The following is a 56,376-nucleotide window of genomic DNA, read 5'->3' on the forward strand; positions in this document are numbered from 1 at the left end:
CGGATCGCCGCGCTGCCAGCGACGAACTGCGACAGCCCGGCCAGGACGAAGCGCCCCAGCCAGCTGGCCGCCAGCCCTAGGCCCAGCCACAGCACCAGGGACTCGTCCAGCAGCCAGTGACCCTGGTCAGGGACCAGCCCGCGGTCCAGCAGTTCGCGCACGAACCAGGGCCGCAGGAACACCGTGAACACCAGCAGCAACTCGATGCCGATCACCGTCAGGATCGGGCCGCGGATCGGCCGCAGCAGGGGCAGCAGGCGCGACAGCATGCTGCGGTCCAGGGCCTGGCGGGCAAGCATTTCCTCGATTTCGATATCGCTCAGGGCCTTACCGGCGATTGGATTAGCCATGGTCGACTCCCAGCAGGTCGCGGTAGTGGGCGTTGGTCTTGAGCAGCTCGGCGTGGCGGCCGCTAGCGCGGATTCGCCCGTCCTGCAGCAGCAACACCCGGTCCGCCAGGAGAATGGTCGAGAGCTTGCTGGAGATCACCAGCAAGGTGGTGGCCCGGCCCTGGTCTCGGCGCAACTGGCGGATGTTGTCCAGCACCTGGCGTTCGCTGATGGCGTCCAGGGCGCTGGTGGCGTCGTCGAGGCAGAGAATGTCCGGCTCCCCCAGCAGCGCCCGGGCCAGGCTCAGGCGCTGGCGCTGGCCACCGGAGAGGGTGACCCCGCGATCGCCGAGGCGGCTGTCCAGCCCTTGGGGCAAGCGTTCCAGTACATCCTCGGCGGCTGCCAGGGCCAGGCCCTGGCGCAGCTGCCGGTGGCTGGCGTCGGGGGCCGTGAGGCGCAGGTTGGCCGCCAGGGTGTCGGAAAACAGGAAGCTTTCCTGGGGCACCACATGCACCCGGCGGCGTAGCTGTTGCAGGTCCAGGTCGCGCACGTCCTGCCAGCCGCTGAGTTCCGAGCCCAGCAGCACCCGGCCGGCACCGGCCTCGGTGAGGCGCGGCAGGAGGCTGGCCAACAGGCTTTTGCCGGTGCCGGTGGCGCCCACCAGGGCCACCACCTCGCCGGGCTCAAGGCTCAGGGAGCAGTCATCGAGAATCTTCCGGCCACCGCCGGGGGCGCTGACGCTGACCCCCTCCAGGCGCAACCCCAGGGGCGCCTGGGGCAGCCGGGCGTTGCCACTGCGGATGTGCAGCGGCTCGTCCAGCAACTGCCAGATGCGCTCGGCACTGGAGCGGGCATCGGCAAAGGTCTGCATCACCCGGCCGATGCCTTCGATGCGAAACACCAGGGTGGTGACGATCAGCAGGGCGCTGACCAGCTCGCCGATCCCCAGCTGCCCGGCCGCCACCTGATGAGCGCCGTAGACCAGGATCCACACGTGGCTGAGGGCGACCACGGCCTGGGGCAGGGGGATACGCGAACTGGAATAGGCCAGGGCCCGGCGCGCGTGCTCGGCGAACAGCCCGACCTGGGTGGCAAAACCCTGGATGCGGCTGTGCTCCAGGGCGAAGGACTTGATCACCCGCACCCCGGCGATGCCCTCGCTGAGGTCCTGGTTGACCCGGTCGTAGGCAGCGCCCACTGCGCGGTCGAGGCTCACCAGGTGCTCGGTCTGGCGCACGAAGATCCACAGTCCGCAGGCGGTGAGCAGCAGCGGCACCACTGCCAGCCAGGGGCTGTACCAGGCCAGCAGGCCCACCGTGGCCAGCACCACCAGGGGCGTTTCCACCACCTGGCGCCAGAAGCTGATCAGGGCATCGCGGACCTTGTCTGCATCGCGGGTGGTGCGGGTGATCATTTCACCCATGCCGTGCTGCCAGTGGTAGCCCAGGTGCAGGCCCTGGACCTGCTGCAGGATGCGCTCGCGCAGGCGGGTCAGCAGTTCCTGGCTGAGCACCAGGGACAACACCGTGGCGGCGTATTGCAACAGGCCGCGGCCCAGGGCCACCGCCAGCAGCAGCCACAGCCAGTACCAGCCCAGGCTGGCATCCAGGCTGCCGTCGGCCAGGTGCTTTACCGCCTGTCCGCTGCTGACATCGTTGACCGCATGGCCGATCAGCCACTGCTGCCAGACCAGCCCGAGGTTGACGGCGACATAGAGCAGCGCCACCAGGGTGAAGCGCCAGGGCACTTCCCGGTAGATCGCCAGCGCGCGCAAAAGAGGGTGTTTTTCGATCATGCAGGGCTCGTTCAAAAAAGTCGGACACTCCCCGTAGGAGCCGGCTTGCCGGTGAAGAGGCCCCGAGCCTTGTGCCGGCTTTGAGGACGCCTTCGCTGGCAAGCCAGCTCCTACGCGGGAGGCGGCGGTGGTTGGGTTATGGGGTCGGGCGGGTCGCGCCCTGTTGCTCCTTGGCGTTGAGGATCGCGGTGTATTCGCCCGGGTCGACGCCGTTGAGGTAGTAGTTGCCCACGTGGTGCAGGCGCCAGCGGATCGGGTCGTGGGTGGTGTGCACCCGGGCATTGCGCCAGAAGCGGTCGAGGTTCCATTTGCTCAGGGAGGAACTGGCCCCCAACAGCGAGAAGATGTCGCTGGAGATCTTCAGTGAGGCGCTGTCGGAGTGGGCCCGGGCGGTGGCCACGGACAGGATCAACTGGTCCTGCAGTTCCTTGTTGTCCGGGTCCTGCTCGTGTTCGTCGAACACCCGCGCGGCATCGCGCAGCAAGGATTCGGCAGCACGCAGGGCCACGGCGTATTCACCGATCTGCTTGATGATGTGCGGCTCTTCGCTGGCGTGGTCGACGCCGCTTTCCACCCAGGGCCGGGCGTGCTGCTTGAGGTAGTCCACCGCGGCCCCCAGGGCTCCGGCGGCGATCCCGGTGTCGATGGCCGCATGGAGGATCTGCGGGAAGGTCAGGCCGGTGCGTTTCATCGGGCCCTTGCGCGGCGAGACAAAGTCTTCGTCCAGTTCGATATTGTCGAACAGCACCGTGCCGCTGACCGAATTCTGCTGGCCGAAGGCATGCCAGTCGTCCACCAGGGTCAGGCCCGGGGCGTTGCGGTTGAGCAGCACCCCGGCGCCGCCTTCTTCGCTGGCGGCGGTCAGGGAAATCCATTCGGCCAGGTAGGAACCGGTGGAGTAGAACTTGCTGCCGTTAAGGATCAGCTTGCCGTCGGCGCGGCGCTCGATACGGGTCTTGAGGGCGAACTTGTTCTTGCCGCCGACCTCCGCCAGGGCATTGCCCAGGCGCTTGCCGGCCAGCACGTCGCTGACCACGCGGTCGCGCACGGCATCCGGGTAACCGTTGAAGATGCCCCGCAGCATCACGTTGTGGATCTGCAGCAACTGGCCCACACCGCCATCGGCCACCGAGATCAGGCGCACCGTTTCGACGATGGTGGCCACCGAGGCCCCCAGGCCACCGAAGGCCTTGGGCACACCGATGGCGGTCAGGCCGCTGTCGGACAGCAACTGCGCCTGGCGCCGCGGCAACTGGCCGTTGGCCTGGCTGTCGGCGGCGATGGCGGCGATTTCCGTGGCGATTTCCCGGGCCACGGCGATGGCTTCGGCCTCGCTGCCCAGGACACGGACCGGAGTGACAGGAAGGGCTTGAACGCTACTCATGCTGGTACCTCTATCTGAAGAAATCTGCCCCCAGGGGCGTGTGTATCGACCTGATCCGTAGGAGCCGGCTTGCCGGCGAAAGGGCCCTTGAGCCTGGCGCCGGTCTTGGCAATGCCTTCGCTGGCAAGCCAGCTTCTACAGGGGCGTGTGTATCGGCCTGATCCGTAGGAGCCGGCTTGCCGGCGAAGGGGCCCTTGAGCCTGGCGCCGGTCTTGGCGACGCCTTCGCCGGCAAGCCAGCTCCTACGAAAAAGGGCTGGGTTTGAGGAGGCTTGAGCAAGTTCTGCGCCAGGGCCTTTTCAGCGTGCTGAAAATCCGTTGCAGGCCCTGTGTAGCAAGGCTTGCAGACGGGGGGGCAGCTGGCGCTAAAACGTCTGTTGCTGCTCCAGCAGCAATGCCCGTCGGCCCGTTGCTCCAACAGCAGCAGTCGCCGCGCAATGCTGCTGGTCGGGCAGCAATTGGCATCGCGCGGCTTTCGCCGACAGCGGCCCAGGCCCCGTAATTCGGGGCTTTGCCCGGTTGGCACGGGCGCTGCAATGGCTCCGGCAACTGCCATTGCACAGGAACCGGTCCATGACGCTTGCTGCCTCTTTACCCTTATCCGCTGCCCAGCCTCGGCTGGAGCAGATCTGGTTCACCCGCTGCCCGGTGCCCACCGCTTCCGGGATCGCCTACAAGCTGGGCTGGCTCAGCGAGGAGTTTGCCGCCGACGGCCTGCCGGTCGCGACCCTGCAGGAAGCCCGGCAACTGGGCCATCACCATTACGATCACCAGTTGCCCGGGCTGTTTCGCGAGGGCGGCAACGTGCCGGCCCTGGCTGCCCGCGCCGCCGGTTCCCCCAGCCGGCTGATCGGCCTGACCTGGATCGAGGAATGGCAAACCTTGCTGGTGCGCCCGGATTCCGGCATCAGCCGCCCCGAGCACCTCAAGGGCAAGCGCCTGGCGCTGCCGGCCTGGGGCGAGAACCGCCCGGGCAGCATCGCCCGGGCCATGAGCCTGCACGGCTACAAAGGCGCCCTGAGCCTGGCGGGCCTGGGTTTCGACGACGTGCAACTAGTGGAAGTGGCGCTACAGGACCAGGAGCGCGCCGCTTCGCCCCAGGAAGGGCTGCAGCGCCTGTGGTCCGGCCTGGACTACCTGGTGCGCGGTGAGGTGGATGCGGTCTACGTCAAGGGAGCTGCCGCCGCCGATGCCGCGCGGCGCCTGGGGCTGGTGGTGGGCATCGACCTGGACCTGGTCGCCGAGCCGCGCTACCGCATCAACAACGGCACGCCACGGCCGATCACCGTGCACCAGAGCCTCTTGGACAATCACTTCGACCTGGTGGTGCGCTTTCTCGCCCAGACCCTGCGCGCCGCCGACTGGGCGGCCCACAACCGGCCGGCCCTGAACGCCATCCTGGAAGAGGAAACCCGGGCCGGCAGTGCCGGTGTGAATGAGGCCTACCGCGGCGACTTCCACACCACCCTGGCTCCCGACCTGTCGCCACAGCGCCTGGAGTTCCTCGATATCCAGAAAAACTTCCTCTATCGCCATGGCTTCCTCGAACGGGATTTCGCCATTGCCGACTGGGTCGACCGACGTCCCTTGCACGCCGCCCATGAACTGCTGGCCCAGCGCCGCGCCTGAACCCGGAGAATTGCCATGACCGTATTGATCAACGAACAACCCATTACCCAGGAACTGCAGGCCTTCATCGATCAGGTGCTGCTGGAGGCCGAACAGGCGTTCACCGTGTTCCGCGAAACCCAGACCATCACCGCCAACGGCACCGTGGGCTTCATCGAGCGGGTACCGGGCCAGGAACTGCTGGTCTCGGTGAACTACGGCGGCCCGTGGAACTACCGCAAACCGTTGCAGGCCACAGTCACCGACTTTGCCGGCAAGGTGATCCTGGGCCAGGGCAAGGGCGGCCTCGGTCGCTACACCAAGCTGTTCCAGCAACACTCCGACATCACCACCGTGTCCCACGTGCATTCGCCGTACCTGGGAGCCTGGGCCCAGACCCACCGCACGCTGCCGTTCCACTATGTACCGGTGCAGCGCTACCAGCTGGCCCGGGAGCTGCCGGTGTACATCGACCGGCGCCAGCCCGAGGTGGACTTCATCCTCGACAGCATTGCCCAGAACCCCTTCAACCTGGCGATTCTCGAAGCCAACGGCGGCTCCACGGTATGGGGCAAGCAGGGCCTGCGGGCCACGGCGGAATTCATCCTGTTGCTGGAAGAGGGCGCGCAACTGCAACTGCTGGCCGACGCCCTGGGTGGCTCCCGCCCTTATGGCCCAGGCGTACTGACCCAGCAATGGAAGATGAGCGGCCTGTACGAGCGCGCCACGGAACTGGGGCTGGTGCCCGCCATCGACCGTCGATGACCCCGCGCAATGACGTGGCCCGCCCCCCTGCAGGGGCTGCGGGGTATGCCTGCCTGCTGTAGGAGCTGGCTTGCCAGCGAAGGCGCCCGTAAGAGCGATGCAGGGCTTGAGGGCCTTTTCGCCAGCAAGCCTGCTCCTACGGGCGGCGAAGGCGCACTGAGGCTGTACAGGCTTCAATCATTCAAGGAACAGCTACATGGCAGTCAAGATTCTCTGGTACCTCACCACCCCCGACGGCCCCTATCCCTGGGAGCCGGAAGGGCGCTGGAACACCGATTTCCAGCACCTCAAGCAACTGGCGGTGGCCAGCGATCGCCTGGGCTACTACGGTTCGCTGCTGGGTTCGAGCCCCAATGAAAGCCTGGCGGTCTCGGCGGCGCTGATCGATGCCACCCAGCGCTTGCGCTTTTTGGTGGCGCAGCACCCGGGGGAGTTGTCGCCGGCGGTACTGGCCAAATGGGCGCTGACCTTCGATCAGTTCTCCAACGGCCGCCTGCTGTTCAACGTGGTCAACGGCAGTGACGCCGGGCTGGCCACCCTAGGGGTGCACTATCCCCACGATGAGCGCTATGACTTCAGCCTGGAGTACTGGCGGGCGTTCCAGGGCTTCTATGCCGGGGACACCGACGGCTACGACGGCCGCTACGTCAAGCTGGCGCCGCGCTCGCCGGCCGCGGCCGGCCATCCCCTGGGCGGCTGGCACGCGCCGAAGCAACGCCCCGGCATCCCGTTGTGGGGCGCCGGCACCTCCGGCCCGGGAGTGGCCCATTCAGTGCAGTTGCTGGATGTGTACCTGAGCTTTGCCGACACGCCGCCGAAACTCGGCGAGAAATTCCGCAAGGTGGCCGCCGAGGCGGCGAAGATCGGCCGTGAGCTGAGCTTCGGTACGCGCCTGCAGATCATCGTCCGGGAAACCGAGGAGGAGGCCTGGGCCCACGCCGAGAAACTGCTGCAGCGCACCTCGCTGCAGACCGCCCGGGCTTCCATCGAACGCCAGTTGCCGCCGGGGGAAACCCTGGACAGCTTCCACAGCGACGACCCGCAGATCCAGCGCAATGTCGAGGCGATCCGCGCCGGCCGCCTGCCCAAGGCCCGGGACCTGGAGATCTACCCCAATGTCTGGCTCGGCCCGAGCCTGTTCGGCTTCAACATTCTCGGGCCCGCCGCCGGCACCTACCTGGTGGGCAGCGCGCGGCAAGTGGCCGAGCGTATTCGCGAATACGAAGAGCAGGGCACCTCGACCTTCATTCTTTCGGGCTTTCCGCTGATCGACGAGGCCCACCGGGTGGCGGACCTGCTGTTCCCGCTGCTGGAGCTGGATCACGGTTTCGAGGTGCCGCGCCTGGGCGCCACGCTGGCGGCCCGGCAACCGGCCAAGGCCACCGAGCAGGCCTGAGGAGCGAGCCATGAGCGAGGCATTTTCCCGCCGGGTATTCCTCGGCCATTCCCTGGCCGCCGGTGGCGGCCTGTTGCTGGGCAGCAGCCTGCTCAGCGGCTGTGACAACGGTGTGCCGCCCGGTGCCGCGCCGTTGCTGCCCGGCACCCCGGTGCGCGGCGGGCGCCTGCGGGTGGGGATCATCGATGGCGACCAGTCCGGCAATCTCGACGCCCACAAACCGGTGGGCGGCGGGATCATTCGCGGCTGGGCGCTGTACAGCAAGTTCTGGGAATGGAACCCGGACGTCAGCACCCGGCTGGCCCTGGCGGAGTTCGCCGAGCCCAATGCCGACGCCAGCGTCTGGACCATCCGCATCAAGCCGGGGCTGGAGTTCCACCACGGCAAGAGCATCGGCGCCGACGACATGCTGTTTTCCATCTTGCGCCTGACCGACCCGCAACTGGCTTCGCCCTTTGCCGGGCTGGTGGGGGCCATCGATCGCCAGGCCCTGCGCAAGCTCGATCAGCGCACCATCGAAATCCGCTTCAAACAGGGCCAGAGCTTCTTTCCCCTGGACGAAACCCTGATCAGCTTCGGTGCCATAGTGCCCACCGACTACCACCCGCAGACCAACCCGGTGGGCGCCGGCCCCTACCGGCTCAAGCGCTTCATTCCAGGCCAGCGCTCGCTGTACAGCCGTTTCGAGAACTACTACAAGCCCGGCCAGCCCTACGCCGACGAACTGGAGATCATCGAGTTCAAGGACCAGGTGTCGCGGGCGGCGGCGCTGCGGGCCGGGCAGATCGACGTGGCCAGCGGCGTACAGGCCGAGCACAGCGCGCTGCTCAAGGCCGATCCGCGGCTGTGCTTCTACGCCTCGCCGAGTACTTCTTTCACCGGCTTCAACCTCAATCTGGCCAAGGCGCCGTTCCAGGATGTGCGGGTGCGCCAGGCATTCCGCCTGCTGGCCGACCGCCAGGAGCTGGTGGACCGTGGGCTCAATGGTTTCGGCCGAGTCGCCAATGACCTGTATTCGCCCCACGACCCCACCTACAACCACGGCATTGCCCAGCGGCCCCATGACCTGGAACAGGCCCGTGCGCTGTTGCGTCAGGCCGGGCACAGCGACCTGCGGGTGGAGCTAACCACCACCCCGGGCCCGGGGGTGAACGCGGCGCTGGTGTTCGCCCAGCAGGCGAAGAGGGCCGGGGTCGAGGTCAAGGTGACCCAGGTTGACGCTTCGGTGTTCAACGGCCCCCAGCGCGAACAGTGGCTGCTGTCGCCCGGGGCCACGCCGGCCCGGGGCTTTCTTGCCTCGGCGCTGCACAACGACGCCCCCCAGGCCATCTACAACCGCAGCAACTTTCACGACCCGCGATTCACCCAGCTGTACCAGCAGGCCCTGGCCCAGCCCGATCTGGAACTGCGCCGGCAATGGGTGCACGAAGCCCAGGCCATCCAGCACCAGCGCGGCGGGCTGCTGATCTGGGGCTTCAACGATGTGCTGGACGCGGCCTCGGTGCGGGTTGGCGGGCTGGTGCCGGAACAGACGACCTTCGCCTCCTGGCGCTTTGACGAAATGTGGTTGAACCATGCCTGACACCTGCCGCAACACGCCCCGTACCCCGGCCTGGCTGTCCTGGTTCGTCGGCCGCCTGGGCTACGGCCTGCTCACGGCCTGGGTCATCAGCCTGGTGGTGTTCATCGCCACCCAGGCGCTGCCCTCGGACCCGGCGCGGGTGATCCTTGGCCCCGACGCGCCCCTGGAAAGCATCCTCACCCTGCAACGGCAACTGGGGCTGGACCGGCCACTGCTGGAGCAGTACCTGCACTGGCTGGGCCAGACCCTGGAAGGCGATCTGGGGCAGTCCCTGGATTCCAGCGCGCCTGTGGCCGACGTCCTCTTCGCGCGCTTGGGCTACACCCTGGCGTTGCTGGCCGGGGTCATCGCGCTGGTGGTGCCCGCGGCGCTGCTGCTGGGGGTGACCCTGGCCCTGCGTCGTGACAGCCGCCTGGACCGCTGGAGCCTGTCGTTGCTGATCTTCCTCAAGGCTACCCCGGGTTTTCTCCTGGCCATTGGCCTGGTGCTGCTGTTTTCCATGCCCCACATGGACCTGCTGCCGGCGGTGTCGATCCTCGACCCCCAGCTGGCACTGTGGCGCCAGCTGCAGTTCCTGGTACTGCCGGTGCTGGCCTTGAGCCTGTCGGCCTTGCCCTACCTGACGCGCATGGTGCGCGCGGCAATGATCGAGGCCCTGGAATCGGACTATGTGATCGCCGCGAGGCTGCGGGGCATCCCTGAGTGGCGCATCGTCTGGCGCCACACCCTGGCCAATGCCCTGGTGCCGGCGGTGCAGGGGCTGGCCCTGACCCTGCGCACCCTGATCGGCGGGGCCCTGCTGGCGGAGGTGGTGTTCAGCTATCCGGGGATCGGCACCGCCCTCAACTCGGCGATCCAGATGCGCGATCTGCCGATGATCCAGGCCATCGTGCTGGTGATCACCCTGGGGGTGGTGCTGATCAACCTGTTGGCAGACCTGGCCACGGTGCTGCTGACCCCCAAGTTGCGTACGGCGCGGCGGGCCGGCCTGATCCGCCGCAACCGACGAGGCCTCCAGCCCTGGTGGCGCCGCTCGGCGCCCAAGGCTCCCTGAACCTGTGGCATGAGAACCTATCCATGAACGACTTACGCATTTCCCGCTGGCGCCTGTGGCTGGGCGAACCGCAAACCCGCAAGGGCGCATTCATCACCTTGCTGGTGGTATTGCTGGCGCTGTTCGGGCCCTGGCTGGCGCCCCATGGCAGCACCGACATGCTGGGCCCGGTGTACGGCGCGCCCGCTGCCGGCGCCTGGCTCGGCCATGACTTTCTTGGCCACGACGTGCTTTCGCGGTTGCTCAGCGGGGGCCTGTCGGTGTTGTGGATGTCCCTGGCGGCGGCCTCCATCGCCCTGCTGGTGGGCAGCGCCCTGGGGTTGCTGGCCGGCCTTTCGCGTCGCCGGCTGGACACGTTGATCAGTTGGCTGGCGGATGTTTCCCTGGCCTTTCCCGACCTGATCCTGGTGCTGCTGATCGTTTCGATGCTGGGGCGCGCGCCCTGGTTGATCGTGCTCACCGTGGCCATCGCCTTCACCCCCGGGGTGGTGCGCCTGGCCCGGGGCAGCGCGGTGGCGGTGGCGGGGCAGGAGTTCGTCGAGGCGGCGCAGATGATGGGCTATTCACGCTGGCGGATCCTCTCTGGGGAAATCCTGCCGAACATCCTCACGCCGTTGCTGGTGCACTTCGGCAACATGCTGACCTGGGGCGTGGGCATGCTGTCGGGGCTGAGCTTCCTCGGCTATGGGGTGGCGCCGCCGGCCGCCGACTGGGGGCTGATGATCAACGAGAACCAGGCAGGGCTGCTGGTCCAGCCCTGGGCGGTGCTGGCCCCGGCGCTGCTGATCGGGGTGTTCGCCTACGGCACCAACATCCTCGCCGAGGGCATCGGCCGCAGTCAGGCGCGGATCGGGGAGAAAGGCCCATGAACGCCGTGGTGGAAGTGACCCGAGAGGCCCGGGTGCTGCAGGTTGAGGGATTGCGGGTGGAGCTGGCGGGTGGCGTGGAGGTGTTGTCCGGAGTCGGCCTCAGCCTGGCCGCGGGGGAAATTCTTGGTCTGGTGGGGGAGTCGGGCTCGGGCAAGACCACCCTGGCCACGGCCCTGCTGGCCCATGCCCGGCGGGGCGCGCGGATTGTCGAAGGGCGGGTCGAGGTGGCCGGGCAGTCGTTGCTGGACCTCTCGGCGCAGGACCTGCGCCGGGCCCGGGGCGGCCTGATCGGCTATGTGGCCCAGGACCCGGCCACCGCCCTGAACCCGGCGCTGCGCATTGCCGACCTGCTGGAGGAAACCCTGGCGGTGCATCCATCGCACCTGGACCGCCACGGGCGGCAGCAGCGGATCCGCGACACCCTCAAGGATGTGGGCTTGCCGGCGGATCGCGAGTTCCTGCGGCGCTTTCCCCATCAGCTGTCCGGCGGCCAGCAGCAGCGGGTGATGCTGGCCCTGGCCTTTGTCCTGCGGCCCCGGCTGATCGTGCTCGATGAGCCCACCACGGCCCTGGATGTGACCACCCAGGCGCACATCCTCGGCACCTTGCGCCACCTGTGCAAAAGCCTGGGTGTGGCGGCGATCTATGTGTCCCACGACCTGGCCGTGATCAAGGACCTGGTGGACCGGGTGCTGGTGATGTACGCCGGGCGGATCGTCGAAAGCGCCTCCCGCGAGGCGTTGTTTCGCCAGCCGGCCCACCCCTATACCCGGGGCCTGCTGGCGGCGATTCCCGATGTCGGCCAGCGCCGGCCCCTGCTGGCGATAGCTGGGCAGGCCCCGGCGCCCGGGCAGCGGCCGGCGGGGTGTGCCTTCGCGCCCCGGTGCCCGCGCCAGCGTGCCCAATGCACAGCGGGCGAGCCGTTGCTGCAAGGGCTTGCCGCTGATGTCCAGGTGGCCTGTATCGACCCTTATCGGCAGGCGTTGCCCACGCCAGCGCCCGTGGTGGCGGTGCAAGCGGCTGTGTCCGGCAGCGAACGACGGCCGTTGCTGGAGGTCCAGGGCCTGAACCTGGCCTATGACCGCCAGGTGCTGTTCGACGTCAGCCTGCAAGTGGTGGCGGGGGAGTGCCTGGCGCTGGTGGGCGAGTCCGGCTCCGGCAAGACCAGCCTGGCTCGGGCCCTGGCCGGGCTTGGCGAGCACGCCGAAGGCCGGGTGCGGTATGCCGGCCAGCCTCTGAGCCTGTCGGCCCGGCAGCGGAGCAAAGGGCTGCGGCACCAGATCCAGTACATTTTCCAGAACCCCTACCGGGCGCTGAACCCGCGGCACACCCTGTACCAGACCCTGAGCGCACCCCTGGAGCACTTTTTCGGCATCCAGGGGGCCGAGGCCAGGGCGCGGGTCCATGCGGTGCTGCAACGGGTGTCGCTGTCGCCGGCCCTGGCGGACCACTATCCCCACAGCCTGTCCGGGGGCGAACGACAGCGGGTGGCGATTGCCCGGGCCCTGGTGTGCGAACCCAAGCTGCTGATCTGCGATGAAGTCACCTCGGCCCTGGACGTCTCGGTACAGGCCTCGATCCTCGCGCTCCTGCGCCAGTTGCAAGACGAAGGCCTGACCCTGCTATTCGTCACCCATGACCTGGGCGTGGTACGGGCCATTGCCGACCGGGTGCTGGTGCTCAAGCAGGGACGGGTGGTGGAGCAGGGCGCAGTGGACGCCGTGCTGGACCGGCCCGAGCACATCTACACCCGGACCCTGCTGGAGAATTCGCCACGGCTTGGGTGACATCTTCAGAAACCCTTGCACCGCCTTCGCTGGCAAGCCAGCTCCTACAAGGCCAGCTCTCAACCGTAGGAGCCGGCTTGCCGGCGAAGGGGCCCTCCCAGAAATACCCGGATCCACAATGCCCCGGCGCACCCGTACCCACGGGTTAGCCTTGAGCTGTGTATCCGTCACACGGAGGGCATCGCAATGCCCCAGCGCTTTCACGGCAACCGGCTGCGTACCGGGCGCTACTCTCAAACCGGCCAGGTCTACCTGCTCACTGCTGTGACCCACCACCGCGAACCATTCTTTGGTGATTGGCGTATCGGCCGCCTATTGGTGCGACAACTGCACCAGGCCCAGCTTGAAGGTCGTGCCAGTTCCCTGGCCTGGGTGGTGATGCCTGATCATTTCCACTGGCTGCTGGCGCTGGGGACGGGTTCGCTATCGGCCCTGATGCGCGGCATCAAATCCCGCAGCGCACGGGACATCAATGCTTGCCTGCAGCGAACCGGTCGCGTCTGGCAAAAGGGTTACCACGACCGCGCACTGCGCCGGGAAGAGAACCTGCGGGGAGTCTCCCGTTACATAGTCGCCAACCCGATTCGCGCCGGCCTGGTCACCCGCGTGCACGATTACCCCCTCTGGGACGCCATCTGGCTGTAGGAGCCGGCTCGCCGGCGAAAGGGTCCGAAAGGCATGTGGCGAATCTGCCGACGCTTTCGCTGGCAAGCCAGCTCCTACAAGGCCAGCGCTCACCCGTAGGAGCCGGCTCGCCGGCGAAAGGGTCCGAAAGGCATGTGGCGAATCTGCTGACGCCTTCGCTGGCAAGCCAGCTCCTACAAGGCCTGCGCTCAACCGTAGGAGCCGGCTTGCCGGCGAAGGGGCCCGAAAGGCATGTGGCGAATCTGCTGACGCCTTCGCTGGCAAGCCAGCTCCTACAGGGGGGCATTTGCCGGTGGACTGTGCTGCGCCGGCCCTGGCGTGCGTCTAGCTGCCATAGCCCCGCAGTCGTATCGGTAATGAGCCAGAACATGCAAGACCTGTTGAACCAGATTCTCGATGAAGTCCGCCCCCTGATCGGCCAAGGCCAGGTGGCCAATTACATTCCGGCCCTGGCGGATGTGCCGGCCAATCAGTTGGGCATTGCCGTGTATGGCAACGATGGCCAGGTGTTCAGCGCCGGTGACGCCGATACGCCGTTCTCGGTGCAGAGCATTTCCAAGGTCTTCAGCCTGGTGCAGGCCATCGGTCATTCCGGCGAGGCGATCTGGGAGCGCCTGGGCCACGAGCCTTCGGGGCAGCCGTTCAATTCCCTGGTGCAACTGGAATTCGAGCGTGGCCGGCCGCGCAACCCCTTCATCAATGCCGGGGCGCTGGTGATCTGCGACATCAACCAGTCGCGCTTTGCCGCGCCGGCCTTGTCCATGCGCGACTTTGTCCGGCGCCTGTCGGGCAACCTGCAGGTGATGGTGGACGGTCGGGTGGCCGAGTCGGAGTACCAGCACCGCGCCCGCAACGCGGCCATGGCCTACTTGATGCAGTCCTTCGGCAACTTTCACAACGATGTGGAGGCGGTGCTGCGCAGTTACTTCAGCCACTGCGCCTTGCGCATGAGCTGCGTGGATCTGGCCCGGGCCTTCTGTTTCCTGGCCAACGACGGCTTCTGCAAGCACAGCGGGGAGCAGATTCTCACCCGGCGCCAGACCCAGCAGGTCAACTCGATCATGGCCACCAGCGGCCTTTACGACGAGGCCGGCAACTTCGCCTATCGGGTCGGCCTGCCGGGCAAGAGCGGGGTGGGCGGGGGAATTGTGGCGGTGGTGCCGGGGCAGTTCACGGTCTGCGTCTGGTCGCCGGAGCTCAACAGCGCCGGCAACTCGCTGGTGGGCATGGCGGCCCTGGAACTGCTCAGCCAGCGTATCGGCTGGTCAGTGTTCTAGTTACCAGGCGCCAGGGTTGCTCAGGCTGAGCTGCCCGCGATCGATGAAGCGCTGGGTGCCGAACAGCCCGCCGGCAAGCTTGCCGCGCAGCACGTAGGGCAGGTTGTCCAGGCTCTGGGTCTGGCTCAGGCCCAGGGTCTGGCGCAGCACCGAGAAGGCCGAGACGCTGACCGGGATCACCAGGATGTCTTCCGAGTAGCGGCCGATATGCCCCTGCTGGTCGCTGACCCCGGAGGCCAGGGGGCGGCCGTTGACTTCCAGGTCCAGGGCCACGCCGTTGTAGTCGATGGGGCTTTCGTTGGGGTTCTGCAGACGCAGTTTCACCGCGAAACGCATTTCCAGATCCTGGCTCGGCAGTGGCTCGATGCCCACCACATTGATCGCCAGTGGATCGCGATTGGGCAACAGCGCACAAGCGCTCAGGCTGAGCAGTATCAGGGTCAAGGCGATCAATCTACGCATGCAATACCTGCTGGCAATGGAAATGAATGGCTGGCCGGCACCTTGTAGCCGCTGCCGAGCCTGCGAGGCTGCGACAAGGCCCGCAGGGCCTTGCCAGGCAAACCCCCGGCCAGCCTTCCACGGCCGAGGGCCCGTCACCAGCGCACGCAGCATAGACGCCCGCGAGCCTCAGGAGTTCGCTTTGCCGCTCATGTCCGGGTCTTGCATGACCTTGAGGGTCGCCGCTTCCGGATCGAACTCGTCTTCTTCCAGCTCAAGGAATTCCTCCGGCAGGAAGATGTTCAGGAAGATCGCGCAGAAGGCGCCCACGGTAATCGGCGACTCGAAGATGTTGTGCAGCGCCTTGGGCAGCTCGCGCAGCACTTCCGGCACCGCCGCCACGCCCAGGCCCATGCCCAGGGAGATGGCCACGATCAGCACGTTGCGCCGGTGCAGCCCGGCCTCGGCGAGGATCTTGATCCCGGCCACGGCCACGGTACCGAACATGATCAGGGTGGCGCCGCCCAGCACCGGCTTGGGCATCAGTTGCAGCACCGCGCCGATCACCGGGAACAGGCCCAGCAGCACCAGCAGCCCGGCAATGAAGTAGGCCACGTAGCGGCTGGCCACGCCGGTCAGTTGGATGACCCCGTTGTTCTGGGCAAAGGTGACCATCGGCAGGCTGTTGAACACCGCTGCCACCGCCGAGTTGAAACCGTCCGCCAGCAGCCCGGACTTGATGCGCTTGATGTAGAGCGGGCCCTTGACCGGCTGCTGGGAAATCATCGAGTTGGCCGTCAGGTCGCCGGCTGCTTCGAGGGGGGAAATCAGGAAGATCACCGCCAGGGGAATAAAGGCGATCAGGTCGAAGGAGAAGCCGTACTTGAACGGCACCGGCACGCTCACCAGGGGCACCTCGGGCATGGCGGCCATGTCCACCCGGCCGAGCATCCAGGCCACCACGAAGCCCAGGGTCAGGCCGATGACGATGGAGCCCAGGCGCAGCATCGGGTGGTTGAAGCGGTTGAGCACCACGATGGTCAGCAGCACCAGCGCCGCCAGCCCCAGGTTGCTCGCCGCGCCCAGGTCACTGGCACCATAGCCGCCGGCCATGTCGGTGACCGCCACCTTGATCAGCGACAGGCCCATCAGGGTGATGATGGTGCCGGTCACCACCGGGGTGATCAGCTTGCGCAACTTGCCGATGAACTGGCTGAGGAACATCTCGATAAAGGCTGCGACAAAGCAGATGCCGAAGATGGTGGAGAGGATTTCGTTGGTGTCGCCGCCCCGGCCCTTGACCATGAAGCCGGCACTGAGCAGCACGCTGATAAAGGAAAAGCTGGTGCCTTGCACGCACAGCAGGCCGGAACCGATGGGCCCCAGGCGCCGGGCCTGGACGAAGGTGCCCAGGCCGGAGACGAACAGCGCCATGCTGATCAGGTACGGCAGCTCGCTTTCCAGCCCCAGGACCCCGCCGAAGATCAGGGTCGGGCTGATGATGCCGACGAAACTGGCCAGCACATGCTGCAGGGCGGCGAAGATCGCCGCGCTGAAATGCGGACGGTCGTTGAGGCCATAGATCAGGTCTGACTTGTAGCGGGGAGGGGAGCGGTCGGGTGCGGTCATGGGGAAAGGCCTGCCAGTGACGTGTGAAAACTACGGGGGCACACGTCGGAAAGTGGACGGGACTTGGGCCGCAACGCCATGTCATGGACAAGACGTGCGCACCCGGTCAGAAAAAAGGAGGCGCAGGATGCCAGAAAGGCGCCGCAGCCAGAAGGGCAAACAGGCGGAAAAAGCCAAGTTGGAAAAGATACGAAAGATACTGTTTCTCATTTGCCTTTATGGAATAATCCGCCTCCCCGATCTGCGGACCGCCCCCCCGATGCTGCCGACCCCCAGCCTGCTGCGCAGCTTTCAAGAGCATTACGACGACCTGCTGAAGTTTCTCACCCGGCGCATGAGCGATCGCCAACGGGCGGCGGACGTGGCCCAGGAGACCTACCTCAAGTTGCTCAAGGTCGATCCGCAGACGGTGGAGGTGCACAACGATCGCGGTTTCATTTTCCGTGTGGCCGGCAACCTGGCCATCGACACCCTGCGCCGCGAGCAGCGCCTGGCGGCCAACCTCGCCGACGGCCAGGAGCACACCGAAGCGGTGGACCCGGCCCCGGCACCGGAAGCCGTGCTGCTGGCCAAGGAGCGCCTGGCGGTGCTCGACGAGGCCCTGGCGCAACTCTCGGACAACGCCCGCCAGGCCTTGCTGCTCAATCGCCTGGAAGGCCTGACCCAGGCACAGATCGCATTGCGCCTGGGCGTTTCCGAAAGCATGGTGGCAAAATACATCGGCCAGGCCCTGCGCCATTGCCGCGACTGGCTGAAAGTCCACCATGAATGATTCCTTCTTGCCTGCCGCCGATGCCATGACCGACCACCCCGAAAGCCTCGAAGACGCCGCCATCGACTGGCTGGTGCTGCTGCACTCCGGCAACGCCACGCCGGCCCAGCGCATGGCCTTCCAGCAATGGCGCCAGCGCAGCCCGGCCCATGCCGCAGCGGCCGCCGAGGCCCAGCAACTGTGGGGTGACCTGGGGCAGACAGAGACCGCGCGGCAACACCAGGCGCCGCCCGTCATGGTGCGCCGGCCACGGCGCTTCTGGCCGGCGCTGGCCGCTTCGCTGCTGCTGGCGCTGGGGGCGGGCCTGGGCTGGCAGCAGTGGCCGGCCTTGACCTCGGACTACCACACCGGGGTCGGCCAGCAACAGAGCATCACCCTGGCGGACGGCTCGCGGGTCACCCTCAACAGCGCCAGTGCGCTGTCGGTGGCCTACTCGGCGGATGAGCGCCGGGTGATCCTGCGCAGCGGCGAAGCGCTGTTCGAACCGCTGGCCGACCCGCAGCGGCCCTTCGTGGTCCAGGCCCAGGCCCAGCAACTGCAAAGCGCTGCCAGTGCCTTCAGCGTGCGCCGCGACGGCCACCAACTGACGGTGGTGGTGCGCGAAGGGCAGGTGCAGTTCAGCGGTGACCACGCACCAGTGCTGCTCCAGGCCGACCAGCGCCTGCAATACCAGCCCGGCCAGCCGCTGCTGGCCCAGCAGACCGTGGACGCCGCCAGCCTGACCGCCTGGCAGCGCGGCAAGCTGATCTTCAACGGCCGCCCACTGGGTGAGGTGATAGGTGAACTGGAGCGCTACCAGCACGGGCGCATCCTGATTTCCGACGGTCAGTTGGCGGCCCTGGCCATCAGCGGCGTGTTCAACCTGCATGATCCGCAAGGCTCGCTCAAGGCCCTGCAGCAGCGCTACCCGCTGCACGTCACCTACCTGCCATGGCTGGCGGTCCTGCACTGAGTCGAATTTTTTTTGCCTGGGCACTGCAAGTTCCCCTGGGAGAAATCGTCGTAGTGAGACTGAGAAGACAATCATTCTCATTGACGTCATTTCAACCGGCTGGGAAGGAACACGTGAAAGCAATGTTCAAGCTGTCGACACTGGGGCGCGGTCACCACATCATGCGCCGCACATTACTGGCCCAGGCCCTGTTCGCCGGGGCCTTGAGCCCGGTCCTGGCCCAGGCCCAGGAGGCGGCCACGGTCAGCCAGGCCGGCAGCGCCCAGGAGCGCCGGGTCTCGTTGAACCTGCCGGCCCAGCCCCTGGACCAGGCGCTGACCCGCTTCGCCGATCAGGCCGACCTGCGCCTGCTGTACACCACCAGCGATGTCGAGGGCCTGCAATCCACCGCCCTCAACGGCGAGCTCACGGTGGCCCAGGCCCTGCAAAGCCTGCTGGCCGGCAGTGGCATGAGCTGGTCGTTCAGCGACGGGCACACGGTGATCCTGCGTCGGGTTGGCGTGCCGGCCGCCAGCCTCAACCTCAAGCCGACTCAGGTCACCGTGGCGTCACGCACCAGCGCCGCCATCAGCGAGATTCCCGGCACCGTGTGGGTGGTGGAGCAGAGCCAGCTGCGCGAGCAGTTGAGCACCGGGGTCAGCCTCAAGGAAGCCATCGGCAAGCTGGTACCGGGCCTCGACCTGGCCCCGGAAGGGCGCACCAACTACGGCCAGAACATGCGCGGGCGCAACGTGCTGGTGATGATCGACGGGGTCAGCCAGAACAGCTCCCGGGGCCTGTCCCGGCAGTTCGACAGCATCTCGCCGTTCAACGTCGAGCGGGTCGAAGTGCTGTCCGGGGCCAGCGCCATCTACGGCGGCGGCGCCACCGGCGGCATCATCAATATCGTCACCAAGAAAGGCGAACCGGGCCCGGCGCGCTTCGAGACCCAGCTGGGGGCCAGCAGCGGCTTCAACAACAGTGACGACCTGACGACCCGCATCGCCCAGTCGGTGAGTGGCGGCAACGAGGCCATCAGCGGCCGGCTGGCGGTGGCGGGGGAGCAGAACCAGGCGTTCTATGACGGTGCCGGCAAGCAGATCTTCATCGACAACACCCAGACCGACCTGCAGTACAACCGTACCCTGGACCTGATGGGCAGCCTGGCCCTGCAGTTCAACGAAGAGCAGAGCCTGGACCTGCTGGCCCAGTACTACGACTCCGGCAACCATGGCAGCACCGGGATCTACTTCCCCAACCTCAAGTACAAGGCGCCGTCCAACCTGGAAGACGCCGAGCTGCGCGGCGGCTATTCCACCGACCTGGAACCGCGTACCAAGCGCCTGCTGCTCAACGCCAACTACCACCACAGCGACGTGCTGGGCCAGGATTTCTACCTGCAGGCCTCGTACCGCAAGGAAGACGACAACTTCTTCCCGTTCCCCTACTACAACAGCGGCAGCCCCGCAGGCTCCAAGGGTGTGTACTTCGCCGCATCCCAGCAGAATTTCGAAGTCACCAGCCTCAAGGCGCTGTTCGCCAAGGAGTTCGAGGCGTTCAAGCTGACCTATGGCGTGGACCTGGACCGCGAGCGTTTCAATGCCCAGCAGAGCACCTTCGACCAGGGCATCTCCTCGGGCAGCGGCGGCCTCGACCTGGTGACCCAGAGCAAGGCGCCGCGCTATCCCAGCTACCGGGTCGACGGCCTGTCCGGTTATGCCCAGCTGGACTGGCACGCCACCGACAACCTGACGGTATCCGGCGGCTACCGGCGCCAGCAGATGGACGTGGACGTGGGCCAGTTCAAGAACGTACCCGGCGGCAGCAACGACTATGCGGTCAACCTCTACAACCTGGGCACCATCTACGACTTCAAGAACGGCCACCAGCTGTGGGTCAACTACGGCGAGGGCTTCGATCTGCCGGACCCGGCCAAGTTCTACGGCAAGCCGGGCCTGAGCGTGGACGACAACCCCCTGGCGGGGATCAAGAGCCGCCAGGTGGAGACCGGCTGGCGCTTCTCCGATAGCGACTGGGATGCCCAGGCGGCGCTGTACTACATCTGGTCGGACAAGGTGATCACCACCGACCAGGCCACCTTGACCATCGACGTCAAGGACCAGAAAAGCCGCGATTACGGCTTTGAGAGCGCCCTGACCCGGCACTTCCAGAACGGCTGGGAGCTGGGCGGCACCCTGCATGCCGTGCGTTCCGAGGAGGAGAACAAGAACGGCGGCTGGAGCAAGCGCGACGCCCGTTATGCCTCGCTGTCGAAACTCACCGCCTTCGTCGGCTGGAAGGACGACAGCAGCAGCGTGCGCCTGCAGGGCAACCACGCCTTCACCCTCAAGGACGACGCGGTCAAGCAGATCGACGCCACCCACAGCGTGGATGCGCCCAACACCATCGACGGCTACACCACCTTCGACCTGCTGGGCAGCCACGACACCGAGTTCGGCACCTTCAGCGGCGGCATCCAGAACCTGCTGGACAAGCAGTACAGCACCGTCTGGGGCCAGCGCGCCAAACTGTTCTACTCGCCGACCTACGGCCCGGACTACCTCTACGACTACCAGGGCCGGGGCCGCACCTACACCCTGACCTGGACCATGGCCTACTGACGCCCCGGGGGCTCTTGCGGCCCCTGTAGCCGCCGCCGAGCCCCAGCGAGGCGGCGCGAAGGCCCGCAGGGCCTTGCTTGGCAGCCCCCAGCCGAACACTGGGCGCATCAGCAGCCTTGCGGCCCTGCGACGCAGTGCCTTCGCCGCCTGCGCCAGCGGCTACAAGACCCAGGCAGAGCCATGCCTGGTAACGTCCCGCCAACCCCATCCTCCTGACAGAAACTGTCAGGAGGCTCTGGTAATCTGCGCCGGTGTTTTTTCCGGAGTGCACCTGCGTGTCGCGAGCCAGTCGTTTACTCACCCTGCTGCAGATGCTGCGGGGCAAAAGCCGTCCGGTGACCGCCGCGACCCTGGCCTCGGAGCTGGAGGTTTCCGAGCGCACCCTGTACCGCGATATCGCCGAGCTGACCGCCCTGGGCGCGCCGATCTACGGTGAGGCCGGGATAGGCTACGTGCTGCGCAGCGGGCTGTTCCTGCCGCCGTTGATGCTCAATGCCGACGAGACCGAGGCCGTGGTTTTGGGCCTGCGCTACGTCGACCAGCGCGGCGACGAGGAACTGAGCAAGGCCGCCGCCGATGCCATGGCCAAGATCGCCGCGGTGCTGGCCCCCGCGGCTCAGGACGCACTGCGCAATCCGACCCTGTTGCCCGGCCCGGCGGGCTACGGTTTCCCCGACAACCCGGTGTCGCTCAATGTGTTTCGCCAGGCGATCCGCCTTCAGGCCAAGCTGCTGATCGACTATGCCGACGTCAACCAGAACCCCAGCCAGCGCCGGGTCTGGCCCCTGGCCCTGGGCTTTCTCAACGAGGCCCGGGTGATCGTGGCCTGGTGTGAATTGCGCGAGGATTACCGGACCTTTCGCACCGACCGCATTGCTGCGGCCCAGGAGCAGGGCGAGCGGTATCCGGGGCGGCGCAGCGACTGGCTGCGAGCCTGGCGCAAACGCATGCACAGCGACGAGCAGGGCCGTTTCACTGCTGACAGGAAATGACACGCGGGGGCTTTAGCATGGCCCGCTCATTCAACAGCAAGGAGCTTTTGTCATGTCGGCCACAGACCCTTCCCTGGCCCCGGCCATCGCCGCTTATGTCACGGCCATCAACAGCGGCGACAGCGCAGTGGTGGCGTCGATCTTCGCCGACCGCGCCCAGGTCTTCGATGAACGCGAGCACTGCGTGGGGCCCCAGCAGATCGCCCGCTGGATGGGCAAAGGCGCGTGCCGCCTGGAAATCCTCGGGGTCCAGCAGCGCACCGGCAAAGTGCTGCTCGACAGCCGGGTATGCGGTGACTTCCCCGGCAGCCCCCAGGCCCTGCGCCATACCTTCCGCCTGGACGCCCAGGGGCGGATCGAACGCCTGGATATTTCCCGCTGATGTAGCCGCTGGCGCAGGCGGCGAAAAACCTGAGCATGCCCAAGGTCTTGCGGGAGAGCGCCAGGCAAGGCCCTGCGGTCCTTTTCCCAGCTTCGCGGGCTCGGCAGCGGCTACAGGTCGGCCTGGAGCGGCTCATGCTGGCATACTGCGGCTCTTTGCCAGGAGGCCCGAGCCCCATGCCATTCGATTCCCCCATGAGCGCCTACCAGTACGCCCTGGAGCAGCAGGGCTTTGTCGCCGACGCAGCGCAGGCGCGGGCGGTGCAGGCCTTGCAGCAATGCCATGAAGCCCTGCATCAAGGGCGCACGGCGGTGCCCGGGGTCTATCTGTGGGGGGCGGTTGGGCGGGGCAAGACCTGGCTGATGGACCAGTTCTACCAGAGCCTGCGGGTCCCGGCGCGGCGCCAGCACTTTCATCACTTCATGGGCTGGGTGCACCAGCGTTCGTTCCAGCTGACCGGTATTGCCGACCCCTTGCAGGCCCTGGCCCGGGAGCTGGCCGAAGAGGTGCGGGTGCTGTGTTTCGATGAGCTGTTCGTCAATGACATCGGTGACGCGATCATCCTCGGGCGCCTGTTCCAGGTGATGTTCGACCAGGGCGTGGTGCTGGTCTGCACCTCCAACCAGCCCCCGGAACAGCTGTATGCCGATGGCTTCAACCGCGAGCGCTTCGTTCCGGCGATCAGCGCCATCCGCCAGCACATGCAGGTGGTGGCGGTGGACGGCGAGCAGGATCACCGCTTGCACCCGGGCGCCGCCGAGCAACGCTACTGGCTTGGCGCCGAGGGCCAGCCGAGCGCCCTGGGGCCGGTGTTCGAGCGCTTGAGTGCCGGGCAGCCGGCGAGCAGCGAGCCGCTGTTGCTCGGCTATCGCCCGTTGCAGGTGGTCAAGGCGTGCGGGACGGTGGTGTGGTGCAGCTTCGTCGAACTGTGCGAACAGCCGTTTTCCGCGATGGACTTCATGGCCCTGTGCGACCGCTTCCAGGCCATTCTCCTGAGCGATGTGCCCAACCTCAGCGCTTGCCAGCGCCCCGCACGCATTGCCCGGGGCACCGAGGATGGTGCCGAGCGGGTGGTGGCCGGGGATCGTGAGTTGCCGCAACTGTCGGTACATGACGACGCGGTGCGGCGTTTCATCGCCCTGGTGGACGAGTGCTACGACCGCAAGGTGCCGCTGTACCTGGAAGCCCGGGTGCCCATGGAACAGCTGTACACCGAGGGCTACCTGGAGTTCGCTTTCCGCCGCACCCTCAGCCGCCTGCAGGAAATGCAGTTGCAGCGTTTTGCCGGTGGGCCCGCGGCCTGAAGGGAAACCTTTCCGGCTGCCGTGGATCCCGGCCGCTGCTTAGGATTTTTTCTGTAGTGCGCGGGTTAAAAATCTTCGTTTGGTCAAATCCCCCAGCCTACAATCGAGGCTGCCTGAGCCCTGAGCGCTCACTTTCAATACGTTGATCGAGGATGAACATGGACGTTGCCGATGTCGTGGTGTTGCAAGCCAGTTACAGCAACCCGGTGCATGCCGAAGCCATAGGCGTGTTGCTCAACCACTATGCCGAGGACCCCATGGGCGGCGGCCAGCCCCTGGACGCAGACCGGCTCCAGCAGTTGCCGGCGGAGCTGGCCAAGCGGCCCCAGGCGTTCAGCGTGCTGGCCTTTGCCGGCGGGCAGCCGGTGGGCCTGGTGAACTGCTTCGAAGGCTTCTCCACCTTTGCCTGCCGGCCCCTGGTGAATATCCATGACGTGGTGGTGCTGGACAGCTACCGCGGCCAGGGCCTGAGCAAGCGCCTGCTGCAGAAGGTCGAGGACATCGCCCGGCAACGGGGCTGCTGCAAGGTCACTCTGGAAGTGCTGGAGGGCAATGCCCAGGCCCAGGCCGCCTATCGCGCCTGCGGTTTCGCCAATGCCATGCTCGACCCGGCTCACGGGCGCATGCTGTTCTGGAGCAAAGCCTTGTAATGCACGCCCCCAGCCCCTGCGCGCCGGTCCCGGTAGAAACACCCTGGCGGATCTTCCTGGTGTTTCTGCGCCTGGGCCTGAGTTCGTTTGGCGGGCCGCTGGCGCACCTGGGCTACTTTCGCCAGGAATTCGTCCAGCGCCGGCGCTGGCTGGGGGAGGCGGCCTATGCCGAGCTGGTCGCGTTGTGCCAGTTTCTTCCCGGACCTGCCAGCAGTCAGGTCGGCATCGCCCTGGGATTGTCTCGCCGTGGCCTGCCCGGGGCCCTGTGTGCCTGGGCCGGCTTTACCTTGCCTTCGGCCCTGGCCCTGGCACTGCTGGCCCTGGGGTTGGAGGGCGGGGTCCCGGCCGGGGCGCTCAAGGGCTTGCAACTGGTGGCGGTGGCGGTGGTGGCCCAGGCCTTGTGGGGCATGGCCCGCAGCCTGTGCCGGGGCGCCTTGCAGATCGTCATCGCAGTGCTGGCCGCGGCGCTGGTGCTGCGCTGGCCGGGCCTGGGCGGGCAATTGCTGGTGATGCTGCTGGCGGCGCTGCTGGGCCGCTGGCTGATCAGGCCGGTGTTCCAGGTGCAGGTCCAGAGCCCTTCCTCTGGGTCGAGTCGCCGCCAGGGGGCGTGTTGCCTGGGGCTGGCGCTATTGCTGCTGGTGCTGTTGCCGGGGCTGGTGCTGCTCTGGCCGGGGCGCCTGCTGAGCCTGTTCGATGGTTTCTACCGGGTCGGCGCTCTGGTATTCGGCGGCGGCCATGTGGTGCTGCCGCTGTTGCAGGCGCAGGTGGTGGAGCCCGGCTGGGTCAGCAGCCCGCTGTTCCTGGCCGGGTACGCCAGCGCCCAGGCGATGCCCGGCCCGCTGTTCAGCGTCGCGGCCTTTCTCGGCGCGGCCATCGATGGCTGGAGTGGGGCGGTGGTGTGCCTGCTGGCGATCTTTCTGCCGGGGTTGTTGCTGGTGATCGGCGTGGTGCCCTTCTGGCAGCGGCTGCGCCACCGCCAGGGCATCCAGGCGGCCCTGGCCGGGGTCAATGCCGCGGTGGTGGGCCTGCTGGCGGCAGCGTTGTACCAACCCCTGTGGACCAGCAGCGTGACCGGCGCGCCGGAACTGGTGGCGGTGTTGCTGGCGCTGCTGCTGTTGCGCAGCGGCCGGGTGCCGCCCTGGGCCCTGGTGCTGCTGGGGGCCGGTGCCGGTGCCTGGCTGCTCTAGAGGTCGTGCTGCGCCGGGTCGAGCCGGGGGAATACCAGGCGGAACTCGGTCAGGAGTTCCGGGATGCTGCTGACCTCGGTGCGCCCCTGGTGCAGGTTCATGATCGAACGGACGATGGCCAGGCCCAGCCCGGTGCCGCCTTCGGCCCGGGTGCGGCTGCTGTCGACCCGATAGAAGCGCTCGAACAGATGGGGCAGGTGGCTGGCAGCGATGCCCGGGCCGGGGTTGCCCACGCTCAGGCTCACGGCCTCCATGGTCTGCTCCACCCGCAGGCTGATCTGCCCCCGCGGCGGGCTGTGGCGAATGGCGTTGGACAGCAGGTTGGAAATGGCCCGCTGGATCATCAGCCGGTCCCCCAGCACCCAGGCATCGCCACTGGGCTGCAGTTGCAGCTGCTTCTCTTCGGCGCTCAGAGCGAACAGGTCGATGACCCGGCGCGCTTCTTCCCCCAGCGAGACCCGGGCGAACCGGGCCTGGGACGCCGGCTGGCTGACCTGGGCCAGGAACAGCATGTCGGCGACGATCCGCGTGACCCGCTCCAGCTCTTCGATACTGGCCTCCAGCACCGCCTTGTACTCCTCTGGCGGGCGTTCTCGGGACAGGGTCACCTGGGCCTTGCCCATCAGGTTGCTGATGGGCGAGCGCAACTCGTGGGCCAGGTCGTCGGAGAACTGCGACAGGCGCTGCACGCCGCCGTCCAGGCGTTGCAGCATGACATTGATGCCCTGGCCCAGCTCCGCCAGCTCCCGGGGCAGGCCCTGCAGCTTCAGGCGGTGGGTCAGGTCCTGGGTGGTCACCCGCGCCGCGACCCGGCTGAACTGCTGCAGCGGCAGCAGGCCCCGTTGCACCAGCCACCAGGCGCCGAAACCGATCAGCAGCAGCAACAGGGGCAGGGCGATCACCGTGGAGCGCAGGTAGGCGCTGAGCAGCGCCTGATCGTTGCTGCGGTCCAAGGTCAGTACCACCTGGACCTGCTCGCCGTTGCGCAGGCTCATCTGCCGCAGGGCGCTGAGCAAGGGGTTGCCGCGGCTGTCGCGCCAGTCGACATAGCCATCGCCACCGATATTGCCCAGGGGCTCGGGCAGGGACTCCTGGGCCATGCCGCCGACAATCAGCAGGGGTTCGGCCAGCGGATCGCTGCCGAGGATGCTCAATTGCAGGTTGTCGTGGCCCATCACCAGGTCCAGCAGGGAATGGGGGCGGGCCGCCAGGTCACTGCTCTTGAGATCGCTGGTGAGGCTGTGCCGGATCTGCTCCAGCTTGCTGTCCAGGCCCTTGCGCGCCAGGTTGTCCAGCTCATGGTTCAACGCCAGGTAGGCCAGGGTTGCCAGCAGCACCACCAGTGCCGCGCCCATCAGGGCGACGGTCAGCCCCAGGCGCATGGACAGGCTGCTGGCCGCGGCGGCGGGGCGCGCTGTCATGGGCGTGCTTCCAGGACATAACCGACACCGCGCAGGGTATGGATCAGCTTGACGTCACTGGCGTCGTCGATCTTGCCCCGCAAGCGGCTGATGGAGACTTCCACCACATTGGTGTCGCAGTCGAAGTTCATGTCCCAGACCAGGGAAATGATCTGGGTGCGGGTCAGTACTTCTCCGCTGTGGCGCATCAATACATGCAGCAGGGTGAACTCCTTGGTCGTCAGGTCGATACGTCGACTGCCGCGATAAGCCCGATGACGGCGCGGGTCAAGTTGCAGGTCGGCAACTTGCAGAACTTCCGGTTGGACAATGACTTCACTACGACGCATCAGGGTACGAACCCTGGCCAGCAACTCGGGAAATTGAAAGGGTTTGACCAGATAATCATCGGCGCCCATATCCAGGCCCTTGACCTTGTCTTCCAGGCGCCCGCGGGCAGTCAACATCATGACCCGTGCGGGATAGTTTCCCTGCAGTTGTTCAAGAACTTGCCAACCATCTTTGCCGGGCAGGTTGATATCCAGGATTACCAATTCATAGGGCTGTTGTTGAATCAGGTGCAGGCCGTCCACGCCATTGTTCGCCCGGTCCACCACATAGCCACTTTCACTCAGGCCCTGATGCAGGTAGTCGGCCGTCTTGGGTTCGTCCTCAATCACCAGAATGCGCATTGCAATATCCTCTTCAAAGCTGTCGGGGCTGTCGAGCGAGCGCAGGTTAAAGTCTGTAGTAGCTATAGGGTCAATAAAATAACCCAGCTAATTCAACTGATTAACCAGGCTGTCCGATCAGTGGCGAGCGGCATGGTGCGGCGATACTAATTGAGCCGGGGCACTGCGGGCGGCAGATGACCGGGTTGTCATCTGCCTGTCATGCGGGTGCAAGAGAAGGAGGGCAGCCCCTATGAAAAAGGCGCCCGCAAGGGCGCCAAACATCCACTCCTGGCAAAGGAGCAGATTGCCGGGAATGGGTATCGCTGGAACTGGGGGTCAGGCACCAGGCTCTTGTTGCTTGGCATCCGAGGCGGAATAGTTGGGCTCGGATTTCTGCTTTTCGGTTTTTGCGGTGTTTTCGGTCTTGTCGCCATTAAGTTGCTGCTGGCTAACGCGGAAGTTGTCATAGAAGCGCTGCATATTTTCCGAGCCACCTTCGGCAAAGGCCGCGCTGGAACCTACCAGAATCAGGCCGCTTAATACCAAAGTTGAAAGTTTCATGCTGTTTTTCCTGCTTAAGAATGTTCGGTACTTGTTACGTCCCTGCACAAGAAGTGATGGGCGAAAGTTTCACCGAAGTGTATTAAGCGAGGGTTAACGTCAGCCTGAAGTGCTGATTACAATTTCGACATCATGTGTCTTTGCTGGCGCTTGGCCGCGCTGGCCGGGAAGGGCACCTCCTTGAAGGCGCCGCCTGCGGACGCGGCCTGGTGCAAAAAAAAGCCCCGGGAACCGGCCAGGGTTCTCGGGGCTGTTTGCCGGCAAGCCGGATCCTGCGAGCGTGACAGGGGGCTTACTTCTGTACCACCGTGGCTTCGACCGGAGCCTTGGGTTTCATCAGGCTGAAGTCGATCAAGGGCTTGCTCTGGCGCGAGTAGGGGTCGCCGATCAGCAGCGGGCGTGGCTTGAAGCTGTCGCTCACCAGGCTGCGGCTGTGGTCCAGCTCATCGAAACTCAGGCCCGCCAGGTCCGCCCAGGTGTGAATCAGCTGGGAGCTCATGTAGGGGCGGCTGAGGTCCGAAGCGAAGCTCCAGTCATGGGTTTCCCGCCATTTCGGCGAGGCCCAGGCTATGAACGGAATGGTGTACATCGGCGCCGTCGGCCGGGCTTCGTTGCGCCCCAGGGTGTCATGGCCGGCGGAGTCGAAGACGTCCTCGCCGTGGTCCGAGAGGTACAGCAGGAAACCGTTGGGGTCGGTCTTGGCGTAGTTCTTGATCAGGTTCGAGACCACGAAGTCGTTGTACAGCACGGCGTTGTCGTAGCTGTTGTAGGTGGGTAACTGGTCGTCGCGCACGCCGGCCGGTACGCCCTGGCGATCATTGAACTTGTCGAAGCTGGGCGGATAGCGGTACTGGTAGCTCATGTGGGTGCCCAGCAGGTGGACCACGATGAACTTGCGCGGTGCGCTGTCGGCCAGGGCCTTGGAGAACGGTTCGAGCACGTCGCCGTCGTACTGGCGGGCGTTCTGGTTGCGGTTGTTGTTCAGGTACACCTGCTCGTCCGCCTGTTCGGAGAAGGTGGTGAGCATGGTGTTGCGCTTGGTCATGGTCTGCTGGTTGGTGATCCAGTAGGTCTTGTAGCCGGCCTGCCTCATCACGCTGACCAGGGACGGGCTCTTGAGGTACAGGTCGGGGTTTTCTTCGTCGGCGAAGGTCAGTACCTGCTGCAGCGCCTCGATGGTGTAGGGGCGCGGGGTGATGACGTTGTTGAAGATCGCCAGCTGGTCCTTGAGCTTGTCCAGCTCCGGTGTGGTCTGGCGCGGGTAGCCGTACAGGCTCATGCGCTGGCGGTTGGTGGATTCGCCGATGACCAGTACCAGGGTCGCCGGCTGGTTGGCCATGCTGTCCTTGAGGTTGGTCAGGGGGGCGATCTTGCTGGCGCTGGCGAGCATGCCCTGCATGCCGTCCAGTTGCTCGCGGTAGCGGCGATAGGCAATCACCATCTGCCAGGGCACGGCGGGCTCGATGCGGGTTTCGAATTTCTCCAGGCCGGCGGCCAGGGTATCGGCGCGGGAGATCTGCTTGACCAGCGGGTAGCCGACGATGGCCACCAGGATTGCCGTCGCCGCCACCAGGGCCTGGCCCCGAGGCAGGTAGACCGGGCGCAGGCGGGTCCAGAGGAAGAAGGCGAATGCGCTGTGGGCGAGGAACGCCAGGAGCATCCACCAGGCAAAGTACTGGGTCAGGTATTCACCGGCTTCCGAGGGGTTGGACTCGAACATGATGAAGATGACGCTTTGCGAGAACTCCTGCTGGTAGACGAAGAAGTAGCCCAGGCTGGCCATGGAACAGGCCCAGAGCACCACGCCGATCACGGCGGCCATGACTTTGGTACGCGCCGGGAACAGCAGCATCGGTGCCAGCCAGATGGCGCTCATGAAGAACGCCTGGCGGAAACCGGTGAAGCCGGAGGTGTCGGTCAGCTGGATCAGCAGTTGGGTGATGCCGGAGAAATACCAGAAGAACAGGAACAGCCAGAGCAGGCCCATCCAGTCAAAACCTTTCGCAGATGCACTACTGCGTTTGAACAATGCCATTGAGCGCTCCCCAGGAATCCAGATTCATTGCGCGCCCAGGGCGTCGCGAATGAGCGCCGTCTTGTAACAAGACGGCCACAATGGCCGGGAGTATCGACAGGCAAGTGTGAAAACTTTGTCAGCTGAACGTCGCTATTTTGTGGTCTGCAACGGGAGGCTGTGGCGGTATGACGAGGGACGGCGGCTTGGCCCGGGACCTACAGCGGGGCTGAACGCAGGTCGGGCCTGCGTTCAGGGGCGAGGCTCAGCTCGCGGAGGAGAGGTGTAGCGGCGCCGGTTGACCCTGGCTTTGCAACTGCAGGCGCAATTGTGCGAGCTCCCGTTGCAGTTGATCGCGTTCGTCTTTGAGTTGACGCAATTCGTCACGACGAATGGTGACGTACAGGGTTTGTGCTGGTCGTGCCGGTAGTACTGTGCCCATTGCTTCACCTCGCAAATGGCGTGTCTCAACTATGCTTCGCTGGCCGCATCCCTTGCGCAAAGCACTATCGGCGGCAATTTTATTTCTTTTTCGGGCAAAGGGAACTTTTTTATTTTTCGCGGTCGCTGTGTCTTCGCGCAGACTTGCAGCGTTATCCACCCAGGGCCAGGGAAACTTCAGGGGCTGGCACGGGACTAATCTTCATTGTTCTGCTGGCCGTCAGGGGAATTGGCTGGGGTCGGTCGATGGGTAATTCGCGCCGTCGGGGGTAAAAAACTCGGAATCTGCCTGAAGATTGCGCTGTCTTGGGGCTTCTTGCCTTGTATAGTTGCGCCCCTCGGGATTTTGCCCCGGCCCACTGGGCTATAACTTTTTTTGATCAGAATTTTTGCAGTAGGAGCATCAGCACATGCAACTGGGGATTATTGGACTGGGCCGCATGGGCGGCAACATTGCACGGCGCCTGATGCTCAATGGGCACGAGACCGTAGTCTTTGACCGCAACACCGACTTCGTCAGCGCCCTGGCCGCTGAAGGCGCCAAGGGCGTCGCCGACCTGCCGGCCCTGGTGGCGGGCCTGGAAAAGCCCCGTGCGGTCTGGGTCATGCTGCCCGCGGGCGCACCCACCGAAGACACCATCGACACCCTCAGCCAGTTGCTGGAGCCGGGCGATGTGATCATCGACGGTGGCAACACCTACTATAAAGACGACATCCGCCGCGCCCGCGACCTGGCGCAAAAGGGCCTGAAGTACATCGATGTCGGCACCTCCGGTGGCGTCTGGGGCCTGGAGCGTGGCTATTGCATGATGATCGGCGGCGACGCCGCCGAAGTGCTGCGCCTGGACCCGCTGTTCGCTGCCCTGGCGCCCGGCATGGGCACCATCCCGCGGACCAAGGACCGGGTCGCCGATGACGACCGCGCCGAACGCGGCTACATCCACGCCGGCCCGGCCGGCTCCGGGCACTTCGTCAAGATGATCCACAACGGCATCGAGTACGGCATGATGCAGGCCTTCGCCGAGGGCTTCGACATCCTCAAGACCAAGGCCTCGGAAAGCCTTCCGGAAGACCAGCGCTTCGATCTCAATGTCGCCGATATCGCCGAAGTCTGGCGCCGTGGCAGCGTGGTGTCCTCCTGGCTGCTGGACCTGACCGCCGATGCCCTGGCGGGCGATCCGAAGCTCGACGGCTTCTCCGGCTCGGTGGCCGACAGTGGCGAAGGGCGCTGGACCATCGAAGCGGCCATGGAGCAATCGGTGCCGGTGCCGGTGCTGTCCAACTCGCTGTTCTCCCGCTACCGCTCCCGCGGCCAGGGCACCTACGGTGACAAGCTGCTGTCGGCCATGCGCTTCGGCTTTGGCGGCCATGTGGAGACCGGGAAAAAATGACCACCACGCGAAAGAAGTCCAAGGCGTTGCCGGCGCCGCCGACCACGCTGTTCCTGTTCGGCGCCCGCGGTGATCTGGTCAAGCGCCTGCTGATGCCGGCGCTGTACAACCTCAGCCGCGACGGTTTGCTGGATGAGGGGCTGCGGATTGTCGGCGTCGACCACAACGCGGTGAGCGACGCCGAGTTCGCCACGCTGCTGGAAGACTTCCTTCGCGATGAAGTGCTCAACAAGCAAGGCCAGGGGGCGGCGGTGGATGCCGCCGTCTGGGCTCGCCTGACCCGGGGCATCAGCTATGTCCAGGGCGATTTTCTCGACGACTCCACCTATGCCGAACTGGCGGCGCGGATTGCCGCCAGCGGCACCGGCAACGCGGTGTTCTACCTGGCCACCGCACCGCGCTTCTTCAGTGAAGTGGTGCGCCGCCTGGGCAGCGCCGGGTTGCTGGAGGAGGGGCCGCAGGCTTTTCGCCGGGTGGTGATCGAAAAACCCTTCGGTTCCGACCTGCAGACCGCCGAAGCCCTCAACGGCTGCCTGCTCAAGGTCATGAGCGAAAAGCAGATCTATCGCATCGACCATTACCTGGGCAAGGAAACGGTCCAGAACATCCTGGTCAGCCGTTTTTCCAACAGCCTGTTCGAGGCATTCTGGAACAACCATTACATCGACCACGTGCAGATCACCGCGGCGGAAACCGTCGGCGTGGAAACCCGTGGCAGCTTTTATGAACACACCGGTGCCCTGCGGGACATGGTGCCCAACCATCTGTTCCAGTTGCTGGCGATGGTGGCCATGGAGCCGCCCGCAGCCTTTGGTGCCGATGCGGTACGTGGCGAAAAGGCCAAGGTGGTGGGGGCTATCCGCCCCTGGTCCGTGGAAGAGGCCCGGGCCAACTCGGTGCGCGGCCAGTACAGCGCCGGTGAAGTGGCCGGCAAGGCCCTGGCGGGCTACCGCGAGGAAGCCAACGTGGCGCCGGACAGCAGCACCGAAACCTACGTTGCGCTGAAGGTGATGATCGACAACTGGCGCTGGGTCGGGGTGCCGTTCTACCTGCGCACCGGCAAGCGCATGAGTGTGCGCGACACCGAGATCGTCATCTGCTTCAAGCCGGCGCCCTATGCACAGTTCCGCGATACCGAGGTCGAGCGCCTGTTGCCGACCTACCTGCGGATCCAGATCCAGCCCAACGAAGGCATGTGGTTCGACCTGCTGGCGAAAAAGCCCGGGCCGAGCCTGGACATGGCCAACATCGAGCTGGGTTTTGCCTACCGCGACTTTTTCGAGATGCAGCCCTCCACCGGCTACGAAACCCTGATCTACGACTGCCTGATCGGCGACCAGACCCTGTTCCAGCGCGCCGACAACATCGAGAACGGCTGGCGCGCGGTGCAACCCTTCCTCGATGCCTGGCAACAGGACGCCAGCTTGCAGAGCTACCCGGCGGGGGTGGATGGCCCGGCAGCCGGGGATGAACTGCTGGCCCGGGATGGCCGCGTATGGCGACCTCTGGGGTGAGTGGCGTGCAGGCGCGGCCTATCGAGTTCCTCCTCAGTGACATGGACGGCACCCTGTTGCGCCCCGACCACAGCCTCAGCCCCCGCACCCTGGACGCGGTCCGTGCGCTGCGCGAGGCCGGGGTAGCCTTCAGCCTGGCCACCGGACGGCCGCCGCGGGCCATGCTGCAGCAGATCGAGGCCCTGGGCGTCGACCTGCCCACTGCCGGCTTCAACGGCGGCAGTATCGTCAAGCCCGATGGCAGTTTCCTGGCTTGTCACCATGTTCCGGTGGAAGCGGCGGTCACCGCCTTGCTGCTGTTCGAACCCTGCCCACAGGTCGAGACCTGGGTGTTTGCCGACAACGAATGGCTGCTGCGCAACCTGGACGGTGCCCTGATGCCCCTGGAGCGTCAGGCGCTGGGTTACGCCCCCAAGGTGGTGGACAGCTTCGAGGAATACCTGCCGCGCATCGACAAGATCGTCGCCGCCAGCAGCGATCACCGCTTGCTGGTGCAGTTGGAGGCCCGCTTGCAGGCCGCCACTGCAGGGCAGGCCCAGGCGTCCCGTTCCCAACCCAGGTTCCTCGATCTCACTGCCTTGCAGGCGGACAAGGGGCAGGCCCTGGTGACCCTGGCCGAATACCTGGGGGTGCCGCTGGAGCGCACCGCGGCCCTGGGCGATGGCGGCAACGACCCGGCGATGTTCCAGCGTGCCGGCCTGTCGATTGCCATGGGCCAGGCGGAAGAACAGGTCAAGCGCCAGGCTGATGTGATCACCGGCAGCAACCTGGAAGACGGCGCCGCCGAAGCCATCGAACGCTATATCCTCATGCGTTGAGGGCCGTGGCCCGGCATCGCGCCGGGCCACGGCCCCCAGTCCTGCACCCATTGCGCCCCATCTGCAGTCCCGGGGCGCCCCAAGCAGCGGTTACAACCAGTAGCTCACCGCGTACCAGCCCAGCAGCCCCATCACCACGGTGTAGGGCAGGGCCATCCACACCATCCGTCCGTAGGACAGGCGTACCAGCGGCGCAATCGCCGAGGTCAGCAGGAACAGGAAGGCCGCCTGGCCGTTGGGCGTAGCCACGCTCGGCAGGTTGGTACCGGTATTGATGGCGATCGCCAGGGTTTCGAAGTGCTCGCGGCTCATCTGCCCGGAGATGAAGGCCTGTTTCACTTCGGTGATGTAGATGGTGGCCACGAACACGTTGTCGCTGATGGCCGAGAGCAGGCCATTGGCAATGAACAGCATGCCCGGCTGCTGGTCCGCCGGCAGCGCCAGCACCCACTGGATCAGCGGGGTGAACAGCTGCTGCTGGTGAATCACCGCCACCACGGCAAAGAACACCACCAGCAGGGCGGTGAAGGGCATGGCGTCCTTGAACGCGTTGCCCAGGCGGTGCTCGTCGGTGATCCCGGTAAAGGCGGTGATCAGTACGATCACCAGCAGGCCGATCAGCCCGACCTCGGCCACATGCAGGGCCAGGGCGACGATCAGGATCAGTGCCGCCAGCCCCTGCACCAGCAGGGCCGCGCGCTGGCGCGAGGTGCGCTGGGCATCGTCCTCGGCGGCGTAGTTGGCCAGCACCTGGCGCACGTTGTCCGGCAGCAGGGTGCCGTAGCCGAACCAGCGCAGCTTCTCCAGCAGTACGCAGGTCACCAGGCCAGCCGCCAGGACCGGCATCGAAACCGGTGCCACCTTGCTGAAGAAATCGGCGAAGTGCCAGCCCATTTCATGGCCGATCAGCAGGTTCTGCGGTTCCCCTACCAGGGTGCACACACCGCCCAGGGCGGTGCCCACGGCGCCATGCATCAGCAGGCTGCGCAGGAAGGCGCGGAACTGTTCCAGGTCGTCATGATGCAGGGCAGGCAACTGTTGGTCGTCGGCGAAGGCGCTGTCCTGGCGCGGGTCATTGCCGGACGCCACCCGGTGATACACCGAATAGAAGCCTACCGCGGCGCTGATGATCACCGCGGTGACGGTCAGGGCGTCGAGAAAGGCCGAGAGGAAGGCCGAGAGAAAGCAGAACAGCAGGCCCAGCAGCGCCTTGGAGCACACCCCCAGCAGCAGCCGGGAGAACAGGTAGAGCAGCAACTCCTTCATGAAGTAGATGCCGGCCACCATGAACATCAGCAGCAGGATCACCGGGAAGTTGTGCACCAGCTCGTCATACAGCGCCTGGGGCGTGGTCATGCCCAGCACCAGTGCCTGCACCAGCAGCAGGCCGCCGGGCATCAAGGGGTAGCACTTGAGGGCCATGGCCAGGGTGAAGATGAATTCGATCACCAGGCACCAGCCGGCGGCGGCCGGGCTGACAGCGAAGAACAGCAGAGGGTTGAGCAACAGGAACGCGACAATGCTTGCCTTGTACCAGCGGGGTGATTGGCCGAGAAAATTGTGGGCGAACGCCTGGGCCATTGAACCGGACATTGGCGGCTCCTTGTAGTGAGAAGCGCGCAACTTGCCCCATGGCGGATTGAGAATCAAGAATTGATGAAATCTTTTGCGACAAACTTCGCCAGCGCCCCAGCGGCCGCCAGTGCACGACCTTACGTAGGAGCCGGCTTGCCGGAGAAGAGGGCCTTGAGTCTTGCGCAGTCCTCAAGCACGCCTTCGCTGGCAAGCCAGCTCCTACGGGGGGGCTGGCGGCGCGAAACTGTTGTAGGAGCCGGCTTGCCGGCGAAGAGGGCCTCGAGCCTTGCGCAGTCCTCAAGCACGCCTTCGCTGGCAAGCCAGCTCCTACGGGGGGGCTGGCGGCGCAAAACTGTTGTAGGAACCGGCTTGCCGGCGAAGAGGGCCTTGAGTCTTGCGCAGTCCTCAAGCACGCCTTCGCTGGCAAGCCAGCTCCTACGGGGGGGGCTGGCGGCGCGAAACTGTTGTAGGAGCCGGCTTGCCGGCGAAGAGGGCCTCGAGTCTTGCGCGGTCTTCAACGGTTTCACTCAGTACGCTTGGCCACCAGGGTCAGGATGTCGTAGCTGGCCACCACCTCGCCCAGCTGGTTGCTGACTTCCACATCCCAGGCCACCACTCCTTGCGGCGTGCCCTGGGGGCTGAGCTTGCCCTGGTCGATCTTGCGCTTGCAGGTCAGGCGCGCCTGCAGGGTGTCGCCAATGCCCACCGGGGTGATGAAGCGCAGGGTGTCCAGGCCGTAGTTGGCCAGCACCGGGCCGGGGCCCGGGGAAACGAACAGCCCGGCCGCCGCCGAGAGCACGAAGTAGCCATGGGCGATGCGCTTGCCGAACTGCGACTCCCTGGCGGCAATCTCGTCGAAGTGCATATAGAAATGGTCCCCCGACAGGCAACCGAAGTTCACCAGGTCGGCCTCGGTCACAGTGCGCCGGTGGGTCAGCAGGGATTCGCCGATCCGCAGGTCCTGGAAGTGCCGGCGGAAGGGGTGGACCTCGGTTTCGATCACCTGGGCACCGCGCACGTACTCGCCGGTTACCGCCGCCAGCATGCTTGGCGAGCCCTGGATCGCCGCCCGTTGCAGGTAATGCTTGACCGCCCGCAGGCCGCCCAGCTCTTCGCCACCCCCGGCGCGGCCCGGGCCGCCATGCTTGAGCTGTGGCAGGGGCGAGCCGTGGCCGGTGGATTCGCCAGCACAGTGGCGGTCCAGCACCAGCAAGCGACCGTGCCAGGCCGCAGCCCGGGGAATGACCTGGGCGGCAATGGCCGGGTTCTTGGTGACTAGGCTGGCCACCAGGCTGCCCTTGCCGCGAGAGGCCAGCTCCAGTGCCTGGTCCAGGTCGTCATAGGCCATCAGGGTGCTGACCGGGCCAAAGGCTTCGATGTCGTGGGCGCCGCCCTCGGCCATGGGATCGCGCGCCAGCAACAGGGTCGGGGCGAAGAACGCGCCCTGGCTGACGTTTGCGCCTCGGGGCTCGAAGCCGTCCCGGGCACCGAACAGCAGGTCGCTGCTGTGCAGCAGGCTTTGCAGGCGCTCGGCCACATCGCGCTGCTGTTCATGGGAGGCCAGGGCGCCCATGCGCACGCCTTCCACCGCCGGGTCGCCCACCACCACCTTCGACAGGCGCTCGAGCAATCGGGTGGCCACCGCATCCAGTTGTTTGGCGGGGATGATGGTGCGGCGGATGGCAGTGCATTTCTGCCCGGCCTTGACCGTCATTTCCCGTGCCACTTCCTTGATGAACAGCTCGAATTCCTCGTCGTCCGGGCTTACGTCCGGGGCCAGGATCGCGCAGTTCAGCGAGTCGGCCTCGGCATTGAAGGGCACCGAATGGCGGATCAGGTGCGGGTTGGCCCGCAGTCGTCCAGCGGTGCTGGCGGAGCCGGTGAAGGTCACCAGGTCCTGGCCTTGCAGGCGGTCCAGCAGGTCGCCGGTAGCGCCTATCACCAATTGCAGGCTGCCTTCGGGCAGCAGCCCGGATTCATGCATCAGCCGCACCGCGGCCTCAGTCAGGTAGCTGGTGGCGCTGGCCGGCTTGACGATGCAGGGCATGCCGGCGAGGAAGCACGGGGCGAATTTTTCCAGCATGCCCCAGATCGGAAAGTTGAAGGCGTTGATGTGCACCGCCACGCCACCCCGGGGCACCAGGATGTGGCTGCCGGCAAAGCTGCCGAGCTTGCTCAAGGATTGCGCCGGGCCTTCGTGCAACAGGTTGCCCGACGGCAGCTCCCGGGCGCCGAGGCCGGCGTAGCTGAACAGGGTGCTGTTGCCGCCCTCGATATCGATCCAGCTGTCGGCTCGCGTCGCGCCGCTGTGATGGGACAGGGCATAGAGCTGCTCCTTGCGCTCGCTCAAATACAGCGCCAGGGCCTTGAGGCGCTGGGCCCGCTGCTGGAAATCCAGGGCCAGCAAGGTCTTGGCGCCCTGATGGCGACCAAAGGCAAGGGCCTCGGCGAAGTCCGGGGCCTCCTCGTGGGTGCGCGCCACTTCATGCCCATCGATGGCGCTGCGCAGTGACTGGGCCGGATGCTGGCCGATCCAGCGGCCGGCGATGAAGCTTTGCAGGGTTGGAGCCTGTGGCATGGGGATTCCTCCAGAGGGTGAACCGGGTTCGAGCGCGGCAGCCCGCGCTCATGGATGGGGTCAGTGATGAGTGGCGCCGGATGCGCCAATGCCGGTCATGGAACGGATGAACTGCGCCAGGTAGCGTCCGCGCTCCAGTTCGGCCCGGGGCGAGCGGTCGCTGACGGAGAGGGCCCAGGCACAGAAGAACGCCAGGCTCATGGAAAACAGCGCCGGGTTGGCGTAGGGAAACAGCGCCTGGGGGTGATGCAGCACATTGACCCAGACCGCCGGGCTGAGAATCAGCAGCACAATCGCCGAGACCAGGCCAGCCAGGCTGCCGCCCACCGCGCCGCGAGTGGTGAGGCCTTTCCAGAACATCGAAAGAAACAGCACCGGGAAATTCACCGAAGCGGCGATGGCTAGCACCAGCCCCGAGAGAAAGGCAATGTTCTGCGATTCGAACAACAGCCCCAGCAGCACCGCCAGCCCCCCGATGCACAGGGTGGCGATCCGCGAGACGCGCATTTCCTGCCGGGTGCTGGCCTGGCCCTTGCGCAGCACGCAGGCGTACAGGTCATGGGAGACCGCCGAGGCGCCGGACAGCGCCAGCCCGGCCACCACCGCCAGGATGGTGGCGAAGGCCACGGCCGAGATGAAGCCCAGGAACAGGTTGCCGCCCACCGCCTGGGCCAGGTGCACGGCAATCATGTTGGCGCCGCCGATGATCGCGCCGCCGGCATCGCGGTACTCGGGCTCGGTACCGACCATGACGATGGCGCCGAAGCCGACAATGATCAGCAGCAGGTAGAAGTAGCCGATGAAACCGGTGGCGTAGAACACGCTCTTGCGCGCTTCCCGGGCATCGCTGACGGTGAAGAAACGCATGAGGATGTGCGGCAGGCCGGCGGTGCCGAACATCATGCCCAGCCCCAGGGAAATGGCATCGATGGGGTTCGACAGCAACCCGCCTGGGGCCATGATCGCGCTGCCCTTGGCGTGCACCGCGCTGGCCTGGGCGAACAGCGCTTCAGTGCTGAAACCGAAGTGCTTGAGCACCATGAAGGCCATGAAGCTGGTGCCCGAAAGCAGCATCAGCGCCTTGATGATCTGTACCCAGGTGGTGGCCAGCATGCCGCCGAAGGTCACGTAGCAGACCATCAGCAGGCCCACCAGCATCACCGCATAGAGGTAGCTGATACCGAACAGCAGCTCGATCAGCTTGCCGGCGCCGACCATCTGCGCCACCAGGTACATCAGTGCCACGCTCAGGGTGCCGAAGGCCGAGGTCAGGCGCACCGGCGTCTGGGCCAGGCGATAGGAAACCACGTCGGCGAAGGTGTACTTGCCCAGGTTGCGCAGGCGTTCGGCGATCAGGAACAGGATGATCGGCCAGCCGGCCAGGACCCCCAGGGCGTACAACAGACCGTCGTAGCCATTGAGGAACATCATTGCCGAGATGCCGAGGAAGGACGCCGCGGAAATCATGTCACCGGCGATCGCCAGGCCATTCTGCAAGCCACTCATGCCGCCACCGGCGGTATAGAAGTCGCTGGCGGAGCGGGTGCGCCGGGCGGCCCAGCGGGTGATGCCGAGGGTCATCAGGACAAACACCAGGAACATGCCGATGGCGTTCCAGTTCAATGGCCGCGCCGGCGTGTCGGCCGCCAGGGCCAGGTCGGTGGCCAGCAGGCAGGGCAGCAGGAATAGAGCGAGCGGGCGCTTCATGGCTGGCACTCGCGCTTGAGCTTGTCGTTCAGCGGGTCCAGCAGGCGGTTGCTGCGGTAGACGTAGAAGCCGGTGAGGGCAAAGGCCAGGCCGATCATAGCCACGCCCACCGGCATGCCGACGCTGGTGGCTCCGCCGGCCAACGAGCGCCCCAGCAGCCCGGGGTGGAAAGCCACCAGCAGTACGAAACCGTAGTAGGCCAGGAGCATGATCAGGGTCAGCGACCAGTAGAGGCGCTGCTTGCGCCGCACCAGCTGGATGAAGTCCGGATGGCGGGTGATGCGGGCGATCTGTTGTGGGGTCATGGCGCGTTCTCTTGTTTTTGTTGTTGCTGGTACGTGAAGGCGCTGCGCGGCCTTTCGCAGCTTCGCTGGGGCTCGGCAGCGGCTACGGGCGGCTGCGGGGAGCGCCGGCGTCAGAGCTGGTCGAAGTCCAGTACCACCTTGTCGCTGAGCGGGAACGATTGGCAGGAGAGGACGTAGCCGGCCGCGACTTCGTAGTCTTCCAGGGCGTGGTTGCTGTCCATTTCCACTTCGCCTTCGATGACCTTGCATTTGCAGGTGGAGCAGACTCCGGCCTTGCACGAGTAGGGCAGTTCGGCGCCCTGGGTGTTGCCGGCGTCGAGAATGCTCTGGCTGTTGCGCGGCAGGTCGAAGGCCAGGGCGCGGCCGTCGCTGATCACGGTGACCCGGCTGTGCCGGGCATCCAGGGCATGGGCGGTTTCCCGGGCCTGGCGCTTGTGCCCGTCGCTGCCGGCGTGGAACAGCTCGAAGTGGATGCGCTCGGCCGGCATGCCGGCAGCCTTGAGGCTGTCGCGCACGGTTTCGGTCATGGCCTGGGGGCCGCAGATGAACGCGGCCTCCAGTTGCTGGACGTCGAGCCAGCGGGAAAACAGCTGCTGGCACTTGTCCTGGTCGATGCGCCCGTTGTACAGGTCGATGTCCTGCCGTTCGCGGCTGAACACGAACATCAGGTTCAGCCGCTGCAGGTAGCGGTTCTTCAGGTCCTCAAGCTGTTCGCGAAACAGCGCCGAGTTGCTGGAGCGGTTGCCGTAGAGCAGGGTGACCCGGCTGTGGGGCTCGGTTTGCAGGGTGGTCCTGATGATCGACAGGATCGGCGTGATACCGCTGCCGGCCGCCACCGCCAGGTAATGGCCGCGCCGCGCCGGGTCCAGCTCCACATGGAAACGCCCGGCCGGGGGCATCACGTCCAGGCTGTGGCCGGGCTGCAATCGTTCATTGGCGAAGGCCGAGAAACGCCCGCCGGCCACGTGTTTGACCGCGATGCGCAGTTCACCGTCGTTGACCCCGGTGCAGATCGAATAGGAGCGGCGCACTTCCTCGCCTTCAAGCTCGGTGCGCAGCACCAGGTGCTGGCCCTGGGTGAAGTGGAACTGCTGCTGCAGGTGCGGGGGAACCTCGAAGGCGATGGACACCGCGTCGCGGGTTTCATTGCGCAGGTCCTTGATGGTCAGGCGGTGGAACTGGCTCATGGTGGTTCTCCACTGCGGCGCCGGGCCGCTCAGATGCACTTGAAGTAGTCGAAGGGTTCCAGGCAATCACGGCAGCGATACAGGGCCTTGCAGGCGGTGGAACCGAACTCGCTGAGGCGCTCGCTGTGGGCGCTGCCGCATTGCGGGCAGAGCACCTGGGGCGTTTCTCCCAGCAGGCTGCGCTTGCTGCTGCCCGAGGGGGGTGCAATGCCGTAGGCCTGCAGGCGCCGGCGCCCGCGCTCGGTGATCCAGTCGGTGGTCCAGGCCGGGGTCAGCTGGCGCAGCAGCCTGGGGGCCTTGAAGCCGGCGCGCTCCAGGGCCTGGCGGATGTCGCTTTCGATCACCTCGGTGGCCGGGCAGCCGGAGTAGGTCGGGGTGACCGCCACCTGCAGGTGCCCCTGGTGCCAGTCGAGGTGGCGCACGATGCCCAGGTCGAGCACGCTGACCACCGGCACTTCCGGGTCCATGACCCGGTCGAGGGTGGCCCAGGCGGTGTCCAGGTCCCCGGGCAACGGGTCGCGTGCCCCCAGGTCGCTGCCGATCAGCTCACCAGACCGCATCGGGATAGGCTCGCGGCAGTGATTGCATCTGGGCCAGCAGCAGGCCCAGGTGTTCGGTATGCAGGCCTTTGCGCGCATCCAGGTAGAAGTGGCTGGGCGCTTCGGGCACAGGCAGGGTGGCCCGGGCGAGCACCGCGGCGACCCTGTCCTGCCAGGCGGTGGCGACCTGAGCCGGGTCTGCCAGCAGCCCGGCCTGGTGCAACGCGTTCTCCGCAGGATCGGTGGCGATCAGTTCCCCGGTAAAGCGCCACAGCCGCGGCAGGGCCTGGAGCATGCGCCGGTGGCTTTCCTCGGTGCCATCCCCCAGGCGCTCGACCCACTCGCTGGAGCGCCGCAGGTGGTAGGTGACTTCCTTGAACGCCTTGGCGGCGACCCCGGCGATGCGTGGATCGCTGGACAGGCACAGGCCACGGAGGGTTTCCAGGTGCCAGGCGTCGTAGAAGAACTGCTTGAGCATGGTCACCGCGAAGTCGCCATTGGGTTGTTCCACCAGCAGCAGGTTGCGGTAGGCGCGTTCGTCGCGGCGAAAGGCCAGATGGTCGGCATCCCGCCCGTCCGCCAGCAGTTCGGCGGCATAGTCCAGCCAGTTGCGGGCCTGGCCCACCAGGTCGAGACCGACGTTCATCAGTGCCAGTTCTTCTTCCAGGGCCGGGGCCCGGCCGCACCATTCGCACAGGCGCTGGCCCTGGACCAGGGCACTGTCGCCCAGGCGCAGCAGGTGGTTGAGCAGATCGTTTGCAGGGTTCATGGCCGGCCTCACATGTGTCCGACTTCGGGGGGCAACTGGTAGAAGCTGGCGTGGCGGTAGACCTTGTCGTCCGCCGGGTCGAACAGCGGCTCCTTTTCGTCCGGCGAGGAGGCGACGATCTGCGCCGAAGGCACCACCCACAGGCTCACGCCTTCGCTGCGCCGGGTGTAGAGGTCCCGGGCGTTGGCCATGGCCATTGGGGCATCGGCGGCGTGCACGCTGCCGACATGCTTGTGGTTGAGGCCGTGCTTGCTGCGCACGAAAACCTCGTAGAGGGTCCATTCAGACATTGCAGTGACTCCACATCAGGGCTGGAGGGCCATTGCCCTGGGGGCAATGGCCGGGGGGGAACGGGCTCTCAGGCGGCGTCGCTGGCGGCCTTTCGGGCGGCGTGGGCCACGGCGGCAGCCCGCACCCAGGCGCCGTCCTCGATGGCCTGGCGGCGGGTGTCCAGGCGTTCCTGGTTGCACGGGCCGTTGCCCTTGAGCACTTCGTAAAATTCTTCCCACTGGATTTCGCCAAAGTCGTAATGGCCGCGCTCGGCGTTCCACTTCAGCTCCGGGTCGGGGCAGGTGCAGCCCAGCAACTCCAGTTGCGGGATGGTCTGGTCGATGAAGCGCTGGCGCAGTTCGTCGTTGCTCTGGCGCTTGATCTTCCAGGCCATGGACTGGGCACTGTTGGGGGAGTGTTCGTCGCTGGGGCCGAACATCATCAGGGCCGGCCACCAGAGACGGTTGATGGCGTCCTGGACCATGTCCCGCTGCGCCTGGTTGCCCTCGCGCATCATGGTCAGGAGGATTTCGTAGCCCTGGCGCTGGTGGAAGCTCTCTTCCTTGCAGATGCGCACCATGGCCCGGGAATAGGGGCCGTAGGAGGTGCGTTGCAGCACCACCTGGTTGACGATGGCCGCGCCATCCACCAGCCAGCCCACGGCGCCCATGTCGGCCCAGTTCAGGGTCGGGTAGTTGAAGATGCTCGAATACTTGGCCTTGCCGCTGTGCAGCCGGGCCACTTCTTCGTCGCGGTCGGCCCCCAGGGTTTCCATGGCGCTGTACAGGTACAGGCCGTGGCCGGCTTCGTCCTGGATCTTGGCCATCAGTTGCAGCTTGCGCTTGAAGGTCGGGGCACGGGTGACCCAGTTGCCTTCGGGCAGCATGCCGACGATTTCCGAATGGGCGTGCTGGGAGATCTGCCGGATCAGGGTCTGGCGGTAGGCCTCGGGCATCCAGTTCTTGGCTTCGATCTTGATCTCGTCGTCGATCCTTTGCTGGAAGCTGCGTTCCTGTTCGGACATCTCGGCCAGTGGCGTGACGCGCTTGACCCCCGTTTCTACCAACTGTGCGTACATGTGGCGTCTCCCGGTGTGAAGGTGTGGCTGGGCATGGGAATGTTTATATGTGATACGCAAATTAATATCAAACATAAAATAACGTGTCATGTTTGATTTTGGTATCGCATTGCGCCCCTGGGCCTTTGCCAAGGCAAAAAAAAGCCCCGCATCAGCGGGGCTTCCAGGAAGGATGGATTAGCGGTTGCGTTTGTCGATTACCCGGCAGGCCTTGCCTTCGGAGCGCTTGATGCTGAATGCCGGCTGCAAAACGATACGTGAGCTGATACCAATATGGGTCTTTATGTGGCGGCTGAGATCGCCGCAGAGGGCCCGCTGCTGGTCGTCCCCCAGTTGCTGGTGCTCAGGCTTGAGCTCGACGTGGATATCAACGCTGTCGAGGTTGCCGTGGCGGTACAGGTGGATCTCGTAGCAGGGGGCCAGTTGCCCGACCTTCAGCACCTGTTCTTCGACCTGGGTGGGGAACACGTTGACCCCGCGGATGATCAGCATGTCGTCGCTGCGCCCGGTGATCTTGTCGATGCGCCGCATGGGCCGCGCCGTGCCCGGCAACAGCCGGGTCAGGTCGCGGGTGCGATAGCGGATCATCGGCAGCGCTTCCTTGGTCAGGGAGGTGAGCACCAGCTCGCCCAGTTCGCCATCGGCCAGTACCTGGCCGGTGATCGGGTCGATGATTTCCGGGTAGAAGTGATCCTCCCAGAGGGTAGGGCCGTCGCGGGTCTGCGCGCATTCCATGGCCACCCCGGGGCCGATGATTTCCGACAGCCCGTAGATGTCCAGGGCAGTGATGCCCAGGCGCTGTTCGATGGCACTGCGCAGTTCGTCGGTCCAGGGTTCGGCACCGAAGATTCCCAGGCGCAGCGCCAGCTGGTGCGGGTCCAGGCCCTGGCGCTCGATCTCGTCGGCGATGTTGAGCATGTAGGAGGGGGTGACCATGATGATGTCCGGCTGGAAATCCTTGATCAGTTGCACCTGCTTCTCGGTCTGGCCGCCGGACATGGGGATCACCGTGCAGCCCAGGCGTTCGGCGCCGTAGTGCGCCCCCAGGCCGCCGGTGAACAGGCCGTAGCCGTAGGAAATATGCACCTTGTCCCCGGGCCGGCCGCCGGCGGCGCGGATCGAGCGCGCCACCACCTGCGCCCAGGTGTCGATGTCGTTGCGGGTGTAGCCGACCACCGTGGGCTTGCCGGTGGTGCCGCTGGAGGCGTGCAGGCGTACCACCTGGTCCATGGGTACAGCGAACATGCCATAGGGGTAGTGGTCGCGCAGATCGGCCTTGGTCGTGAAGGGCAGGTGCGCCAGGTCTTCCAGGCGCTTGATGTCCCGGGGATGCACCCCGAGCTGGTCGAAGCGCTGGCGGTACAGCGGGACCCTGTCGTAGGCGTGGTTCAGGCTCCAGCGCAGGCGTTCCAGCTGGTGCTGGCGCAGGTGGTCGATGCTGGCGGTTTCCATCGGGTCCAGCAGCGCGTCGGGCACGGTTCCGGCAATCGGCATGTTCATGGTGTCACTCGAATTGTTGTTGTCTTGTAGCCCGCCGGCGGGCGGGCTCTGAGTGCATGCCCCGGGGCGCAGGCGAGCCCCGGGGGAGTCTTTTTACTGTGCTGCAGCCGCTCGCTGATCAGCGCGATGCCCGGGTCGACACCGATGCACATGGTGCACAGCGCGTAGCGGCCCCGGCGCTGCCAATGAGGATACGGACGGCATCGATGAGCAGTGGGTCATTCATGGGAGGTCTCCTGTGTCAGCACCGGGCCGTGCACTTGGTAGGATTTGCCTTGGAGCAGGGCGATGAGCCGGCCCTGCTGGTTTTCCACGCGCACCGCGTAGTGGCCGGTGCGGCCGCCGCGGTTCTGTTCATGGCAGTCGGCGGTCAGGGTGTCGCCCAACTGGGCCGGGGCGATGTATTCGATGCTGCAACCCAGGGCCACCGTGGCCCGGTCATGGCTGTTGCAGGCAATGGCGAAGGCCGAGTCGGCGAGGGTGAAGATCAGGCCGCCGTGGCAGGTGCCGTGGCCCTGCAGCATGTCGGCCCGCACGCTCATGCCCAGGCGCGCCGCACCGGGCGCCACCGACAACAGGCGCATGCCCAGGGCGTTGCTTGCCGGGTCACGTTCGAACAGGGTCCGGGCGCAGCGCCGGGCCAGTTCCATGGCGTCATGTTCAGTCATGCTGGGGCCTCCTTGGAGTCGCCGTGGTCAGCAGCCCTTGAACACAGGGCTGCGTTTTTCCATGAAGGCGCTGACGCCTTCGCGGTAGTCCTCGCTGCAACCGGCCAGGCGTTGCAGGTCGCGCTCCAGGTCCAGTTGCTCATCGAAGCTGTTGTGCAGGCTGGCATTGAGGCTGCGCTTGATCAGGCCCAGGCCGTAGGTGGGTTGGGTGGCCAGGTGCCGGGCCAGGCTCAGGGCCTGGTCCCGCAGTTGGGCATCATCCACGCACTGGTAGATCAGGCCCCACTGCTCGGCCTGTTCGGCACTCAGGCGGTTGCCGAGCAGGGCCAGGGCCTTGGCCCGGGCCATGCCCACCAGGCGCGGCAGCAGCCAGGTACCGCCGGAATCGGGAACCAGCCCGAGCTTGCAGAAGGCCTGGATAAAGCTTGCCGAGCGTGCGGCCAGTACCAGATCGCAGGCCAGGGGCAGGTTGGCCCCGGCCCCGGCGGCCACCCCGTTGACCGCGCAGATCACCGGCAGCGGCAGGTCCCGCAGGGCCCGCACCAGGGGGTTGTAGAAGGTTTCGATGGAGGCCCCCAGGTCCGGCGCGGCGCCGCCGGGTGTCACGGTGCGCTCGCCCAGGTCCTGCCCGGCACAGAAGCCCCGGCCTTCCCCGGTCAGCAGCAGGACCCGCACCTGCGGGTCATTGCGCACCAGGTCCAGGGCTGCCTGAACCTCGCGGTGCATCGTCGGGTTGAAGCTGTTGAGCTGTTCGGGGCGGTTGAGGCTGAGAAGGGCCACGCCCTCGCTGATGGAGAACAGGATGGTGCTGAAGTTCATGGACGGGGCGCTCTGTGCTGGGCGATCAGGCGAACACCACCGACAGGCGTGGAGGCAAGGCGTTGAGGCATGGTGAATGTCCTCGGGGTGGCCGGTGGTCGGGTTGGCTGGTTGGCCGGTTTTCGTCGAGTATATCGCCAATGCGATACATAAAAGCAATTGTTAAGTGAATTTAATGTGTCTTGATTTTGAGTGTCGGTCCAGCTTTTTTTGTAGCCCCAGGCTCACGACAAAAGCCTACAGGCTGCCTAAGGCGTTGATAATTAGGGACTGACAAGTCTTTGTGGAGCAGCCAGGCTGGCTGATTGCGGCGGCGCCTGTCTTGTGCCTGGCCAATAATATGATACAAACTGCCATCCGCAGTTCATCGTATTTCCTGCTTTCAGATGGCGTGTTCTTCAAGGAACCTCTCAATGACCTGTTACAGCCTCGATGGATTGACCCCGGTGGTCGACCCCAGCGCGTATGTGCACCCTTCAGCGGTGCTGATTGGTGATGTGATTGTCGGCGCCCATTGTTACGTCGGCCCGTTGGCCAGCTTGCGGGGCGATTTTGGGCGGATCGTTCTGGAGGAGGGGGCAAACCTGCAGGATACGTGTGTGATGCATGGTTTTCCCGACAGCGATACGGTGGTCGAGCGCAACGGCCATATAGGTCATGGCGCTGTCCTGCATGGCTGTCGAATTGGCGCCGACGCCCTGGTGGGCATGAATGCGGTGGTGATGGACAACGCGCATATCGCGCCCCGTTGCATCGTTTCCGCGGCAGCCTTCGTCAAGGCTGGCTTCGAGTGTGCGCCACAGTCGCTGATCATGGGGGCGCCGGCTCGGGTCAGCCGCCCGCTCAGTGATGCGGAGCTGGCCTGGAAGCAGGCGGGGACCCGCGAATACCAACAGCTGGCCAGGCGTTGCCTGGAGCAGATGCGGCCTTGCGAGCCGCTGCGGGAGGCAGAGCCCGGACGCCCGCGAATCGGCAACAGTGCGCTGCGCCCCAAGGCTCGCCCATGAACCTGCCAGGGCGCTATAGCTGCCTGAAACCCGCTATATTCCTTCCTTTTTTACCGGTACATCCATGTCGTCCCTAGCGCCACTGAACCACCTGATCAAACGTTTCCAGGAGCAGACTCCGATCCGCGCCAGTTCGCTGATCATCACCCTGTACGGCGATGCCATCGAGCCCCACGGCGGCACGGTGTGGCTGGGCAGCCTGATTCAATTGCTGGAGCCCATGGGGATCAACGAGCGCTTGATCCGCACCTCGATCTTCCGCCTGAGCAAAGAGGGCTGGCTGAGCGCTGAAAAGGTCGGCCGGCGCAGTTACTACAGCCTGACCCTGACCGGGCGCCGGCGCTTCGACAAGGCCTTCAAGCGCGTGTACAGCGCCGGAGTGCCGGCCTGGGACGGCGCCTGGTGCCTGGTGATGCTCTCGCAACTGTCTGTCGAGTTGCGCAAGCAGGTGCGCGAAGAGCTGGAATGGCAGGGGTTCGGCGCCATGTCGCCGGTACTGCTGGCCTGCCCGCGCAGTGATCGGGCCGATATCAACGCCACCCTGGTGGAGCTTGGCGCCCAGGAAGACACCATCGTCTTCGAGACCACGCCCCAGGATGTCCTGAGTTCCAGGGCCCTGCGCCTGCAAGTGCGGGAAAGCTGGAACATCGATGAACTGGCAGCCCACTACAGCGAGTTCATCCAGCTGTTCCGCCCGCTCTGGCAGGCCCTGCGCGAGCAGGAGCAGTTGCAGCCCCAGGATTGCTTCCTGGCCCGGCTGCTGCTGATTCATGAGTACCGCAAGCTGCTGCTGCGCGATCCGCAACTGCCCGACGAACTGCTGCCCGGGGATTGGGAAGGCCGCGCGGCGCGCCAGTTGTGTCGCAACATCTATCGCCTGATCCAGGCCCGGGCTGAAGAATGGCTGGCCACTGCCCTGGAGAACGCCGATGGCCCGTTGCCGGATGTCGGCGAAAGCTACTATCGGCGTTTTGGCGGGCTGGTCTAGCCCGCTCATCCACGGGGTGCCAGCTGTGATGCCCGAGGAGAGGCCCCGGGCGTTGCAGCCCGGGTTTATCACGGCCCGGATGTTAAAGAGTCATTGACCTGCGAATTTGTCCTGATCTAGGGTCGCGAACGTATTCAATGCAACTAAGCAGAGAATGTTTCAGCGCTATTGCAGTTGAATGACGTGCACTGCAAGTTTGAAGATATTTGCAATACAGGGAGCATGGCCAGGTACAGGTATTCGGTCCTGCAGGGAAAGCAGACAGATAAAGGGATTATCGATGAAGTGGATTCGCAACCTGGCTACAAAGTTCGGCCTGGCCATGATGTTGGTTATTTGGGGCAAGTTGGCTATTGCATCGCAACTGGTTCCGGCATTTGGGCTGGCCAATGATCAATATGCCAAGTCTCCGGGGCCCTATGCAGTCAGCACCAATGCTGTTCTGAGTGATTGCCGTGGGTTGTTGGGGGTGTTGGCGCGGATCATGCTGTTGGATAACAGCCTGCAATGCAATCAGTCCTTTCCTTACGGATTCTCCAATCCGATCTCCACCAGTGTCTATTACCCGTCCAATATCAAGCAATTGGACAAGTTGCCAGTGGTCAACTTCGTTGGCGGTATTCTCTCCAACCAGGGGCAGTACACAGATCTGCTGCGGCTGTGGGCGAGCTACGGCTTCATTGTGATCATCTCCTCGGACTTCATCAACACCGCCCCCACCATGCATGTGCTCGGCGCCCTGGAACTGAGCAAGCTCAACCAGGACCCGACCTCGCCATTGTTCGGCAAGGTCGACCTGTCGCGCACCATTGTGGCGGGGCATTCGGCGGGAGGAGGTGCATCGATTCTATCGGCAAGCCTCTTGCCAGAGACCTTGAAGGGCATCGACCCGCAGTTGCGTTATATCGGCTCGCTGCCGATCGAACCCGGGCCGATCGGCCTTGGCTCCACGGTGAAGACACCGACCCTGGTGCTCACCGGCGCAGCGGACGTAGTGGTCCCGGCCTGGGCCTGGCCAAGGCTGTGGCAGGGCGGGCTGATCAAGGCCGTGCCGGGCTGGAGCGCAACCGCCCATAACGCCACTCATTTCAGCCCGGTCAGAAGCGTCAGGGAAGATGAGTTTGCCGGTATTACCACGGCCTGGATCTTATATATCGGCAAGAATGACCCGGCCGCCAAAGAATACTTCGTCGGTGAAGATTACAAACTGGCCCGAGATCCGCAGTTCATTCGCCTGCTATTCAACCCGCTGCGGGTCCAGCGCAATGAAGTAGCCGATAGCCTTCAATAGCACTGTGCTTTCTCCGGTAAAACGGATACAGCCCTGGGAGTGTGCGAAGCCTGTTTTCTGGCCCGCTCATTAGTGCATTTCGCCAGCGAAAAGTTAAGGCGCCGGCGAAATGTACCGGGCGTTTCTTGAACTCGGGTGTTTTATTCATGAAATATTCTTCCTGCGTTACCTGGCAATGCGTTATTGCCGAACTGGCAAGGTAGGACAGTGCCGGGTAGTTGTACGTTTCATGAACCAACTGCAATGGCAATGTCACTGCATTGTTATTTGCGCCCAATACCTTGGGGGCAGCGTTATATATCGCGCTGCAACCATAAGGACTCAATAACCCATGCCCAGTCTTACACGCAGGAAGCTCTTGCAAGCGGCCGCCATCGGTACTTTCTTTTCCTCATTGCCGGCATCCATCCGCCAGGCCCTGGCGATACCGGCGAACAACCGGACCGGGACCATCAAGGACGTCGAGCACGTGGTGATCCTGATGCAGGAAAACCGTTCGTTCGACCACTACTTCGGCACCTTTCCCGGGGTGCGCGGCTTCAGTGACCGCTTCACCATCCCCCAGGCCGGTCAACGGGAAGTGTGGGAGCAACAGGGCAAGGGCCGGCTGGTGATGCCTTATCACCTGGACAGCAGCAAGGGCAACGCCCAGCGCGTCAGCGGCACCCCGCATTCCTGGGCGGACGCCCACTCGGCCTGGGGCGAGGGGCGTATCAGCTCCTGGCCGACCTACAAGACCAATACCTCCATGGGCTACTACCGCGAGCAGGAACTGCCTTTCCAGTTCGCCCTGGCCAACACCTTCACCCTGTGTGACGCCTACCACTGCTCGGTGCACGCCGGCACCAACCCCAACCGGCTGTTCCTCTGGACTGGCAGCAATGGCGCGAGCGCAGCCAAGGTGGCGGCGGTGGTCAACGAATGGGACGGCCCGGGGCCGGTGAATGTCGGCTACAGCTGGAAGACCTACCCCGAGCGCCTGGAAGAGCAGGGCGTGAGCTGGAAGGTGTACCAGCACCTGCCGGACAACTTCGGCGACAACCCGCTGGCGGGGTTCCGGCAGTACCGGGCCGCCAGCGTGCAGGTCGGCAACCCGGCCCAGCCGCCGAAGGATTTCAATGCCTTCGTGCCCTACAGCGACGGGCTCAACGCCGTGGCGCCGCTGTACAAGGGCAATGGCAATACCCTGCCGGCCAGCAGCGGCAGCAACCTTTCGACCATCATTGGCGGGTTTCGCAACGACGTGCAGGCCGGCAAGCTGCCCCAGGTCAGCTGGATTGTCGCGCCGGCAGCCTATTCCGAGCATCCCGGGCCTTCGAGTCCGGTGCAGGGCGGCTGGTTCACCCAGGAAATTCTCCTGGCCTTGACCAGCAACCCCGAGGTCTGGAGCAAGACGGTACTGCTGGTGACCTACGATGAAAACGACGGCTTCTTCGACCATATGCCGTCGCCCTCGGCGCCTTCGCGGCGCAAGGACGGCAGCTTTGCCGGCAAGTCCACCCTGGGTTTCGACAGCGAACTGTTCACCCACCCGGCCCCGGCGGGCTCGACCCAGCAACCCTTGCCCGATGGCGGCGTATACGGGCCGGGGCCGCGGGTGCCAATGCTGGTGCTTTCGCCCTGGAGCCGTGGTGGCTGGGTCAACTCGCAAGTGTTCGACCATACCTCGGTGCTGCAATTTCTCGAGAAACGCTTTGGCGTGCGAGAGCCGAACATCAGCGCCTGGCGGCGGGCAGTCTGCGGCGACCTGACCTCGGCGTTCAACTTTGCCGACCCCAACCATGAAACCCTTCCCGCGCTGCAGACCACTACCCGCCAGGCCGCCGACAGCCTGCGCCAGCGCCAGGAAAAACTGCTGCCGGTACCGCTGCCCTCGGCCGGCCAGCAACTGGCGCCGCAGCAGCAGCGCCTGGCCCGGCCTTCCCGGGCCTTGCCCTATCGGCTGCATGTGGACAGCCAGGCCGATCGCAAGGCTCGCACCTTGTCGCTGAGCCTGCAGAACACTGGGGAGCAAGGGGCGGTATTGCATGTCTACGATGGCCTGCACCTGAGCGAGATTCCCCGCCGCTATACCGTGGAAGCCGGCAAGGCCCTGCAGGACAGCTGGCCGGTGGTGGAGCGCTATCAGCTCTGGGTCCTGGGCCCCAACGGGTTTCACCGCAGTTTCCACGGCGACCTGAAAACCCTGCAGCCCGAACTGCTGGTGACCACCAGCAACAGCCAGTTGCAACTGACCCTGAGCAATCCGGGGGAACACGGGGTGGTCATCAGTATCGATCGCTGCCCCTACACCCAGCAGGGCCCATGGACCTTGGCGGTACCGGCCCGGGGCGAGGTGCGCCAGGTGTTTGCCTGCGAGGGCAGTGGCGGCTGGTACGACCTGACGCTGCGCAGCGACGGCGGCTGGCTGCGCCGGATCGCCGGGCGCCTGGAAACCGGAGCACACAGCATCAGCGACCCCTTGATGGGCCGGGCATGAAGACCTTGGCAAAAATGAGGGCGCTTTCGAAGTGAAACCGGAAGCCGGGCTGGATAACGACAAGAGCAACTAATACCCGGAAGGTAGAAGTTGTAGAGGAGGGCAGGATAGATAGGGTGCTTAGTTGTTTGCTTTAAATAACGGATCACCCCTTCGGGTGATCCGTTAACAGCATCGCTTACTTGGGCATGGCCCAGGACTGCAAGGTATAACCGTCCTGGCTCAGTTCGGCGCGGGCCTGTTTGAGCAGGTCTTCCAGCTGGGCTGGATCGGAGTAGGCACTGCTGGGAATCTGGGTGTGGCCAATACGGGTGCTGGTGCGGTCGATGACGGTCAGGCTGAGTTCGCCATTACCGTCCTGTGGAGCCCAGGCCACGCATTGAAAAGGCTGGAATGCGCGGTCGGCGATCAAAAGTGCTTCGTTGATACGGAGCGGGGCGTTCATGGGGTCTTCTCTCTGTGTGCCCAATCAAATGATGTGCCGTCGGTTGGGCTTACCGTTCGGCTGGTCATTTGTACTGATGCACCGAGGTAGCACTCGGGTCACACTGAAAAACAAGTTTTTACAACTTTCGTGCACAGGCCTTGTGGCCGGGCCCTTAGTTGCGGGGGCTGGATAAAACAACTGCGACAATCAGTCGCTCGTGAACAGCTTGGAGTCCCACGTTAGTTCCTTTGGTAATCAGCGCTATAAGCAATTGATACATTCCACCGTCAAGTTCTTGCTAATGTTACAGCCAGGTTTTCCAAATCACTGTTTCTAATAACTTTTCCATACCCTGGCGCCAAGGAACAGTCATGCTCGAAGCCCCTGTGCAGCGCCGTTTGCTGGTGGTCGATCCCTGTGACGATTGCCATCGCCTGTTACCCGGTTTGCGCACCATTGGCTGGGATGTCGACAGCTGTGACCTGGAGTCCGCCCGCGAACGCTCCTGCGATGTCGGCCTGCTGCGCCTGCAGCCTTTTCACCTGGAGCGCCCGGAGGCGGTCAAGGACCTGATCAGCCGCAGCGGCACCGAGTGGATCGCAGTATTGAGCCAGGAAGTGCTGCGCCTGCAGAAGGTCGGGGATTTCGTCTGCGAGTGGTTTTTCGACTTCCACACCCTGCCGTTCGACGTGTCGCGGGTCCAGGTGACCCTCGGCCGGGCGTTCGGCATGGCGCGCCTGCGGGGACAGGGCTCGATCCATGTGGACCAGCCCGAGCATGAGTTGCTGGGCAATAGCCGGCCGATCCGCGACTTGCGCAAGCTGCTGGGCAAGCTGGCGCCCACCGAGTCGCCCGTGCTGATCCGAGGCGAAAGCGGCACCGGCAAGGAGCTGGTGGCGCGTACCCTGCATCGTCAGTCCCAGCGCCACGACAAACCCTTTGTCGCCATCAACTGCGGAGCGATTCCCGAACACCTGATCCAGTCCGAACTGTTCGGGCACGAGAAGGGCGCCTTTACCGGCGCCCATCAACGCAAGGTCGGGCGCATCGAGGCGGCCCATGGCGGCACCTTGTTTCTTGACGAGATCGGCGACCTGCCGCTGGAGCTGCAGGCCAATCTGCTGCGCTTCCTGCAGGAAAAGCACATCGAACGGGTAGGGGGCAGCCAGCCGATTCCGGTGGATGTTCGGGTTCTGGCGGCCACCCACGTCGACCTGGAAGCGGCCATTACCAGCGGGCGCTTCCGTGAGGACCTCTACTACCGCCTGAATGTGCTGCAAGTGATCACCGCGCCGTTGCGCGAGCGCCATGGCGACCTGGGCATGCTGGCCAGCCATTTTGCCCACTTCTATAGCCAGGAAACCGGGCGCCGGCCCCGCAGTTTCAGCGAGGATGCCCTGGTGGCCATGGGCAAGCATGATTGGCCGGGCAATGTCCGCGAACTGGCCAACCGGGTGCGGCGCGGCCTGGTGCTGGCCGAGGGGCGGCAGATCCAGGCCAGCGACCTGGGCCTGCTCAGCCTGCAGGCCCAGGACCTGCCCATGGGCACCCTCGAAGACTACAAGCACCGCGCCGAGCGCCAGGCCCTGTGCGACGTGTTGAACCGGCACAGCGACAACCTCAGCGTGGCGGCGCGGGTCCTGGGGATCTCGCGCCCGACCTTCTACCGTTTGCTGCACAAGCACCAGATCCGCTAGGGCGGGGAGAAACGCCAAGGCCCGCTGCGATTGGGGAATCGCAGCGGGCCTTGGCGTTTTTGCCGGTGGGTCAGAAGTAGTAGGGGAATTTCAGGCTGAAGGTGAAGGCCGGAGCATCCTCGGTCATGCCGATGGACAGGTTGGGTACGATGGTCAGGTTGTCGGAGGCGGCAATCGTCATGCCGACGTTGAAGTAGCCGGCGTTGGCATCGCTGGATACCACCGACTGCCAGTCGCCACCGTCCTGCTTGAGCTTGCTTTTGCGCTGCACCAGGTCGGAAACCGAGAAGGACATACTCATCTTCTCGTTGAGCGCAAAGGCGACACCGGCGCCGATCTGGAAGCTGTCGCCCAGGCGTACCTTGCCGGGGGTCTTGCTGCCCACTGTCGAGCTGATGTCATCGAAGGACTCTTCCAGGTTGTGGGTATAGGCCAGGGTCCCGAACAGCACGGCCGGATCGAAGGTCTTGACCAGGGAGATGCCCGGTGTGACCGACCAGACGCCATTACCGGTGGGCAGGCTTTCAGGCACGTAGAGGTTGTTGTTGGCAGAGGACTGCACCAGCTTGATGCCGAATGGGTCCTTACCGGTAGGGGCTTTGACGCGCAAGGTTGCCACCGCGTCGGGCCAGAACTCGGATTCGTCGAGGAACTTGTAGGCCACCCCGAAGTTCACGTCACCCAGGGTCGGGTCGCGGGTGACCGACTCTTCGGTGGTCTGGGTGCCTGAGCCGCCGCCACCACCGGATTGGAAGGTGGATTCGCGATAGACCACGGGTGCGTTGATATCGAATTGCCAGCGGTTGTTGAGGTTGTAGCGCGCGGTCAGGTCGAGGGTCCAGGTATCGGACTTGATCCGGTCCAGGTTGATGTTGCCGAGAAAGATCGAATCCAGCGCCAGGAAGCCGTTGACTGTCAGTTGGCGGGCATCGTAGCGGGCATAGGTCAAGCCGGTCTCGACGCTGAACTTGCCGCCGCCAAAGAAACCACTGGCCTCGTCGTAGAGGTTGCTGACGCTTTGTGCCGGTTCCGAATCATCCTTGAGGGACTGGCCATAGGAAGCGCCTCCTGCAGCGCCTCCGGAAGCGGCACCGGCCCCAGTACCGGCGACCTGTTGATTGCCCTTCAGGTCAGCAGGTGATTTGGCCAGGCGCTTGGGGGGCGGAGCCGCCGGTTGATCCTCTACTTGGCGAACCCGTTGTTCCAGCACTGCGAGGGCCTTCTGCTGTACTTCGTAACGTTGCTTGAGTTCCAGAAGCTCTCGTTTCAGGGTCTCTACA

General features: G+C 65.2%; 48 protein-coding genes and 1 pseudogene (2 of these 49 cut by a window edge). 25 read left to right on the forward strand and 24 right to left on the reverse strand.

The genetic code is table 11. The annotated features are described in order from the left end of the window. The 3 genes from ABCR88_RS15245 to ABCR88_RS15255 all read right to left on the reverse strand — a co-directional run. Nucleotides 1-350, reverse strand: partial view of an ABC transporter ATP-binding protein gene (locus tag ABCR88_RS15245; RefSeq protein WP_325984711.1) — the 5' portion only. It extends 1,558 nt beyond the left edge of the window; the window shows 350 of its 1,908 coding nt (coding positions 1-350); its start codon is at nucleotides 348-350; its stop codon lies off the left edge, out of view. Then, nucleotides 343-2,124, reverse strand: a complete 1,782-nt coding sequence (locus tag ABCR88_RS15250; protein ID WP_350404804.1) for an ABC transporter ATP-binding protein — start codon at nucleotides 2,122-2,124, stop codon at nucleotides 343-345. The genes ABCR88_RS15245 and ABCR88_RS15250 overlap by 8 nt, the downstream gene beginning before the upstream one ends. A 136-nt stretch (nucleotides 2,125-2,260) precedes the next feature. Then, complete coding sequence (locus ABCR88_RS15255) at nucleotides 2,261-3,508, reverse strand: acyl-CoA dehydrogenase family protein (RefSeq protein WP_350404805.1); 1,248 nt, start codon at nucleotides 3,506-3,508, stop codon at nucleotides 2,261-2,263. A 572-nt stretch (nucleotides 3,509-4,080) separates the two neighbouring features. On the opposite strand from ABCR88_RS15255, the gene ABCR88_RS15260 reads away from it, so the two are divergent. The 9 genes from ABCR88_RS15260 (at nucleotide 4,081) to glsB (ending at nucleotide 14,490) form a co-directional block, all read left to right on the forward strand. Further along, nucleotides 4,081-5,136 carry an ABC transporter substrate-binding protein gene (locus ABCR88_RS15260; RefSeq protein WP_041118342.1) on the forward strand — a complete coding sequence of 352 codons (1,056 nt, stop codon included), beginning with the start codon at nucleotides 4,081-4,083 and terminating at the stop codon, nucleotides 5,134-5,136. A gap of 15 nt (nucleotides 5,137-5,151) precedes the next feature. Continuing rightward, nucleotides 5,152-5,880 (forward strand): class II aldolase/adducin family protein, encoded by a 729-nt coding sequence (locus ABCR88_RS15265; protein ID WP_077934176.1) that lies wholly within the window; start codon nucleotides 5,152-5,154, stop codon nucleotides 5,878-5,880. A gap of 196 nt (nucleotides 5,881-6,076) precedes the next feature. Then, a complete protein-coding gene (locus ABCR88_RS15270; protein ID WP_041118340.1) occupies nucleotides 6,077-7,276 on the forward strand; it encodes an LLM class flavin-dependent oxidoreductase in 1,200 nt (399 codons plus the stop codon). A gap of 10 nt (nucleotides 7,277-7,286) precedes the next feature. Further along, entirely contained in the window at nucleotides 7,287-8,858 is a 1,572-nt protein-coding gene (locus ABCR88_RS15275; RefSeq protein ID WP_350404806.1) for an ABC transporter substrate-binding protein, read from the forward strand. Beyond that, entirely contained in the window at nucleotides 8,851-9,912 is a 1,062-nt protein-coding gene (locus tag ABCR88_RS15280; RefSeq protein WP_015635723.1) for an ABC transporter permease, read from the forward strand. The genes ABCR88_RS15275 and ABCR88_RS15280 overlap by 8 nt, the downstream gene beginning before the upstream one ends. A 23-nt stretch (nucleotides 9,913-9,935) precedes the next feature. Further along, nucleotides 9,936-10,781: an ABC transporter permease gene (locus ABCR88_RS15285; protein ID WP_052470412.1), complete on the forward strand. Its 846-nt coding sequence runs from the start codon at nucleotides 9,936-9,938 to the stop codon at nucleotides 10,779-10,781. Beyond that, entirely contained in the window at nucleotides 10,778-12,568 is a 1,791-nt protein-coding gene (locus ABCR88_RS15290) for an ABC transporter ATP-binding protein (RefSeq protein WP_350404809.1), read from the forward strand. The genes ABCR88_RS15285 and ABCR88_RS15290 overlap by 4 nt, the downstream gene beginning before the upstream one ends. A gap of 186 nt (nucleotides 12,569-12,754) precedes the next feature. Next, entirely contained in the window at nucleotides 12,755-13,213 is a 459-nt protein-coding gene (locus ABCR88_RS15295; protein ID WP_232644712.1) for a transposase, read from the forward strand. Between the two features lie 368 nt (nucleotides 13,214-13,581). Then, nucleotides 13,582-14,490, forward strand: a complete 909-nt coding sequence (gene glsB, locus ABCR88_RS15300; protein ID WP_011061446.1) for a glutaminase B — start codon at nucleotides 13,582-13,584, stop codon at nucleotides 14,488-14,490. Here glsB and ABCR88_RS15305 read toward each other — a convergent pair whose 3' ends face one another. Further along, nucleotides 14,491-14,952: an LEA type 2 family protein gene (locus ABCR88_RS15305; protein ID WP_337153122.1), complete on the reverse strand. Its 462-nt coding sequence runs from the start codon at nucleotides 14,950-14,952 to the stop codon at nucleotides 14,491-14,493. A gap of 168 nt (nucleotides 14,953-15,120) precedes the next feature. After that, nucleotides 15,121-16,560, reverse strand: a complete 1,440-nt coding sequence (locus ABCR88_RS15310; RefSeq protein ID WP_011061444.1) for a nucleobase:cation symporter-2 family protein — start codon at nucleotides 16,558-16,560, stop codon at nucleotides 15,121-15,123. Nucleotides 16,561-16,819: 259 nt separating this feature from the next. Here ABCR88_RS15310 and ABCR88_RS15315 point away from each other — a divergent pair. The 8 genes and pseudogenes from ABCR88_RS15315 to chrA form a co-directional block, all read left to right on the forward strand. Further along, nucleotides 16,820-17,317 (forward strand): annotated as a pseudogene (locus ABCR88_RS15315) (RNA polymerase sigma factor); the annotation flags it as partial. Between the two features lie 7 nt (nucleotides 17,318-17,324). Further along, the gene (locus tag ABCR88_RS15320) at nucleotides 17,325-18,284 is read left to right on the forward strand and encodes a FecR domain-containing protein (RefSeq protein ID WP_350404812.1); all 960 of its coding nucleotides are present in this window, start codon (nucleotides 17,325-17,327) and stop codon (nucleotides 18,282-18,284) included. Nucleotides 18,285-18,406: 122 nt separating this feature from the next. Further along, nucleotides 18,407-20,884, forward strand: coding sequence for a TonB-dependent receptor (locus ABCR88_RS15325; RefSeq protein ID WP_350404899.1), 2,478 nt, complete (start codon nucleotides 18,407-18,409; stop codon nucleotides 20,882-20,884). A 275-nt stretch (nucleotides 20,885-21,159) separates the two neighbouring features. Beyond that, nucleotides 21,160-21,876, forward strand: a complete 717-nt coding sequence (locus ABCR88_RS15330) for a YafY family protein (RefSeq protein WP_015635716.1) — start codon at nucleotides 21,160-21,162, stop codon at nucleotides 21,874-21,876. Between the two features lie 52 nt (nucleotides 21,877-21,928). Beyond that, a complete protein-coding gene (locus ABCR88_RS15335; protein WP_011061439.1) occupies nucleotides 21,929-22,258 on the forward strand; it encodes a ketosteroid isomerase in 330 nt (109 codons plus the stop codon). 176 nt (nucleotides 22,259-22,434) lie between these two features. Then, on the forward strand, nucleotides 22,435-23,562 hold the full coding sequence (gene zapE, locus ABCR88_RS15340) for a cell division protein ZapE (protein WP_015635714.1): 1,128 nt from the start codon (nucleotides 22,435-22,437) through the stop codon (nucleotides 23,560-23,562). Nucleotides 23,563-23,720: 158 nt separating this feature from the next. Beyond that, nucleotides 23,721-24,212, forward strand: a complete 492-nt coding sequence (locus ABCR88_RS15345) for a GNAT family N-acetyltransferase (protein WP_011061437.1) — start codon at nucleotides 23,721-23,723, stop codon at nucleotides 24,210-24,212. Further along, a complete protein-coding gene (chrA, locus tag ABCR88_RS15350; protein WP_325984707.1) occupies nucleotides 24,212-25,399 on the forward strand; it encodes a chromate efflux transporter in 1,188 nt (395 codons plus the stop codon). The genes ABCR88_RS15345 and chrA overlap by 1 nt, the downstream gene beginning before the upstream one ends. Here chrA and ABCR88_RS15355 read toward each other — a convergent pair. The 5 genes from ABCR88_RS15355 to ABCR88_RS15375 form a co-directional block, all read right to left on the reverse strand. Further along, nucleotides 25,396-26,820, reverse strand: coding sequence for a heavy metal sensor histidine kinase (locus ABCR88_RS15355; RefSeq protein ID WP_011061435.1), 1,425 nt, complete (start codon nucleotides 26,818-26,820; stop codon nucleotides 25,396-25,398). The two genes, chrA and ABCR88_RS15355, sit on opposite strands and share 4 nt — an antisense overlap. After that, on the reverse strand, nucleotides 26,817-27,491 hold the full coding sequence (locus ABCR88_RS15360; protein WP_011061434.1) for a heavy metal response regulator transcription factor: 675 nt from the start codon (nucleotides 27,489-27,491) through the stop codon (nucleotides 26,817-26,819). Before ABCR88_RS15360 ends, ABCR88_RS15355 begins: the two co-directional genes overlap by 4 nt. Nucleotides 27,492-27,809: 318 nt before the next feature. Then, on the reverse strand, nucleotides 27,810-28,034 hold the full coding sequence (locus ABCR88_RS15365) for a hypothetical protein (protein ID WP_041118326.1): 225 nt from the start codon (nucleotides 28,032-28,034) through the stop codon (nucleotides 27,810-27,812). 292 nt (nucleotides 28,035-28,326) lie between these two features. Beyond that, a complete protein-coding gene (locus ABCR88_RS15370; protein WP_325984706.1) occupies nucleotides 28,327-30,069 on the reverse strand; it encodes a phosphoethanolamine transferase CptA in 1,743 nt (580 codons plus the stop codon). Nucleotides 30,070-30,313: 244 nt separating this feature from the next. Next, nucleotides 30,314-30,490 (reverse strand): DUF6026 family protein, encoded by a 177-nt coding sequence (locus ABCR88_RS15375; RefSeq protein ID WP_015635709.1) that lies wholly within the window; start codon nucleotides 30,488-30,490, stop codon nucleotides 30,314-30,316. 409 nt (nucleotides 30,491-30,899) lie between these two features. Here ABCR88_RS15375 and gnd point away from each other — a divergent pair, with 409 nt between their 5' ends. From gnd to ABCR88_RS15390, 3 genes are read left to right on the forward strand one after another with little or no spacing between them, the layout of a single operon-like run. Beyond that, nucleotides 30,900-31,880 carry a phosphogluconate dehydrogenase (NAD(+)-dependent, decarboxylating) gene (gnd, locus tag ABCR88_RS15380; RefSeq protein ID WP_015635708.1) on the forward strand — a complete coding sequence of 327 codons (981 nt, stop codon included), beginning with the start codon at nucleotides 30,900-30,902 and terminating at the stop codon, nucleotides 31,878-31,880. Then, the gene (gene zwf, locus ABCR88_RS15385) at nucleotides 31,877-33,394 is read left to right on the forward strand and encodes a glucose-6-phosphate dehydrogenase (RefSeq protein ID WP_047286745.1); all 1,518 of its coding nucleotides are present in this window, start codon (nucleotides 31,877-31,879) and stop codon (nucleotides 33,392-33,394) included. Before gnd ends, zwf begins: the two co-directional genes overlap by 4 nt. Next, complete coding sequence (locus ABCR88_RS15390; RefSeq protein ID WP_350404816.1) at nucleotides 33,376-34,212, forward strand: HAD family hydrolase; 837 nt, start codon at nucleotides 33,376-33,378, stop codon at nucleotides 34,210-34,212. The genes zwf and ABCR88_RS15390 overlap by 19 nt, the downstream gene beginning before the upstream one ends. A 90-nt stretch (nucleotides 34,213-34,302) precedes the next feature. Here the strand turns inward: ABCR88_RS15390 and nhaB are convergent, their stop codons facing one another. The 12 genes from nhaB to paaG all read right to left on the reverse strand — a co-directional run bounded on the left by nhaB (nucleotide 34,303) and on the right by paaG (nucleotide 47,207). Next, on the reverse strand, nucleotides 34,303-35,805 hold the full coding sequence (nhaB, locus tag ABCR88_RS15395) for a sodium/proton antiporter NhaB (protein WP_350404818.1): 1,503 nt from the start codon (nucleotides 35,803-35,805) through the stop codon (nucleotides 34,303-34,305). Between the two features lie 505 nt (nucleotides 35,806-36,310). Further along, complete coding sequence (gene paaZ, locus ABCR88_RS15400) at nucleotides 36,311-38,365, reverse strand: phenylacetic acid degradation bifunctional protein PaaZ (protein ID WP_350404820.1); 2,055 nt, start codon at nucleotides 38,363-38,365, stop codon at nucleotides 36,311-36,313. A 60-nt stretch (nucleotides 38,366-38,425) separates the two neighbouring features. Further along, on the reverse strand, nucleotides 38,426-40,072 hold the full coding sequence (locus tag ABCR88_RS15405; RefSeq protein ID WP_350022720.1) for a cation acetate symporter: 1,647 nt from the start codon (nucleotides 40,070-40,072) through the stop codon (nucleotides 38,426-38,428). Continuing rightward, nucleotides 40,069-40,377, reverse strand: a complete 309-nt coding sequence (locus ABCR88_RS15410) for a DUF485 domain-containing protein (RefSeq protein ID WP_011061425.1) — start codon at nucleotides 40,375-40,377, stop codon at nucleotides 40,069-40,071. The genes ABCR88_RS15405 and ABCR88_RS15410 overlap by 4 nt, the downstream gene beginning before the upstream one ends. A 110-nt stretch (nucleotides 40,378-40,487) precedes the next feature. After that, nucleotides 40,488-41,564 (reverse strand): 1,2-phenylacetyl-CoA epoxidase subunit PaaE, encoded by a 1,077-nt coding sequence (paaE, locus tag ABCR88_RS15415; RefSeq protein ID WP_350022719.1) that lies wholly within the window; start codon nucleotides 41,562-41,564, stop codon nucleotides 40,488-40,490. A gap of 29 nt (nucleotides 41,565-41,593) precedes the next feature. Further along, a complete protein-coding gene (gene paaD / locus ABCR88_RS15420) occupies nucleotides 41,594-42,124 on the reverse strand; it encodes a 1,2-phenylacetyl-CoA epoxidase subunit PaaD (RefSeq protein ID WP_041118314.1) in 531 nt (176 codons plus the stop codon). Beyond that, on the reverse strand, nucleotides 42,111-42,872 hold the full coding sequence (gene paaC / locus ABCR88_RS15425) for a 1,2-phenylacetyl-CoA epoxidase subunit PaaC (RefSeq protein WP_350404824.1): 762 nt from the start codon (nucleotides 42,870-42,872) through the stop codon (nucleotides 42,111-42,113). Before paaC ends, paaD begins: the two co-directional genes overlap by 14 nt. 8 nt (nucleotides 42,873-42,880) lie before the next feature. Continuing rightward, nucleotides 42,881-43,162, reverse strand: a complete 282-nt coding sequence (paaB, locus tag ABCR88_RS15430) for a 1,2-phenylacetyl-CoA epoxidase subunit PaaB (protein ID WP_011061421.1) — start codon at nucleotides 43,160-43,162, stop codon at nucleotides 42,881-42,883. Between the two features lie 68 nt (nucleotides 43,163-43,230). Continuing rightward, nucleotides 43,231-44,220 carry a 1,2-phenylacetyl-CoA epoxidase subunit PaaA gene (gene paaA / locus ABCR88_RS15435; RefSeq protein ID WP_325984701.1) on the reverse strand — a complete coding sequence of 330 codons (990 nt, stop codon included), beginning with the start codon at nucleotides 44,218-44,220 and terminating at the stop codon, nucleotides 43,231-43,233. A 177-nt stretch (nucleotides 44,221-44,397) separates the two neighbouring features. Continuing rightward, the gene (gene paaK, locus ABCR88_RS15440; protein ID WP_236185829.1) at nucleotides 44,398-45,720 is read right to left on the reverse strand and encodes a phenylacetate--CoA ligase PaaK; all 1,323 of its coding nucleotides are present in this window, start codon (nucleotides 45,718-45,720) and stop codon (nucleotides 44,398-44,400) included. A 218-nt stretch (nucleotides 45,721-45,938) separates the two neighbouring features. Further along, complete coding sequence (gene paaI / locus ABCR88_RS15445) at nucleotides 45,939-46,388, reverse strand: hydroxyphenylacetyl-CoA thioesterase PaaI (protein ID WP_011061418.1); 450 nt, start codon at nucleotides 46,386-46,388, stop codon at nucleotides 45,939-45,941. A 27-nt stretch (nucleotides 46,389-46,415) separates the two neighbouring features. Then, nucleotides 46,416-47,207 (reverse strand): 2-(1,2-epoxy-1,2-dihydrophenyl)acetyl-CoA isomerase PaaG, encoded by a 792-nt coding sequence (gene paaG, locus ABCR88_RS15450; RefSeq protein WP_325984699.1) that lies wholly within the window; start codon nucleotides 47,205-47,207, stop codon nucleotides 46,416-46,418. A 413-nt stretch (nucleotides 47,208-47,620) separates the two neighbouring features. Between paaG and paaY the strand changes: the two genes are divergently transcribed. The 4 genes from paaY to ABCR88_RS15470 all read left to right on the forward strand — a co-directional run bounded on the left by paaY (nucleotide 47,621) and on the right by ABCR88_RS15470 (nucleotide 52,972). Further along, the gene (gene paaY, locus ABCR88_RS15455) at nucleotides 47,621-48,214 is read left to right on the forward strand and encodes a phenylacetic acid degradation protein PaaY (RefSeq protein WP_325984698.1); all 594 of its coding nucleotides are present in this window, start codon (nucleotides 47,621-47,623) and stop codon (nucleotides 48,212-48,214) included. A gap of 64 nt (nucleotides 48,215-48,278) precedes the next feature. Further along, nucleotides 48,279-49,202 carry a phenylacetic acid degradation operon negative regulatory protein PaaX gene (paaX, locus tag ABCR88_RS15460; protein WP_325984697.1) on the forward strand — a complete coding sequence of 308 codons (924 nt, stop codon included), beginning with the start codon at nucleotides 48,279-48,281 and terminating at the stop codon, nucleotides 49,200-49,202. Nucleotides 49,203-49,524: 322 nt separating this feature from the next. Continuing rightward, a complete protein-coding gene (locus ABCR88_RS15465; RefSeq protein WP_225368807.1) occupies nucleotides 49,525-50,493 on the forward strand; it encodes an adenylate cyclase in 969 nt (322 codons plus the stop codon). A gap of 331 nt (nucleotides 50,494-50,824) precedes the next feature. Next, complete coding sequence (locus ABCR88_RS15470; RefSeq protein ID WP_350404828.1) at nucleotides 50,825-52,972, forward strand: phospholipase C, phosphocholine-specific; 2,148 nt, start codon at nucleotides 50,825-50,827, stop codon at nucleotides 52,970-52,972. Nucleotides 52,973-53,150: 178 nt separating this feature from the next. Here the strand turns inward: ABCR88_RS15470 and ABCR88_RS15475 are convergent, their stop codons facing one another. Then, the gene (locus ABCR88_RS15475; protein ID WP_015635695.1) at nucleotides 53,151-53,417 is read right to left on the reverse strand and encodes a hypothetical protein; all 267 of its coding nucleotides are present in this window, start codon (nucleotides 53,415-53,417) and stop codon (nucleotides 53,151-53,153) included. Nucleotides 53,418-53,770: 353 nt separating this feature from the next. Here ABCR88_RS15475 and ABCR88_RS15480 point away from each other — a divergent pair, with 353 nt between their 5' ends. Beyond that, a complete protein-coding gene (locus ABCR88_RS15480; RefSeq protein ID WP_011061411.1) occupies nucleotides 53,771-55,096 on the forward strand; it encodes a sigma-54 dependent transcriptional regulator in 1,326 nt (441 codons plus the stop codon). Between the two features lie 70 nt (nucleotides 55,097-55,166). Here ABCR88_RS15480 and ABCR88_RS15485 read toward each other — a convergent pair whose 3' ends face one another. Next, nucleotides 55,167-56,376, reverse strand: the 3' portion of a protein-coding gene (locus tag ABCR88_RS15485; RefSeq protein WP_011061410.1) for a hypothetical protein. 86 nt of this gene lie beyond the right edge of the window; the window shows 1,210 of its 1,296 coding nt (coding positions 87-1,296); its start codon lies beyond the right edge, outside the window — the gene reads right to left on this strand; the stop codon is at nucleotides 55,167-55,169.

The sequence above is a fragment of the Pseudomonas sp. W17 genome, from assembly GCF_040268305.1.
Classification (GTDB): Bacteria; Pseudomonadota; Gammaproteobacteria; order Pseudomonadales; family Pseudomonadaceae; genus Aquipseudomonas; species Aquipseudomonas protegens.

Excerpts from the sequence above, each read along its gene's own strand:
- ABCR88_RS15250 (WP_350404804.1), bottom strand. The coding sequence starts at position 2,124 with ATGATCGAAAAACACCCTCTTTTGCGCGCGCTGGCGATCTACCGGGAA.
- ABCR88_RS15255 (WP_350404805.1), bottom strand. The coding sequence starts at position 3,508 with ATGAGTAGCGTTCAAGCCCTTCCTGTCACTCCGGTCCGTGTCCTGGGC.
- ABCR88_RS15260 (WP_041118342.1), top strand. The coding sequence starts at position 4,081 with ATGACGCTTGCTGCCTCTTTACCCTTATCCGCTGCCCAGCCTCGGCTG.
- ABCR88_RS15265 (WP_077934176.1), top strand. The coding sequence starts at position 5,152 with ATGACCGTATTGATCAACGAACAACCCATTACCCAGGAACTGCAGGCC.
- ABCR88_RS15270 (WP_041118340.1), top strand. The coding sequence starts at position 6,077 with ATGGCAGTCAAGATTCTCTGGTACCTCACCACCCCCGACGGCCCCTAT.
- ABCR88_RS15275 (WP_350404806.1), top strand. The coding sequence starts at position 7,287 with ATGAGCGAGGCATTTTCCCGCCGGGTATTCCTCGGCCATTCCCTGGCC.
- ABCR88_RS15280 (WP_015635723.1), top strand. The coding sequence starts at position 8,851 with ATGCCTGACACCTGCCGCAACACGCCCCGTACCCCGGCCTGGCTGTCC.
- ABCR88_RS15285 (WP_052470412.1), top strand. The coding sequence starts at position 9,936 with ATGAACGACTTACGCATTTCCCGCTGGCGCCTGTGGCTGGGCGAACCG.
- ABCR88_RS15290 (WP_350404809.1), top strand. The coding sequence starts at position 10,778 with ATGAACGCCGTGGTGGAAGTGACCCGAGAGGCCCGGGTGCTGCAGGTT.
- ABCR88_RS15295 (WP_232644712.1), top strand. The coding sequence starts at position 12,755 with ATGCCCCAGCGCTTTCACGGCAACCGGCTGCGTACCGGGCGCTACTCT.
- glsB (WP_011061446.1), top strand. The coding sequence starts at position 13,582 with ATGCAAGACCTGTTGAACCAGATTCTCGATGAAGTCCGCCCCCTGATC.
- ABCR88_RS15305 (WP_337153122.1), bottom strand. The coding sequence starts at position 14,952 with ATGCGTAGATTGATCGCCTTGACCCTGATACTGCTCAGCCTGAGCGCT.
- ABCR88_RS15310 (WP_011061444.1), bottom strand. The coding sequence starts at position 16,560 with ATGACCGCACCCGACCGCTCCCCTCCCCGCTACAAGTCAGACCTGATC.
- ABCR88_RS15320 (WP_350404812.1), top strand. The coding sequence starts at position 17,325 with ATGAATGATTCCTTCTTGCCTGCCGCCGATGCCATGACCGACCACCCC.
- ABCR88_RS15325 (WP_350404899.1), top strand. The coding sequence starts at position 18,407 with ATGTTCAAGCTGTCGACACTGGGGCGCGGTCACCACATCATGCGCCGC.
- ABCR88_RS15335 (WP_011061439.1), top strand. The coding sequence starts at position 21,929 with ATGTCGGCCACAGACCCTTCCCTGGCCCCGGCCATCGCCGCTTATGTC.
- zapE (WP_015635714.1), top strand. The coding sequence starts at position 22,435 with ATGCCATTCGATTCCCCCATGAGCGCCTACCAGTACGCCCTGGAGCAG.
- ABCR88_RS15345 (WP_011061437.1), top strand. The coding sequence starts at position 23,721 with ATGGACGTTGCCGATGTCGTGGTGTTGCAAGCCAGTTACAGCAACCCG.
- chrA (WP_325984707.1), top strand. The coding sequence starts at position 24,212 with ATGCACGCCCCCAGCCCCTGCGCGCCGGTCCCGGTAGAAACACCCTGG.
- ABCR88_RS15355 (WP_011061435.1), bottom strand. The coding sequence starts at position 26,820 with ATGACAGCGCGCCCCGCCGCCGCGGCCAGCAGCCTGTCCATGCGCCTG.
- ABCR88_RS15360 (WP_011061434.1), bottom strand. The coding sequence starts at position 27,491 with ATGCGCATTCTGGTGATTGAGGACGAACCCAAGACGGCCGACTACCTG.
- ABCR88_RS15365 (WP_041118326.1), bottom strand. The coding sequence starts at position 28,034 with ATGAAACTTTCAACTTTGGTATTAAGCGGCCTGATTCTGGTAGGTTCC.
- ABCR88_RS15370 (WP_325984706.1), bottom strand. The coding sequence starts at position 30,069 with ATGGCATTGTTCAAACGCAGTAGTGCATCTGCGAAAGGTTTTGACTGG.
- ABCR88_RS15375 (WP_015635709.1), bottom strand. The coding sequence starts at position 30,490 with ATGGGCACAGTACTACCGGCACGACCAGCACAAACCCTGTACGTCACC.
- gnd (WP_015635708.1), top strand. The coding sequence starts at position 30,900 with ATGCAACTGGGGATTATTGGACTGGGCCGCATGGGCGGCAACATTGCA.
- zwf (WP_047286745.1), top strand. The coding sequence starts at position 31,877 with ATGACCACCACGCGAAAGAAGTCCAAGGCGTTGCCGGCGCCGCCGACC.
- ABCR88_RS15390 (WP_350404816.1), top strand. The coding sequence starts at position 33,376 with ATGGCGACCTCTGGGGTGAGTGGCGTGCAGGCGCGGCCTATCGAGTTC.
- nhaB (WP_350404818.1), bottom strand. The coding sequence starts at position 35,805 with ATGTCCGGTTCAATGGCCCAGGCGTTCGCCCACAATTTTCTCGGCCAA.
- paaZ (WP_350404820.1), bottom strand. The coding sequence starts at position 38,365 with ATGCCACAGGCTCCAACCCTGCAAAGCTTCATCGCCGGCCGCTGGATC.
- ABCR88_RS15405 (WP_350022720.1), bottom strand. The coding sequence starts at position 40,072 with ATGAAGCGCCCGCTCGCTCTATTCCTGCTGCCCTGCCTGCTGGCCACC.
- ABCR88_RS15410 (WP_011061425.1), bottom strand. The coding sequence starts at position 40,377 with ATGACCCCACAACAGATCGCCCGCATCACCCGCCATCCGGACTTCATC.
- paaE (WP_350022719.1), bottom strand. The coding sequence starts at position 41,564 with ATGAGCCAGTTCCACCGCCTGACCATCAAGGACCTGCGCAATGAAACC.
- paaD (WP_041118314.1), bottom strand. The coding sequence starts at position 42,124 with ATGCGGTCTGGTGAGCTGATCGGCAGCGACCTGGGGGCACGCGACCCG.
- paaC (WP_350404824.1), bottom strand. The coding sequence starts at position 42,872 with ATGAACCCTGCAAACGATCTGCTCAACCACCTGCTGCGCCTGGGCGAC.
- paaB (WP_011061421.1), bottom strand. The coding sequence starts at position 43,162 with ATGTCTGAATGGACCCTCTACGAGGTTTTCGTGCGCAGCAAGCACGGC.
- paaA (WP_325984701.1), bottom strand. The coding sequence starts at position 44,220 with ATGTACGCACAGTTGGTAGAAACGGGGGTCAAGCGCGTCACGCCACTG.
- paaK (WP_236185829.1), bottom strand. The coding sequence starts at position 45,720 with ATGAACATGCCGATTGCCGGAACCGTGCCCGACGCGCTGCTGGACCCG.
- paaI (WP_011061418.1), bottom strand. The coding sequence starts at position 46,388 with ATGACTGAACATGACGCCATGGAACTGGCCCGGCGCTGCGCCCGGACC.
- paaG (WP_325984699.1), bottom strand. The coding sequence starts at position 47,207 with ATGAACTTCAGCACCATCCTGTTCTCCATCAGCGAGGGCGTGGCCCTT.
- paaY (WP_325984698.1), top strand. The coding sequence starts at position 47,621 with ATGACCTGTTACAGCCTCGATGGATTGACCCCGGTGGTCGACCCCAGC.
- paaX (WP_325984697.1), top strand. The coding sequence starts at position 48,279 with ATGTCGTCCCTAGCGCCACTGAACCACCTGATCAAACGTTTCCAGGAG.
- ABCR88_RS15465 (WP_225368807.1), top strand. The coding sequence starts at position 49,525 with ATGATGTTGGTTATTTGGGGCAAGTTGGCTATTGCATCGCAACTGGTT.
- ABCR88_RS15470 (WP_350404828.1), top strand. The coding sequence starts at position 50,825 with ATGCCCAGTCTTACACGCAGGAAGCTCTTGCAAGCGGCCGCCATCGGT.
- ABCR88_RS15475 (WP_015635695.1), bottom strand. The coding sequence starts at position 53,417 with ATGAACGCCCCGCTCCGTATCAACGAAGCACTTTTGATCGCCGACCGC.
- ABCR88_RS15480 (WP_011061411.1), top strand. The coding sequence starts at position 53,771 with ATGCTCGAAGCCCCTGTGCAGCGCCGTTTGCTGGTGGTCGATCCCTGT.